Genomic DNA, 57,671 nt, shown 5'->3' on the forward strand with positions numbered 1-57,671 from the left:
CCGACGAAGAGGCCGACGGTGGCCACGGCCACGGTCACGGCCACTCCCACTGAGGCTGAGCCTCGGTAGGCAGCTGTACGTTCCTGAGCCCGGCCCCCGTCGTGAAGACGGGGGCCGGGCTTCGGCGTGCCCGGAGGATGGCTGCCCGGAGGGCATGCCATCAGGGGCGCGGGGAACTGCGCGACCAGCCGCCCACGCACCCGCACGGACGAACCGGTCACTCCGTTCCTTCGGCCCTCTCGGGGGCCTACGCCGAACGCCCAAGCCCGTCCGCCCGCACCGGCTCGACGAACGGCAGCCCCGCCCCGTACCGCGCCAGCTCGTCCAGCGCGTGCTCCGCCATCCGGTGCAGCTCGTTGCCGAACGACCCCGCCATGTGCGGCGTGAGCAGCACATTCGGCAGGGTGTAGAACGGCGACCCGGGCGGCGGCAGTTCGGGTTCCGTCACATCGAGTACGGCCTCCAGCCGGCCGGCACGCAACTCCGCCAGCAGCGCCGCCTCGTCCACCAGCGACCCCCGCGAGGTGTTGATCAGCGTCGCCCCGTCCGGCATCGCCGCCAGCTCGGCCGCCCCGATCAGGTGCCGGGTCTCCGGCAGCTGCGGCGCGTGCACCGACACCACCGAGCTCCTGGCGCACAGCTCGCCCAGGCCCGTCGGCGTCACCCCGAGGCGCGCGGCCTCGTCCCCGCTCACGTACGGGTCGTACAGCAGGACGTGTACGTCGAAGGGGCGCAGCAGTTCGATGACGCGCCGCCCGATCCGGGACGCCCCGACGATGCCGACGGTGCGCCGGTAGTTGCCGGAGGCGGCCAGCTCGGTGCGCCAGTCGTGCGGGGTGCCGCCCAGCTCCCGGTACCTGCGGGCGGCCCGCCCGACCTGCTTCCCCGCGAAGAGGATCGCCGCCAGGGTGTACTCGGCGACCGGCAGCGCATTGGTTCCGGCGGCCGCGCTGACCTGGATGCCGCGCTCCCAACAGGCCTGCGTGACATGGTGTTTGACCGACCCGGCGGCATGCACGACGGCCCGCAGCCGGGGCGCCCGCTCCAGCACCTGCGCGGTGAGCGGCGTCGCGCCCCAGCAGGTCAGCAGGACTTCGGCCTGGGCGAGGGCGCTCGCGTACGCGGGGGAGTGCAGGTCGTCGGCGACCAGGTACGGGTCGGTGCGGGCGATGTGGGCCAGCCGGGCCCGCTGCTCCTCGGTGAAGAGCCGGTCGGCGAGCCCGGGGGCCATGGCGAGCAGGGTGCGGGGGCGGCGCGCGGCCGAAGCCCCGCCGGAAGAGGCTTCGGAGGCGGCCTTGAAGGCGGCCTCGGAGGCGGCCTCGGGCCGATTGTCAGTGGCGTGGTGCATGGTGGAACTCAGGCTCCTCATCGGGTCGTTCGGCGCCAAGGGAAACCGCCCGTCACTTGACGCTGCCGGCCGTGAGTCCGGCCCTCCAGTGCCGCTGGAGGGAGACGAAGGCGACGATCAGGGGGATGACGGCGAGGAGGGAGCCGGTGACCACCATGGGGAGGTACGTCGGCTCGGCGTGGGCGTTGGAGTTCCACGCGTACAGACCGAGGCTCAGCGGGAAGAGCTTCTGGTCCGACAGCATCACCAGGGGGAGGAAGAAGTTGTTCCAGATCGCGGTGAACTGGAAGAGGAAGACGGTCACGAACCCCGGCATCACCATGGGCAGACCGATCGAGACGAAGATGCGCAGCTCGCCCGCCCCGTCGATACGGGCCGCCTCCAGGGCCTCGTTGGGGATGTAGCCCGCGCTGAAGACCCGGGAGAGGTACACGCCGAAGGGGTGCACCAGGACCGGCAGCAGCACCGCCCAGTAGGTGTTGACCAGGCCGATCCTGCTGGCCAGGAGGTACATGGGCAGCGCGAGCGCGGTCGTCGGGACGAGCACGCCGAGCAGCACCGTGGAGAACAGCTTCTCCTTGCCCCGGAAGGCGTACTTGTCGAAGGCGTACCCCGCCGCGACGCTCACCAGCGAGCTGAGGACGGCCCCCACGCCCGCGTACAGAAGGGAGTTGGCGTACCAGCGGAAGTAGATGCCGTCGCCGTGGGCGGCCAGGTCGGAGAGGTTGCGGCCGAGGTCGAAGCCCTCGAAGGAGAACGCGTTGCCCGCGAGGAGCCCGCCCGCGTCCTTGGTGGCGGCGGTGACCAGCCAGACGAGGGGGAAGAGCATGTAGAGGGTGGCGAGGACGAGCGCTCCGTTGACCGCGGTGCGCGACAGCCAGCGGCTCGCGGAACCCGGTGGCGCGGTGGGGGAGACGGCCGTGACGGCAGGCTCGCGGGACACGGCGGTGCTCATGCGGTGACCCCCTTCGCGGCCCGTGCCACGGCCTTCTTCTGCTTGCGCCCGCCCGACAGCTTCGTCACGACGAACGACAGCAGTGCCGCCGTCAGGGCCAGCAGTACGGAGGCGGCTGCGGCCAGGCCGTAGTCGTTGCGCTCGAAGGCGGCGGTGTAGGCGTACATGTTCGGCGTCCAGGTGGAGGTCACGGCGGAGCCGGTGCCCTTGTTGAGGATGAGCGGTTCGGTGAAGAGCTGGAGCGAGCCGATGACGGTGAACAGGGCGACCATCACCACGGACGCCCTGATCAGCGGCACCTTTATGCTGAACGCGGTGCGCCAGGCCCCCGCCCCGTCGACGGTGGCGGCCTCCAGTACGGACCGGTCGACGGCCTGGAGGGCCGCGTAGAAGATCACCATGTTGTAGCCGAGCCACTCCCACAGCGCGATGTTGACCACCGAGGGCAGTGCGCCCGACGGAGCGAAGAAGTCGAAGCCGATCCCGCCGGCCTCCATCGCCTCCACCACCGGGCTGAGCTGCGGCGTGTACAGGTACACCCAGATCAGCGCGGCGATGATGCCGGGTACGGCGTGCGGCAGGAACAGTGCGAGCTGGAAGAACCGGCGGGCGCGGGCCAGTGCCGAGTCCAGCAGCAGTGCCAGCGCGAGGGCTCCGCCGATCATCAGCGGGATGTAGAGCGCGCAGTATCCGAGGAGTACGACGAAGCCCTCGCGGAAGGCCGGGTCGCCCAGCGCCGCCGTGTAGTTGCCGAGCCCGCTGAACACGGTCTCGGTGCCGCCGAAGCCGAGCCCCGACTGCTTCTCGCTGAAGAGGCTGAGCCACACCGCGTAACCGATCGGCACGACCATGACCAGGACGAACAGCACGAAGAAGGGGGTGAGGAGGAGGGCGGCGGCACCCGTCGTGCGGGACCGGACCCGGCCCCGTGCGGACGGCGGCGGCGGAGACGGTGGCGGGGTGTCGGGAGCGGCGGTGCCGGAGTCGGCACCGGGTCCGGCCTTCGTGGTGCTCATGACGGGACTCAGCCCTCGACCTTCAGGCCGCGCTTCTTCAGCTCGGCGACCGTCGCGTCGTGCCCGGCCTTCACCGCGTCGGCGATGGTCGTGCCGCCGTGGGTGACCTTGCCGAACTGGTCCTTGATGACGCTGTTGGTGGTGCCGGTGCTCGGCCCCCACGTCCAGCGCGGGTCGATCGAGCCGCCCGCCTCCTCGAAGACCTGGTAGATGTCCTGGCCGCCGTAGAACGCCGCGTCGAAGGCCTTCTTCGCCGCCGGGCGCAGGTCGGTCGCCGCCGGGAACGCGCTCGACGTGCCGGACGCGATACGGGCCTTGACGCCCGCCTCGGTCGTCGTCATCCACATCGCGAACTCGACGGCGGCGGCGGCCTTCTTGCTGTTCTTCGGCACTGCGAACGTCGACCCGCCGAGCATTCCGCTGGCCGTCTTGCCGTCCCAGGACGGGATCGGGGCCACTCCCCACTTGCCGCTCTGCTCCGGCAGCGTGCCCTTCAGGACGCCCGCGCCCCAGGCCGCGCCGACGTACCCGATGGTGCCGCCGCTCTTGAGGGAGTTGGTCCACTCCGGGCTGAAGGAGGCGTTGTTGCGGACCAGGTCGTCGTCGAGGAGCTTCTGCCAGTACGCGGAGACCTTGGTGGTCGCGGGGTCGGTGGTGTTCACCTTCCAGGTGTCGCCCTCGGCCTTGAACCACTGGGCGCCCGCCTGCCAGGCCATCGCCTGGAACGTCGTCGGGTCGTCCGGGAAGAAGGTTCCGATCCGGGCCTTCGCGTCGGCCTTCTTCACCTTCTCGGCCGCCGTCCGGAACTCGTCCCAGGTCTTCGGCACCTCGACGCCGTACTTCGCGAAGAGGTCCTTGCGGTAGTAGAAGGCCTGCGGGGCGGCGTCGAAGGGGACCGCCCAGTGCTTGCCGCCGAGCGTCGTCAGCTCGACCGCCTGCGGCAGGAACTTCTTCTTCACGTCGTCGCCGAACAGCGAGCCGATGTCCTGGACCGAGCCCTGGCTGACGAACTCCGGCAGCATCGGGTACTCGATGGACACCAGGTCGGGGGCGTTGCCCGCCTTCACCGCGTTGGAGATCTTCGCGTAGCCGCCCGCGTTGCCGGACGGTATCTCCTCGAACTTCACCCTGATGTTCTGGTGCGAGGCGTTGAAGGCGTCGACGACCTCCTTGGTGCCCTTCGCCCAGCCCCAGAAGGTCACGTCGACGGGCTTGCCGTCGGCGCCCGGCGCACCGGTGCTCCCGTCACCGCCGCTGCAGGCCGTGAGGACGGCGAGGGCGGTGAGGGCGCCGACCGCGACGAAGGGGGTTCTCTTCCAAGTGCTCCAACTGCGGCTCACGGCAAGGCTCCTGTAAGGAAGGCGGCGACATTGGCGTTGGCCGCGATCCTTGAACCCGCCCTGAACGAAGTCAAGAGCGTTTGCTCGAATGATCGAAACTAGCTCACGATCAACTCAAGCGGACGCCGTCCCGAGCACCCTCCCCGCCGCACCCGCCGCACCCGCCGCACCCGCCGCACCCGCCGCACCCGCCGCACCCGCCGAAGCCCCGCCCGCCCCGCACGACGCCCGCACCCGCAGCCTCGGCAGCAGCGCCAGATGGCGGCGCGCCGAGTCCCCGCCGCCCGGCCGCTCACCCGGCCGCTCGCCCAGCCGCTCCACCAGCAACTCCGCCGCGTGCCGTCCCACTTCCCGCTTGGGCGGGGCCACCGCCGTCAGCGGGGTGTCCGCCAGCGCCGCCACCTCGTCGTCGTACGCCACCACCGCCAGGTCCTCGGGCACCCGCACCCCCAGCTCCGCGAGGCGCTGCACGATCTGGATCGCGTCCACGTCGTTGTGCACCAGCGCCGCCGTCGCCCCCTGCGCCACCGCTGCACACACATTCCGTACCGCCGCCTCGAACCCCTCCGGGTCCAGCTCCGCCGGTACGGAGTCGATCGCGTCCCGGGGCGCCGCCAGCCCCAGCGACCCCAGCGCCGCCGCGTACCCGGCCCGCACCGACAGGGCCGTCGGGCTGTCCGCCCGCGCCACCAGCACCGGCGCCCCGTGCCCCAGCCCCACCAGGTGCCGTACGGCCAGCAGCGTCCCGTACGCATGGTCCGAGCAGACCCGGTCGAGCCCGTCCAGCGGCGAGCCGGGCGCGGGCTGCCGCTCCAGCAGCACGGCCGGAACGGGCAGCCGGGCCACCCACTCCCCGTACTGCGCCGGGTCCTGCGGCCGCCGCCACCCGGGCGCCACCAGCAGCCCCTGCGCACCCGCCGCGAGCAGGCCCTCCACCCGGGCCCTGTCCTCCTCGGGCCGGTAGTCGGAGATCCGCAGGATCAGCCGGGCCCCGGCCTGCGCCGCCGCCTCGTGGGCGCCCCGGATCACCTCCGCGAAGTAGTACGTCGCCGAGGGCGCGAGCAGCCCGAGCACCAGCCCGGCGGGCCGCTGACCGGGCACGGACGCGTCGGCCGGCCACGACACCGACCCGTGCACCCGCTCCAGCAGCCCCTTCGCGGCGAGCGCCTCGGCGTCCCGGCGGGCGGTCACCGGGGAGACCCCCAGCAGCCCGGCCAGGTCGGAGACCCGTGCGGTGCCGTGCCGGCGGACCAGCTCCAGCAGTCGGTCATGACGTTCTGCGGCACGTTCGCGCATGGTGGCATCCCCCTGGACCCTGGACCCTGGACGGTGTGGTGACTCGGTCCGAACCCTAGACCAGGAAACACCCCCAATGATCGAACGACGGAATTTTCGATCATTCGACCGCGACGCATTGACCTTCGATCAAGAGGAGTTGATGATTCCCGGCAACGCCGCCGCCGCACCGCCGCCCCAGGGGAGCCCCATGCCCACGCCGCCCGAGAACCGCGTCCTCAGCCCGTACACCGGCTGGACCCGCGCCCACTGGGAGCACACGGCCGACGAACTCCTCCTCGCGGTACGCCCGTACAGCACCCCGCGCCACGCCCTGATCCACCTCCCGGGCCCCCGCCCCAGCGTCTCGGGCCCCCGCTCCGACGGCCTGGAGGGCTACGCCCGTACGTTCCTCCTCGCGGCCCTGCGCGTCGCGGGTGCGGGCGGCGACGACCCGCACGGCCACCTCGCCCGCTATGCCGAAGGTCTCACGGCGGGCACCCAACACCCCACCTCCAACCCGGAGTTGGACGAGCAGCACGAGTCCTGGCCCCGCCCCGCCGCCGTCCGTCAGGCCGTCGTCGAGTCCGCATCGGTCGCCCTCTCCCTGCGCCTGACCCGCCCCTGGCTCTGGGACACCCTCGACGACGCCACCCGGCAGCGCGCCGTCGACTGGCTGCTCCCCGCCCTCGGCCCGTCCCCGGTGAACAACAACTGGTGGCTCTTCGGCCTCACCGTCGCCGGGTTCCTGAAGGACGCGGGCATCGAGACCGACCGCGCGCAGGCCACCATCGACACCGCCCTCGCCCGCATCGAGGACTGGCACCTCGGCGACGGCTGGTACAGCGACGGCCCCCACCGCGCCTTCGACCACTACAACGCCTGGGCCCTGCACTTCTACCCCGTCCTGCACGCCCACCTCTGTGGCGACAAAGCCCTCCTCGACCGGTACGGGCCGAGGCTCGCGGCCCAACTCGACTCGTACACCGCCACGTTCGACGCCAACGGCGCCCCCCTGCCGTACGGCCGCTCCCTCACCTACCGCTTCGCCGCGGCCGCCGCCCCCTGGCTCGGCGCGCTCACCGGCCACACCCCGCTCACCCCCGGCGCCACCCGCCGCCTCGCCTCCGGCACCCTGCGCCACTTCCTCGACCGGGGCGCGACCGACGCCCGGGGCCTGCTCACCCTCGGCTGGTACGACCCGTACCTGCCCATGATCCAGTCGTACTCGGGACCCGCCTCCCCCTACTGGGCCTCCAAGGGCTTCCTCGGCCTGCTCCTGCCCGCCGGCCACCCTGCCTGGACCGCCCCCGAGGAACCCCTCCCCGCCGAGCGGGCCGACACGGTCACCCTCGCCGCCCCGCCGAACCTCCTGATCCACTCCACCGCCGCCGACGGCCTGGTCCGCCTGCACAACCACGGCAGCAACCACGTCGGCGACGACGAGGACCCCGGCTACGCCCGCTTCGCCTACTCCACCCGCACGGGCCCCTCCCACGAGACCCCCGACAACCACTTCTCCCTCGACCTCGACAACGCCCCCACCGCACGCGGCCCCGCCACACCCGCCGCCCACGGCCCCGACTGGGCGTCCTCCACGCACACTCCCGCCCCCGGTGTCCGCGTCCTGTCCGCCACCGCCGTCCACGGCCGCGCCGAGGTCCGCGCCCACCTGGTCACCGGCGCCCCGCCCGGCACCCCGGTCCGCCAGACCGGCTGGGCCGTCACCCCGGACGGGCCCACCGCCCAGCTCCACCCCGTGCACGGCTACGACCCCGAGGTCGCCCAACTGGCCGTCGGCCCCACCTCGTTCGGCCCGTCCGCCCGTGCCGCCGCACTCCACGGCCGTACCGGCGAAGGCCCCGCGACGCTCTTCGTCGCCCTCGCCTCCCTCACCGCCGAGCCCGCCCCCGCCCCGGTCGCCGACCTGGCCGCCGTGCGCCACACCCGTACGACAGATGCCGTCGCCCTCCAGATCACCTGGCTCGACGACGGCACCGTCACCACACTCGAACTGCCCTACTGAGGCCCGTACTTCCGACCCGTCTTCGACGTGATCCCCCCGAGCAGCCCGCGCGGCGCCACCTTCACCACACCCATCAGCGCCTTGTAGCGCGGGTCCGGGATCGACAGGGCCTTGCCGCGCGCCATGTCCTTCAGGGCCTCCGCGACCAGCTTGTCCGCGTCCAGCCACATCCAGGAGGGGATGTTGTCGGTCCCCATCCCGGCCCGCTCGTGGAACTCCGTCCGCACGAACCCGGGGCACAGCGCCATCAGCCGCACCCCGCTCCCCGCCAGGTCCTTCGCCGCGCCCTGGGTGAACTGCACCACCCACGCCTTGCTCGCCCCGTAGGTGCCGCGCGGCACGAAGGCGGCGACCGAGGCGACGTTCACGACCCCGCCGCGCCCCCGCTCCTTCATGCCGGTGACCGCCGCCGACGTCAGCCGCAGCACCGCCTCGCAGTGCACCTTCAGCATGGTCAGCTCGTCCGCCATCGGGACTTCCAGGAACTCGCCCTTGTTGCCGAACCCGGCGTTGTTGACCAGCAGGTCCACCGGGTGCGTACGGTCCGCGAGCCTCGCCTCGACGGCCGCGATGCCCTCGTCCGTGGCGAGGTCGGCGGTCAGCACCTCGACCTCGACGGCGTGCTTGTCGTGCAGTTCCGTCGCCTGCTTCTGGAGGCGCTCGGTGTTGCGTGCCACCACCACCAGGTTGTGTCCGTCGGAGGCCAGTCGCCGCGCGAAGGCGGAGCCGATGCCTGCGGTCGCGCCCGTGATCAGTGCAGTCGTCATGCGCCCCACGGTAGTGCCCCGCGTGCGCCCCTCCCGCCGCACCTCAGTGCCCGGCATGCGCCCCTCCCGTGACGGTGCCCGCCCGCTGCCCCTTCTCCACCACCACGAACTGACCCATCATCCCGAAGTCCTCGTGGTACAGGAGATGGCAGTGGTACATGTACGGCGTGTCCGGATCGGCGGGCCCCTCGAACCGCATCGCCAGCTTCACCGTGGACCCGCCCGGCACGAACACCGTGTCCTTCGCGTCCCGCAGCATGCCCGTCGGCGGCCGCCCGTCGATCTCCAGCACCCGGAACTGCACGTCGTGAACATGGAAGTTGTGCGGCATCCCGTCCTCGTTGCGCACGGTCCAGGTCTCCACCGACCCCCGCGTCACCGTCTCGTCCACGCGCCCCATGTCCATCTTCCGGCCGTTGATCCCGGTCATCCTCAGCCCGAAGTACCGCCCCTGCACGGCTTCCGCACCCTGGGGCACCTCCAACACGCCCAGCACGGACGGGAGTTGCGGCGACTTCCGCAGAACCTTCCGCGCCCTCAGTTCCAGTACGTCGAACGAGTCGTCCCCGCCCCCGAACCGCTGGTGCCAGGCGTCCTTGTAGTCCTGCGGAAAGCTGCGCAGCACGGTCCGCTCGCCCGCCCGCATCCGCACCACGACCTCCGCGCGCTCCCCGGGCGACAGCTGCACCCGCCGCATCGCGTCCGGCTTCTCCAGCAGGCCCCCGTCGGTGGCCACCAGCGCGAACTCCCGGTCGTCCGCGAACCCGAAGTCGTAGATCCGCGCCGTCGACGCGTTCAGCAGCCGCAGCCGTACGAGTTCGTCCCCGACCACCCGGTACGGGTCCAGGGTGCCGTTGACCATCGTCCGTTCGCCGAGGAACCCGGTGCTCCCCAGCAGGCTCCGCCCGTGGTCGAAGTCCGCCCCGTCGAAGGAGACGTCCTGCACCGCCACCGGCAGGTCGTCCACCCCGTACCGCTTCGGCAGCTTCAGCGCGTCGCTCTTCGCGGCGTCCACCAGGAACATCCCCGCCAGCCCCCGCTGTACATGCGTCTCGGTCTTCCCGTGCGGATGCGGGTGGTACCAGAGCGTCGCGGCCGGCTGGTCGATCTTCCAGTACGGCGTCCAGGTCGCGCCCGGGGCTACCTCCTGGTGCGGGCCGCCGTCCATCGTCGCGGGGAGGTGCATGCCGTGCCAGTGCACGCTGGAGGCCTCCGGCAGAGTGTTCTCGACCTGCACGCGGACCTTCTCGCCGCGCCGGGCCCGCAGTGTCGGCCCCAGGTAGGAGCCGTTGAACCCCCAGGGCGGCGTCCTGAGCCCCGGCTGGAACTCCGTCGTCCCCGCCTGCATCCGCAGCGAGAACACCCGCGTCCCGTCCTTCTCCACCGTCGACGGCGCGAGCGGCGGCACCTTCAGTGCGTTGCGGAAGGACACCTGGCCGACCGTGCTCACCTCGGCCCCCGTCCACTGCCAGGCGAACACGCCGCCGACGGCGGCCAGGAACACGGCTGCGACCGAGCCGAGAACAACGAGGACGCGCTTGAATCGGGACATGACCCGACCCTCGCCCCGGCCCCCGCCCCCGGACATCGGGGGCGGCCCCGCACCGCCCCCCGACCCCAACCCCCGCTTCTCCTACGGGACTTCACCCACCACTCAGGCGTCCGGGCCCTGCTTCTCCAGGTACGTCAGCGCCCGCTCCCGCGCACTCGGCGGCAGCGCGTCCCCGGCCTCCAGCAGGCGCGGCAGCAGCTCCCGCTCCAGCGTGTGCGCCCTGAAGTGCATCGTGACCGTCACGTCGTGCTCGGGCCGGTGCACGATCTCCACCCGGTCCCCGGCCCGTACGGTCCCGGGCTCCACCACCCTGAGGTACGCACCCGGCACGGCCGCCGCCGTGAAGCGCTTCACCCAGCCCTTCTCGTCCAGCGCGCCCGCGAACGTACGGCACGGAATGCGCGAGGAGGTCACCTCCAGGACCAGCGAGTCGCCGACCTTCCAGCGCTCGCCGATGCGTGCGCCGTTCACGTCCAGGCCCACGGTGGTGAAGTTCTCCCCGAACTCCCCGCCGCGCAGCGGCCGTCCGAGTTCCGCCTCCCACCGGTCCAGGTCCTCGCGGGCGTACGCGTAGACCGCCTGGTAGGTGCCGCCGTGGTGGCGCAGGTCGCAGACCTCGTCCCCGGCGACCCCGCTGCCGCCGACCCCCTTGGGGCCCGGGTCGCGGACCTCCACGGGGCCCGGCGCCGGGCGCTTGCCGATGGCGGTCACGCCGTCCGGCTGGTCGGTGTGCTCGCTGGCGGTCGCCCGCCCCAGATTCACGCTCAGTAGCTCCATACCGGTCACGCTAACCGAGCCTGTCTCAAAGCCACCCGCAATAATTCGCATTCATCCCCAAGTCTGACTTATGCTCGACGTATGATCGAAGCCCGCCACCTCCGCGTCCTGCGCGCAGTCGCCTCCACCGGGTCCTTCTCCGCCGCCGCCCGCGAACTCGGCTGCACCCAGCCCGCCGTCAGCCAGCAGATGAAGGCCCTGGAGCAGTCGGCGGGCACCCCGCTGCTCATCCGCACCGGCCGCGAGATGCGCCTGACCCAGGCGGGCACCGCCCTGGTGCGGCACGCGGTGGGCATCCTCGCCGGGCTCACCGCCGCCGAGGAGGAGGTCGCCGCCATCGCGGGCCTGCGCGCCGGGCGCGTACGCCTGGTGTCCTTCCCCTCCGGCAGCTCCACCCTCGTCCCCACCGCACTCGCCGCCCTGCGCGCCGCCCACCCCGGCACCCGCGTCTCGCTGGTCGATGCGGAACCCCCGCGCTCGGTGGAGATGCTCCGCGAGGGCGACTGCGACGTGGCGCTCGCCTTCCGTTACGGGCCCGGCGGCGCCACCGAGGATTGGACCGACCTGGTCGTACGCCCGCTGCTCACCGACCGCCTGATCGGCCTGGTCCCCGAGGGGCACCGGCTTGCGGACGCCGGGACCGTGGGCATCGGCGAACTCGCCGACGAACCCTGGATCGCGGGCTGCCCGCGCTGCCGCCGCCAGCTCGTCGAGGTCTGCGAGAGCGCCGGTTTCGCCCCCCGCATCGACTTCGCCACCGACGACTCCCCGGCCGTGATCGGCCTGGTCGGCGCGGGCCTCGGCGTCGCCGTGCTGCCCGAACTGGCCGTGGAGACCGTGCGCCCCACGGGCGTGCGGACCGTCGCGGTGGAGCCCGCCGTGCAGCGCGAGATCGTCGCGCTCACCCTGCCCGACCTCGCCCAGGTCCCGGCGGTCGCCGCCACCCTCGACCAACTCGCGCTGGCCGCGTCCCGCTGAGCGGGACCATTCGTACGGGAGGACCGGCTCGTACGGGAGCACCGGCTCGTACAGGAAGACCGGCCGTGTCCCGCGTGAACGACGCCGGGGCCGGGCCCGAAGGCCCGGCCCCGATGCGCACATCCGAGCGGCAGCCGACCGGCCGCCCGCCGCATGGCCGGGCCCATGCGGGTGGACACTGCGCAGAAACGTTCCTGCTTAGGTTTGAACGGCCGATTACTTCACCAGGGTGACGCGGCGCGCGTGCTCCGCGCCGCCGCCCTTCGCGGGGGTCCGTGCGGGTGTCCTCGCCGGGGTCTGCTTCTTCGCGGCCGCCGCAGCGCCGCCGGGCACCAGGCGGTGTCTCGCGCGGCCCATCAGCTCCTCGCGCTCGTCCTCGGTGAGGCCGCCCCACACGCCGTACGGCTCGCGGACCTGGAGTGCGTGCGCCGCGCACTGCGCCCGGACCGGGCACCTCATGCAGACCTCCTTCGCCGAGTTCTCACGTGCGCTTCGCGCGGCCCCGCGCTCGCCCTCCGGGTGGAAGAAGAGGGAGCTGTCGACCCCTCGGCAGGCGGCCAGGAGCTGCCAGTCCCACAGGTCGGCGTTGGGTCCGGGAAGGCGGGAGAAATCTGCCATGGGTTGTCCCCTTGCGTCTGTGCTGAGGCGGATCGATGACCGAGATCATCACATCTTCTGACATCTACGGTGTGAGTAGATGTAAATATGACTCATTGCGAATCTAGCCACAGACACCAGCAAAAGGAAAGAAAACCGACTAAATGGGGCACCGGCCCTCCGAGGGGCCGATTCTCAAGCCGTAACTCTTTCGAGTGACCGTCGTTGAGTGGGCTGAGGCGGTTGAAGGAAAGAGCGATCGGGCAGGTGTCCGAGAGCGTCAACCGCACAGGTGACGACTTGTATTCAGCCTGGAGGCCCAAGGTGACGCGCATCAGCTGCCGGAGCGGCAGGAGCGGAGGGCGACTGTCATGACATCCGTCCTCGTCTGCGACGACTCCCCGCTTGCCCGAGAGGCGCTCCGCCGCGCGGTCGCGACCGTGCCCGGCGTCGAGCGCGTGACGACGGCGGCCAACGGCGAGGAAGTCCTCCGCCGCTGGGGCGCCGACCGTTCGGACCTGATTCTGATGGACGTACGCATGCCCGGTCTGGGTGGCGTGGAGACCGTCCGTCGACTGCTGTCCGCCGACCCCGGCGCCCGCATCATCATGCTGACCGTCGCGGAGGACCTCGACGGGGTCGCCCTCGCGGTCGCCGCCGGTGCCCGCGGGTACCTGCACAAGGACGCGTCCCGCGCCGAGCTGCGCGCGACGGTCACGCAGGCACTGGCCGACCCGACCTGGCGGCTCGCCCCGCGCAGGCTGCGGTCCGCCGAGATGGGCGCCGCCCCGACGCTCACCGCCCGCGAGATCCAGGTTCTGGAGGGCATGAGTCACGGCCGGTCCAACGCCGAGATCGGCCGCGAGCTCTTCCTCTCCGAGGACACGGTCAAGACGCACGCCCGGCGCCTCTTCAAGAAGCTCGGCGCATCCGACCGCGCGCACGCGGTGGCGCTCGGCTTCCGCTGGGGTCTGGTCCGCTAGGTCCCGTGGGACCTGGCCCGCCAGGACCCGCCCCGACCTGGGCCTTCGGGCCCGGTCGGACACGTGAGATGGTCCCCCGCCCGCCCTTGCGCGGGCGGGGCGCAGGACGCCCGATCCCGGTTCGGCGGCCGATGCCGCATCCTTGAGGGATGGGGTTCCTCGGGAACGGGTCGGTCGAGCGGAAGGGGAGGGCGCGGGAGATGAGTCCTGGCGTACCTGCTCATAACGCTTCAGTGCACAACTACGGGCGCGGCGGCGCGGATGCCGGAACGTCAAGGCACCATGGTCCGATGCGCGACGACGAGGCGGTGGCGGCCCAGAGTGCCATCGGCGCGCTCGTGCACCACGCCGTCGAGGGCGACGAGCAGGCCACCCACGACCTCCTCGCGCACGTCCACCCCCTCGCCCTGCGCTACTGCAGGTCCCGGCTGTCCCGGCTGCCCGGTGACGCCCGCCACTTCGTGGAGGACCTGGCGCAGGAGGTGTGCGTCGCGGTGCTGATGGCGCTGCCCCGCTACCGCGACACCGGGCGCCCCTTCGAGGCCTTCGTCTTCGCCATCGCCGCGCACAAGGTCGCCGACCTCCAGCGCGCCGCGATGCGCCACCCCGGGTCGACCGCCGTGCCCTCCGACGAGATGCCGGAGCGGCCCGACGACTCGCTGGGCCCCGAGGAGCGGGCGCTGCTCAGCAGCGACGCCGCCTGGGCCAAGAAACTCCTGGCCAACCTGCCCGAGCACCAGCGTGAGCTGCTCGTGCTGCGGGTCGCCGTCGGCTTGACCGCCGAGGAGACGGGCCAGAAGCTCGGAATGTCCCCGGGTGCCGTGCGCGTTGCACAGCACAGGGCGCTGAGCCGACTCCGCGCCCTCGCCGAGCAGTAGGCGTCCCCGCCACGAAGGCTCGGCCCGCCCCTGCCGCGTAGCGCATCGACGTACCCGTGCGCAGGAGAAACGTACAAACTCGGCCGCTTGTCATGATCGTGGAATCCGACACGTCAGGTTCCCGTTAGCATGGACATCCGCGCCGGGCAAGACCATTTGGGAAGGTGTCATGACTGCGAACGTCGATGGAGTGCCGGAGAAATTCGCGACGCTCGGGCTGACCTACGACGATGTGCTGCTGCTGCCGGGTGCATCCGAAGTGCTGCCCAACGCGGTCGACACCTCGTCGCTGATCTCGCGGAACGTGCGCGTGAACATCCCGCTGCTGTCCGCCGCGATGGACAAGGTCACCGAGTCCCGGATGGCCATCGCCATGGCCCGCCAGGGCGGCGTGGGCGTCCTGCACCGCAACCTCTCGATCGAGGACCAGGTCAACCAGGTCGACCTGGTGAAGCGCTCCGAGTCCGGCATGGTCACCGACCCGATCACCGTGCACCCGGACGCCACGCTCGCCGAGGCCGACGCGCTCTGCGCCAAGTTCCGCATCAGCGGCGTCCCGGTCACCGACCAGACGGGCAAGCTGCTCGGCATCGTCACCAACCGTGACATGGCCTTCGAGTCGGACCGTTCGCGCCAGGTGCGCGAGGTCATGACGCCGATGCCGCTGGTCACGGGCAAGGTCGGCACCTCCGGCGTGGACGCCATGGAACTGCTGCGCCGCCACAAGATCGAGAAGCTTCCGCTGGTCGACGACGCGGGCATCCTCAAGGGCCTCATCACGGTCAAGGACTTCAAGAAGGCCGAGCAGTACCCCAACGCCGCCAAGGACGCCGAGGGCCGGCTGCTCGTCGGCGCGGCGGTCGGCGCCAGCCCGGAGGCCCTGGACCGCGCCCAGGCGCTGGCCGGCGCCGGGGTGGACTTCCTGATCGTCGACACCTCGCACGGACACAACAGCAACGCCCTCTCCTGGATGGCGAAGATCAAGTCGGCCGTGAACGTGGACGTCATCGGCGGCAACGTCGCGACCCGCGACGGCGCCCAGGCCCTCATCGACGCGGGCGTGGACGGCGTCAAGGTCGGCGTGGGCCCCGGCTCGATCTGTACGACCCGCGTGGTCGCCGGTATCGGCGTCCCGCAGGTCACCGCGATCTACGAGGCGGCGCTCGCCGCCCGTGCCGCGGGCATCCCGGTCATCGGCGACGGTGGCCTCCAGTACTCCGGCGACATCGGCAAGGCCCTCGCCGCGGGCGCCGACAGCGTGATGCTGGGCTCCCTCCTCGCGGGCTGCGAGGAGTCCCCGGGCGAGCTGATGTTCATCAACGGCAAGCAGTTCAAGTCGTACCGCGGCATGGGCTCGCTGGGCGCGATGCAGTCCCGTGGCCAGGGACGTTCGTACTCGAAGGACCGTTACTTCCAGGCCGAGGTGTCCTCCGACGACAAGCTCGTCCCCGAGGGCATCGAGGGCCAGGTGCCCTACCGGGGCCCCCTCGCCAACGTGCTGCACCAGCTCGTCGGCGGACTGCGTCAGACCATGGGCTACGTGGGCGCGGCCTCCGTGGACCAGATGGAGAGCAAGGGACGCTTCGTCCGCATCACGTCGGCGGGCCTCAAGGAGAGCCACCCGCACGACATCCAGATGACGGTCGAGGCGCCGAATTACAGCCGTAAGTAGGCACTGAGCGCGCGTGGGGCGGTCCCGGGAATCACCGGGACCGCCCCTTCGCTGCGTGTCGGGGATACTGGAACGGCAGACCAAGAGGGAAAGGCCACACAACGTGACTGAGATCGAGATCGGGCGCGGCAAGCGCGGCCGCAGGGCGTACGCGTTCGACGACATCGCCATCGTGCCGAGCCGGCGTACGCGGGACCCGAAGGAGGTCTCGATCGCCTGGCAGATCGACGCCTACCGCTTCGAGCTGCCGTTCCTGGCCGCTCCGATGGACTCGGTCGTCTCCCCCGAGACCGCCATCCGCATCGGCGAGATGGGCGGCCTCGGCGTCCTGAACCTCGAAGGCCTGTGGACGCGGTACGAGGACCCGGAGCCGCTGCTCGCGGAGATCCGCGAGCTGAACGACGAGAGCGCCGCGACCCGCCGCCTCCAGGAGATCTACGCCGAGCCCATCAAGGCGGAGCTGATCGGCAAGCGCATCAAGGAGGTGCGCGACGCGGGTGTGGTCACCGCCGCCGCGCTCTCGCCGCAGCGCACGGCCGAGTTCTCCAAGGCCGTCGTGGACGCCGGTGTCGACATCTTCGTCATCCGCGGCACGACCGTCTCGGCCGAGCACGTCTCCGGTGCCGCCGAGCCGCTCAACCTGAAGCAGTTCATCTACGAGCTGGACGTCCCGGTGATCGTCGGCGGCTGCGCCACGTACACCGCCGCGCTGCACCTGATGCGTACCGGCGCCGCCGGTGTGCTGGTGGGCTTCGGCGGCGGCGCCGCGCACACCACCCGCAACGTCCTGGGCATCCAGGTCCCGATGGCGACCGCCGTCGCGGACGTCGCCGCGGCCCGCCGCGACTACATGGACGAGTCCGGCGGCCGGTACGTGCACGTCATCGCCGACGGCGGTGTCGGCTGGTCCGGCGACATCCCCAAGGCCGTCGCCTGCGGCGCCGACGCCGTGATGATGGGCTCCCCGCTGGCCCGCGCCACGGACGCGCCCGGCCAGGGCCACCACTGGGGCATGGAGGCCGTCCACGAGGACGTGCCGCGCGGCAAGCGCATGAACCTGGGCGTCGTCGGCACCACCGAGGAGATCCTGACCGGTCCCTCCCGCGTGCCGGACGGCTCGATGAACATGTTCGGCGCGCTCCGCCGCTCGATGGCCACCACCGGCTACAGCGAGCTCAAGGAGTTCCAGCGCGTCGAGGTGACGGTCGCGGACTCGCAGCACCGCCGCTGATCGTTTTTTCGTACGTACGTACGCGAGTGGCCCGGCGCCCCCTGGTGGGGGTGCCGGGCCACTTCGTGTGTGCGGGGTGCTAGATCAGGCTCAGGAGGGCGAGGAGTGTGCCCGCCACGGCGGCGATCGTGCCGAGTACGCGGAAGGCGGTGACGGTCTGCAAGGGGCCGGGTGAGGCCATCTCGCAGCGTGCGGCGGCGCGCAGCTCCAGGCTGGCGATGGCCTGGCGCTCGCGGGCCGGGGCGGTGAGCGCGATCCAGACTCCGCAGGCGAGGGCGGCCAGGCCCAGGATCAGGACGAAGAGGCTGCCGCTGGTCACGAGGCCTTCTTGGTGCCCGCGAACGCACCGACGCCGCCGAGGGCGAAGAAGAGGAACTGGATGGGCTTCTCGTCCAGGACCAGCTTGAACAGCTCGTTGAGCTGGGCGAAGTTCTTCGTCAGGACGCTCACCAGATCGAGCCCCTGGCCGTCGGAGACGGCGATGGCGATGCCCAGTATCTGACCCACGTACACCGCGAACAGGGAGAAGACCACGCTCGCCGCGACGACCGCCGGGTTGCGCCCGCCGAGCTTGGCCGCCACCAGGCCGGTCAGGAAGCCGATGCCGAAGGTGAGCCAGCCGATCTGGAAGTCGGCCTTGCCCAGGATCACGCCGTAGACGATGCCTCCCACCAGCGCCGCCGCGAGCCCGGCGACCAGGCCCAGGCCCACGTTCCCCCGACGGGCCGGTGCGGGCTGCGGGAAGCCGCCGCCGAACTGGCCGCCCTGCGGCTGGCCCGGGAACTGGCCCTGCGGGAACTGGTTCGGCTGCTGCTGCGGCTGGCCGTACGGGCCGGGCGCCTGGCCGGAGGGCTGACCGCCCGGGCCCTGGGCGTACGGGTTGCCGCCGGGCTGCTGCTGGGGTGGCTGAGCGGGATAGGACATGGACGGGTTCCCCCCTGGGAAGCGCACGTATGTAAAGCGTGCATAAGTTCGGTTGTGCGGGCTGACGGTAGCAGGCGGTACCGACAGTGGGTGTGCGGATTGCGGGGTCATTCCTTGCGCAGCTTGCGGCGCGTGCGTACCGCCAGTGTCACGAGGCCGAACTCGACGAGGCCGAAGAGGCGCAGGCACCGCCCCAGATCACGGGCCCACGACTCGTCGGTGCTCGCGTCCGCGACGATGCTCGCGGCGACCACGACGCCGATCAGCCCCCACACCGAGGCCAGCGTCACGAGCGTCCAGAACACCCAGGTCCACAGGGAGTGCTTGCGGGGTGTGCGGGGTGCACGCCTGGCCTTCTGCTTGGGGCCCGGCTTGGGGATGTCCTCCGGGTCGCGGGCCGGCATCGGCACCACCGCGTACGGCGATACCCCCGCGTCGATGACGGCGAGGTCGGCGGGGGTGACGCGGAAGAGGGTCGGCTCGATGGAGACGGTGAAGCCGTCGTGGCCGGTGAGGCGCCGGGCGCCGTCGGGGCGTACCAGCATGGCGGCGCACTCGGCGTACTTGACCGTCACCGCGTTGCCCGGGGCGCTCAGCGTGACGGCCTGCGGGTGGATGATCAGCGTCACCTCTTCGTTCTCGTACGAGGTGAAGCGGCGGCCGGAGACGATCTCGGCGGACTGCTGCGGGGCCTCGGTGAAACCCGCCCAGTCGGCGCCCCTGCTGGGGACTTGGAGGAGGGCGTTCGCGGACACCTCCCGCGCCACCGCGTGCAGGTCGGCGAGGGTGGTGGCGTGGAGTTCGGCGGTCAGTTCCGCGACGGAGGCGCGGCGGTGGCCGGTGAGGAGGCTGAGCGCGTGTGCGGGCAGCATCGCCGCCGCCAGGTCCGGGGTCTCGAACTGCCGCAGCTTCGCGGCCCGTACGGCGTCCAGGTCGGCCTGGGAGATGTGGCCCGCGCGCAGCTTGGCGAGGACGTCGACGAAGCCGCCGACGACGGCGTCCTGCTTCTGCGGCAGGGTGTCCGCGAGGGCGGTGATCGTGGCGAACTCGGCGTCGCGCGGGGAGTAGTCGGCGGTCGCCGTGTACGAGTAGCCGCCCTCCTGGCGCAGGTCGCGGAAGAGCTCGCGGCCCAGCACGTCGGCGAACAGGCCTGCGGCGGTGGAGCGTCGTACGACCGCGTCCATGACGACGACACCGGAGTCGCCCCGGAAGTACGCGGGGGTCTTCGGCAGCGCGGAGTGGACCTGTGGCATCGGGTGCGGCGGGCCGGAGGGGAGGGTGAGGTCGAGGCCCGGGGGGAGGGTGTCGCTGGTGATCCACAGGACGGCGTTCTCACGGGTGAAGCGGGTCTGCGCCCAGTGCCGTACGTGGTCGGGGCCCAGGTGCCACAGGCCGTGTTCGGGGTAGCTGAGCAGGCCGTGGCCGCGGGCGCCGTAACGCCACAGCGCCATCTGGTGGTTCGCGCCGTGCCCCCGGTGGGCGGCCTCGGTGCGCAGGATCTCGCGCTCGGTCTCCAGGCGTTCGAGGGGGAGGTCGCGCAGGGCGGAGCAGACGCCGTTGAGGTAGGAGGCGACGTCCGCGAGGTCGCCGTCGACGTGGAAGTGGGTGTACGTGGCGGCTGTCGCCCCGTTGTAGTGCAGGTCGGAGAGGCCGTGCCGGTGCAGGGCGAGGTGCTCCACGAGGTGGGTGAGGCCGGCGGTGGCGAGGGTCTCGTCGGCGCGGCCCACCCGGAAGAAGAGCCCGGCGGACACCGGGCCCGGACGCGGGGCGAGCAGGATCCGTATCCCCTGGAACTCCAGGAGGCGGATGCCGTCCGGGTGTTCGGTGGCGGGCGCGAGGGTGCGCGGGTCCGGTGCGTAGGGGTGCGGGGTGGTGGGTGCGAGGGTGCGCGGGTCCGGTGCGTAGGGGTGCGGGGTGGTGGGTGCGAGGGTGCGCGGGTCCGGTGCGTAGGGGTGCGGGGCGGTGGGTGCGAGGGTGCGAGGGTCCGGTGCGTAGGGGTGCGGGGCGGTGGGTGCGACGGTGCGTGGGTCCGGTGCGTAAGGGTGCGGGGTTCCCGTCGCGACGGTGTCGGGGGTGGGGGGCGCGGTGGGAGGCGTCGGGTAGTGCGCGGGACCCTCGTACAGGGGGACGTCGTACGTCATGAGTCAGCCTCTCCCGAGCGCGGACGCGCGGTGCTTGGTGAACGCGGCGGCGGCGTCGTGGCCGGGGAGGAACAGCCACGGGTGCTCGTCGGCGCAGTTGCCGAGCGCGCGGAAGTGCGGGGCGGCCTCGGCGTGGCGGCCCGCGACGGAGTGCGCGAACGCGAAGTAGTTGTGCGTGGTGACGCCGTGGAAACCGGGCCGGAAGGCCGGGTGCAGCACGGACTTGTCGGCCGCGTTCAGCAGCGAGTCGCGGACGTCGGGGCGGCGCAGATAGGCGGTCGCCTCGTTGCCGTCCAGGGCGCACCAGTGCTCGAAGTGGGCCTCGGCGACGACGGCGGGACTGTGGCTGCCGGGCGGCGCGGCCTGCGCGCAGGACTCGGCGAAGGCGTGTGCGGCCTCCCAGGAGCCGCCCCACTTGGGGCACAGCTGCTGCAACAGCTGCCGCTGCGCCGGGAAGTGGTGCGGGTGGTGGGCGGCGAGCCGGTCGTACCGGCGGCGGGCTTCGCTCTGGCCGAGTTCCAGGCCGCGGGCGGTGATGCCGCGCAGGAACCAGCCGAGCGCGTAGGTGGGGTGCTCGGCGCACAGTTCGATGAGGAGCTGTTCGGCCTGTCGCAAGTGGGCGTGGAACTGGTCGAACTGAGACGCCGTCACGTCCTGGGCACGGGCTCCGCTGCGGATGTCCCAGCCCACCATGATCAGCCGGTCCGCCAGCAGGGCGCGGGGCAGCGGCTCGCCGGGGTACTGGTCGGCCACCTGGCGCAGGAACGTTTCGCTGCCGGGGGTGTCGGCCACGACCCCGCAGGCGGCCGCCTCTTCGTCGGTGTGGTCGAGTGCGGCGAAGTACCGGACCAGGCCGTGCCAGTCCCGGGCGCCGGTGAGGTGGCGGACGCGGGCGAGCGGGGGTGAGTAGACCAGGTAGTCGAACTGGGGCCGTGAGGACGGCGGAGCAGGAGACACCGCCGGATCATAGGTTGTGAAGGGAGTGTAAAGGCAAGCCCTTTCTTGCGGACTTGCACAGGATTTTGCAGCCGGGCAGGAGGCGGAAGCTGCTGGTCAGAGCCGGTGCGCCGCGCCCGCCGGGCTCGCGCCCCGGGTGTCCAGGAGGAGTTGGGCCTTCACGGCCAGGCCCTGGAGGTCGTACGTCCGGTGGTTCTGGAGCAGGATCGTCAGGTCCGCCGCCGCGGCCGCCTCGTAGAGGGAGTCGGCGCGCGGGACCGGGACGTCGCGCACGCGCCAGTGCGGGACGTGCGGGTCGTGGTAGGTGAGGTGGGCGCCCATGTCGCGCAGCCGGGAGGCGATTTCGGGGGCGGGGGAGTTCTCCTGGTCGGCGAGGTCGGGCTTGTAGGAGACGCCGAGCAGCAGGACGCGGGCGCCGCGGGCGGACTTGCCGTGCTCGTTGAGGAGGGTGGCGCAGCGCTGGATGACGTACGCGGGCATCCGCCCGTTGATCTCCTGGGCGAGTCCGACCATGCGCAGCGGGTGGCCGGGGGTGCGGCTGTTGTACGAGAGGTAGTTGGGGTCGAGGGGGAGGCTGTGGCCGCCGACGCCGGGCCCGGGGCGGAAGGCCTGGAAGCCGTAGGGCTTGGTCTCGGCGCAGCGGATGACGTCCCAGAGGTCGACGCCGAGGTCGTGGCAGAGGACGGCCATCTCGTTGGCGAAGGCGATGTTGACGTGCCGGTAGTTGGTCTCCAGTACGGAGACGGTCTCGGCCTCGCGGGGGCCCCTGGCCCGGACGACCTTGTCGGTGAGGCGGCCGTAGAAGGCGGCGGCGGACTCGGTGCAGGCGGGGGTGAGGCCGCCGATCACCTTGGGGGTGTGGGCGTAGTCGTGGGTGCGGTTGCCGGGGTCCAGGCGGCTGGGGGAGTGGGCGAGGTGGAAGTCGCGGCCGGCCCGCAGCCCGGAGCCCTGTTCCAGGAGGGGGCGCAGGAATTCTTCGGTGGCGCCGGGGTAGGCGGCCGATTCCAGCAGCACGGTGGTGTGCGGGCGCAGCCGGGCGGCGAGCGTGCGGGCGGCGGCCTCGACGGCGGACAGGTCGAGGGTGCGGTCCGGGCCGATCCGGGTGGGGGCGCAGATCACGGCGGTACGGACCCGGCCCAGCTCGGCGGGGTCGGTGGTGGGGCGAAATCCCCGGGCGAGCATCCGGCGGATCTCGGCGGCGGAGAGCGAGCCCTCGACCGGCGGGCGGCCCGCCGCGAGCTCGGCGACGGCGCGCGGATCGGTGTCGTAACCGATGGTGGCGATGCCGGCGGCGACGGCGGCCTGGGCGAGGGGGAGACCGAGGTGACCGAGTCCGATGACGGCGAGATCTGCGGGCATGGCGTGAGCCGTCCTTCCCTTGAGTCCGCAGGGGGCACCGGGTCCGCCCTTAACCGAGGGTGGGCCGGTGCGCAACCGCTGTGGACAGTTCGAGCCGAAGAAATGTCAGACTAGGCGTAAATATGACCGTGATGGGGGATTTGCGACGCGGGCCGTCCCCCGTTGTCCACAGGCAGTGGCTGAAGCAGCGCGCTGCGGAGAGAATCGGTGCAGTGGTCCGGGTCTCCATCCGTCCAGAGCACCGCACCAGCCGCACCAATCGCACCAACCGCACCACGGGAGGCAGCAGTGAGGACAGCGACACTGGGACCGGCCGAGCGCGAGGCGGCGCTCGCCGCGATGGCCGAGCGGGAACTGGACGTGCTGGTGGTGGGCGCGGGCGTGGTCGGTGCGGGCACGGCGCTGGACGCCGTGACCCGGGGCCTGTCCACCGGTCTGGTCGAGGCCCGCGACTGGGCCTCGGGCACCTCCAGCCGCTCCAGCAAGCTGATCCACGGCGGCCTGCGCTATCTGGAGATGCTCGACTTCGCACTCGTACGGGAAGCACTGAAGGAGCGGGGGCTGCTGCTTGAGCGGCTCGCCCCGCACCTGGTGAAGCCGGTGCCGTTCCTCTACCCCCTCCAGCACAAGGGGTGGGAGCGGTGGTACGCGGGCTCGGGCGTGGCGCTCTACGACGCGATGTCGGTGTCGTCGGGGCACGGGCGCGGCCTGCCGATGCACCGTCACCTGACGCGGCGGCACGCACTGCGGGTGGCACCGGCGTTGAAGAAGGACGCCCTGACCGGGGCCCTCCAGTACTACGACGCGCAGATGGACGACGCCCGTTATGTCGCGACCCTGGTGCGGACGGCCGCCGCCTACGGCGCGCACGTCGCCAACCGGGCCCGGGTGATCGGCTTCCTGCGCGAGGGCGAGCGGGTCGTGGGCGTGCGGGTGCAGGACGTGGAGGCGCAGGGCGAGTACGAGATCCGCGCCAAGCAGGTGGTGAACGCGACCGGGGTGTGGACCGACGACACCCAGGCGCTCATCGGGGAACGCGGGCAGTTCCACGTCCGGGCTTCCAAGGGAATTCATTTGGTCGTCCCGAAAGACCGAATTCATTCTTCGACCGGATTGATTTTGCGCACCGAGAAATCGGTCCTTTTCGTCATTCCATGGGGAAGGCACTGGATTGTCGGAACGACGGACACCGATTGGGATCTCGACAAAGCACATCCGGCGGCCTCCAGCGCGGATATCGACTATCTGCTGGAGCATGTGAATTCCGTGCTGGCCGTTCCGCTGACCCGCGACGACGTGCAGGGGGTGTACGCGGGTCTGCGGCCGCTGCTGGCCGGGGAGTCGGACGCCACCAGCAAGCTCTCCCGGGAGCACACGGTCGCGCACCCGGTGCCGGGCCTGGTGGTGGTCGCGGGCGGCAAGTACACGACGTACCGGGTGATGGCCAAGGACGCCGTCGACGAGGCCGTGCACGCGCTGGACGTACGGGTCGCGGAGTGCGTCACCGAGGACGTGCCGCTGGCCGGGGCCGAGGGCTACAGGGCGATGTGGAACGCGCGGGCCAGGATCGCCACCCGGACCGGGCTGCACGTGGTGCGGGTGGAGCACCTGCTGAACCGGTACGGATCACTGGCGGAGGAGGTGCTGGAGCTGATCGCCGGGGACCCGAGCCTGGGCGAGCCGCTGACCGGCGCCGACGACTACCTCAGGGCGGAGGTCGTCTACGCCGCCTCGCACGAGGGGGCCCGGCACCTGGACGACGTGCTGACCCGGCGCACCCGGATCTCCATCGAGACCTTCGACCGGGGCACGCTCAGCGCGCTGGAGTGCGCGGAGCTGATGGCGCCGGTGCTGGGGTGGGACAAGGGGCAGGTGGAGCGGGAGGTGGAGCACTACCAGAAGCGGGTGGAGGCCGAGCGCGAGTCGCAGCGCCAGCCCGACGACCTGACGGCGGACGCGGCCCGGCTGGGCGCGCCGGACATCGTGCCGCTGTAGGGGCGGTGTGAGGGACCGGGCCCCGGTCCGGGCGGATTCCGTACGGGTATCTGACGGGATATCCGTACGGGAGGTCCGCACGGGAGAGCGGGTGCGGGGTGCGGCGGTTGTCCGTTGCGCCCCGGGGGTGTTGGCGGTCCGCGCGTGGGGGACAATGGGGGCTCTGCCAGGGCGGGTTGCCGCATCGCCGGGGACGCTGCCGAGAAGTCTGCGACATGTGCGTACAAGTGCGTACGAGTGAGTACGAGTGCGTGCATGTGTGTACGGCCGGGGCGCGGGGCGAAGATCAGGGATCGCAGAGGGGACGCATGTCGGACGAGCCGGAGCAGTCGCGGAAGAGCACGCAGGATGCCGTGTCCGACAAGAAGCGGGATGCCGTGTCCGGCGGGAAGCGGGACACCGGGACGAGTGCGCCCTCCGGGGACCGGGCGAAGGCCGACGCCCCGAAGGGTGACGCCCCGAAGGGTGATGCCGCGTCACCGTCCGCCCGGCAGGCGGCCGGCGACACGGCCGTGACCGACGCCAAGGTGCCGGGCGCGCGGTCCGCACGGGGTGCGGGGGCGTCCGGTGCGGCCGGAGCGCGCGGGGCCGGGGGCGGGAAGACCCCCGAGGCGGGAGACACCGCCGAGCCGGGAGCGGCCGCTGAGCGTGACGCCGGTGCCGGGGCCGGTGCCGGGGCTGGAGCCGGTGCCGACGCCCAGGCGCGTGACGGCCAGGCGTCGGACCCCAGGTCCGCCGGTGGTCCGGCGCGCGGTGCCACGTCCGGCGGCGTGCGGGCGCGCGGCGTCAAGCCGGTCGAGGCTCAGGGACCCGACGCCCGGGGGGCGTCCAGTGCCGAGGCGGACGACGCCCGGGCACGTGGTGCCAAGCCGGTCGCCGCTCAGGGGCCCGGTGCCGAGTCCGTCGGTGTCCAGGCGCGCGACGCCAAGCCGGTCGAGGCTCAGGCCTCGGACGCCCAGGGGGCGTCCGGCGCCGGGGCGGACGACGCCCAGGCGCGCGACGCCAAGCCCGCCGACGCCCAGGGACCCGGTGCCAGGCCCGCCGGCGCCCAGGCGGGTGCTGCCAAGCCGGTCGCCGCTCAGGGACCCGGTGCCGAGCCCGCCGACGCTCAGGGACCCGGTGCCAGGCCCGTCGGCGCCCAGGCGGGTGCTGCCAAGCCGGTCGCCGCTCAGGGACCCGATGCCGAGCCCGCCGACGCTCAGGGACCCGGTGCCAGGCCCGTCGGCGCCCAGGCGGGTGCTGCCAAGGCCGGCGACGCCCAAGGACCCGGTACCAAGCCCGCCGACGCCCAGGCGGGTGCTGCCAAGCCCGTTGATGTCCGCAAGGGCGGGGCCGGGTCGGAGGAGGCTGCGGCCGAGGCGGCCAAGGATGCGGCGTCCGACACCTCCAAGGAGGTCGAGGGGCGGCTGCTGGCCGGGCGGTACCGGCTCGGGGACGTGCTCGGCCGCGGCGGCATGGGCACCGTGTGGCGTGCGGTGGACGAGACCCTGGGCAGGACCGTCGCCGTCAAGGAGCTGCGCTTCCCCACCGCCATCGACGAGGACGAGAAGCGCCGCCTGATCACCCGCACCCTGCGCGAGGCCAAGGCGATCGCCCGCATCCGCAACCACGGCGCGGTCACCGTCTTCGACGTCGTCGACGAGGACGACCGGCCCTGGATCGTGATGGAGCTGATCGAGGGCAAGTCCCTCGCCGAAGCCATCCGCGAGGACGGCCTGCTGACGCCCCGTCGCGCCGCCGAGGTCGGCCTCGCCATCCTCGACGTGCTGCGCGCCGCCCACCGCCAGGGCATCCTGCACCGCGACGTCAAACCCTCCAACGTACTGATCGCCGAGGACGGCCGGGTCGTCCTGACCGACTTCGGCATCGCCCAGGTCGAGGGCGACCCCTCGATCACCTCCACCGGCATGCTCGTCGGCGCCCCCTCGTACATCTCCCCGGAGCGGGCGCGCGGCCACAAGCCCGGCCCCGCCGCCGACATGTGGTCGCTCGGCGGGCTCATCTACGCCTCGGTGGAAGGCGTTCCGCCGTACGACAAGGGCTCGGCGATCGCCACCCTGACCGCCGTGATGACCGAGCCGGTGGACCCGCCCAAGCACGCGGGCCCGCTGGAGGACGTCATCTACGGGCTGCTGGCCAAGGACCCGGAGCAGCGGCTCGACGACGCGGGCGCGCGCGCCCTGCTGAACGACGTGCTGGTCCGGCTCGACGAGGCGGACGCCGCCGGGGACGAACTGGCCCGCTCCGACGCCACGAAGCTGGTTCCGCTTCCGCCCCTGCCCGCGGAGAAGGCCGCCCCCCGCACGCCCAAGGCCCCCAAGGCCAAGAAGCCCACCGCGGCCGCCGCCGCGGCGGCAGCTCCGGTCGCCCCCGCGGTGGCCGGTCCCGCAGCTGCGGGCGCGGCCACCGCCGCGCTCCAGTCCGGCGGCACGGGTTCCGGTTCCGGCGGGATGTCGCCGGGGACGACCGGCGGGATGACGCCCGAGGCGCGCAAGAAGGTCCTCCTCGTGGTCGCGCTGGTCGCGGTCCTGGCCGTCATCGGCACGGTGATCGCCATCGCCCTCAGCGGCAACGACCCCGACGGCGGCACCAGCGGCAAGGGCGCCACACAGACCAGCGGCACGACCGCCGGCGGCGACGCCAAGAACCCGGACAAGGACCCCGCGAAGGGCAAGGACCCGGCCAAGGACAAGGACAGCACCGCGCCCGAGAAGGGCACCGGGGGCACGGGCGCGGCCAAGCCCTCCGGCACCCCGGACACCGGCAAGCCCGCCGACGGCGCGGCCCCCGCGGGCTTCACGACGGTCTCCGACGACCGGTTCCACTTCACGATGGCGATGCCCGAGGGCTTCCACCGCACGGCCATAGCGGGCCAGAACTCGGGCGGCATATACAGCAAGGACGGCGGATTCCCGCGCGTCCAGGTCGACTTCAACGCCAAGCCCGGCCCCAACGCGGCCGCCGCCTGGCTCGGCGCGGTCGCCTCCGTCGGCGCCTCCAGCAAGGACTTCAAGCAGATCGGCATCGACCCGGTCAACTACAACGGCTACCCCACTACCGCCGACTGGCACTTCGAGCGCACCCAGCAGGGCCGGCGGATCCACGTCCTCAACCGGGGCTTCAAGGTCGACGACAAGCGCGGCTACTCGATCATGGTGAGCTGCCCGGCCGACGCCTGGGACGGCCCCGAGTGCAAGCAGCTCCGCGACACCGCCTTCGCCACGTTCAAGCCGACCGGCTGACGCCGCCCGGGAGAACCGCTTCAGCGGGATGGGGTGACACCACCGCGCAACGGGGTATTGCCACGTATCGTGAGACCTCGTGGACCGTACGCAGCCGCAATTGGCCGGTAAACGACCGGAATTGATGGTTTCGGAAGGTCCCTGAGGTCTCGGTGGACAGCCCCGCCGGTCAGGAGCGGCGGGCGAGCACGCACATGGGGGAGGCGTCGTGGACGAGTACGCGGGACGGGTGCTTGCCGATCGCTACCGTCTGCCGTTGCCGCCCTCCGACGAGTACGACCTCGTGGAGACCCGCGCCTTCGACACCTACAGCGGCCAGGAGGTCCTGGTCCGGCAGGTGCCGCTGCCGGAGGTGGTGGACGCCGAGTTCCTCGACGCCGACGGCGCCCCGGTCCACCGGCGCAGCGTCACCGGTCGCGGCTCGCCGCCCCGCTCCACCGACCCCACCGTGCTGCGCGCCGTCGAGGCCGTGCAGGCCGTCGCGCAGATCCCCGACCACCCCCGGATAGACCAGGTCTACGACGTCTTCCAGGAGGACGGCTCGCTGTGGATCGTCAGCGAGCTGGTCTCCGCCCGGCCGCTCGCCGCCCTCCTCGCCGAGGCCCCGCTCAGCCCCTACCGGGCCGCCGAGGTCGCCTCCGACGTGCTGACCGCGCTGCGCGTGCTGCACGCCCACGGCTGGACCCACCGCAACATCACCGTCCGCACCGTGCTGGTCTGCGACGACGGCCGCATCGTGCTCACCGGCCTCGCGGCGGGCGCCGCCGAGGAGGCCCTGTGCGGGTACGCGCCGATCCCCGGCCGGGCCCCCGCCGACCCCGGTGCGCAGGACGGCGGCTGGTCGGACGGCGCGATTCCGGTGCCGCGCGGGCATGTCGCCCCCGGCGAGGACGACACTGCCCCGCAGCCCGCGCTCCCGGCGCTCCCCACCGCCTTCCGCAGCGACGAGCAGGCCCCCGAGCAGGACCCCCGGGCCGCCAGGGCCGGAGCCATAGCGGCCTACCGGGCGGGCGCGCGGGCGGCCGTCCAGGCCACCGAGGAGCAGCGCCGCCAGGCCGACCCGGCCCGCAGCCCCTACCTCCAGGACCAGGGCCGGGGCCCGGGCCCGGGCCCGGTGGAGGACCAGAACGGCGCACGGCCGCCCGCCTCGGACTACGGCGCGGGCACCGGCCCGATCTCCCCTTACGGCGACCCGCCGGACCGCCCCCGCATGCCCGCCGTGTCCCCGCTGGGCCAACGCCCGGGCGCGGTCTCCCCGTACACCGACACGATCGGCCGCCCGACGGGCCCGGCACCGGGCGCACCGTCCCGCGCCCCCGGGCCTTCCCGCGCCCCCGAGCCGTCCCGTACGTCCGAGCCGTCCCGTACGCCCGAGTCCTCCCGTACGACCGAGGTCTCCCGTACGTCTGACGCTTCCCGTACGACGACGAGCGGCACCGGCGTCGAGCGCGCCGGGGAGGCCGCACCCGGCGCGGGCTGGCACGGCGCGGTGCCCCGGGGCGGCGGCGGGGCGGGCGGCGAGGCCCTGCGCGCCGACGACATGCGCCACGGCCGCCCCGTACCGGCACAGGGCGGACCCCACCCGGCCCGCACGCAACTCCCCGTGCCCGGCCAGAAGTCCGAGCGGACACCGAAGAGCGGCGGCGGCCGGTGGGACGACGTCATCGCCGGGCTGCCCTACCGGGGCCCCAGCACCCCGCTGGCCGCCGAGCGCGCCCGGCAGACCCGTATCAACGTGGTCGGCGCGGTCACCGAGCGGTGGGCGCCCGAGCAGGCGGGCCCGGTGCACGTCAACTGGCAGCTGGCCCCGCCGATCGGGCCCGCCACCGACCTGTGGGCGCTCGGCGCGCTGCTGTTCCGCGTCGTGCAGGGGCATGCGCCGTACCCGGAGGACAACGCGGCCGAGCTGGTGCAGATGGTGTGCGCCGAGCCGCCCGCGTTCGCGGAGGACTGCGGCCCGCTGCGGCCCGTCGTGGAGTCGCTCCTGCGCCAGGACCCCACCGAGCGGCCCGACTTCGAGGAACTGCGCGGCTGGCTGCGCTCGCTGGTGCGCTCCGCGCCGGAGCCGGAGGCGGGCACCAAGGTCGTTCCGGTGCCGTCGCCGCCCGATGCCACGCGGCTGCCGATCGTCCGCCGCCGGGGCGAACTCGTCCGCAAACGGAAGGGCAAGGGGAAGAACGCCGCCAACGCGGGACGCCACCGGCACAAGCAGCCCAAGGGGGCGGCGAAGGCCGCGCCCGCCCGGCCGCCCAAGGCGCCGCGCGGCCCTCGCGAGCCGCGGATCGGCGCCAAGCAGCCGCGCTCGCTGGGGCGGTGGCTGCTCATCCTGGTGCTCGCGCTGCTGGCGGCGGCCGTGGTGTACGCGGTGAAGTTCCTGCCGAAGGACGAGGGGGCGGCGAACGGCCAGAACACCGGCAGCGGCCAGCCCGCCCAGTCCCAGGAGCCCGAGCAGCCCCAGCAGACCCCGCAACCCCAACAGCCCGCGCCCGCGCCGACGTCCGCGAACAAGCCGCCGAAGGAGTCCGGCAGGGCCTCCGAGCCCGCGCCGCCCCCGGAGCGGACCGCGGACTCCGGGCTGCCCAACGGGTTCAGCCTGGTCAAGGACCCGAAGGGCTTCGAGATCGCGGTCGGCAAGGACTGGCGGCGCGAGGCGGGCAGCAACGGGCAGGTGCGCTACTACAACGGCGACATCGAGGTCGTCGTCGTGCCGGGCCGGGACACCGTCCAGAAGATGGGCCCCGACCCGATGGAGTACCAGCTCAAGTCGGAGCCCGAGACGCAGCCGCTGCGCGACTCCACCTGGGCCGCCAGCGAGGGGCTGCGCAGCATCGGTGTCGGTCAACAGGCCGGTGCCGAGGGGCAGTTCAAGTGGCGTGACCGCACCACCCGGTGGGTCTTCGTCCGCAACCGCGTGATGATCTTCAACGAGAAGTACCACGTCATCCAGGTCATCGGGCCGGAGTCGCAGCGCGACGAGGTCGACCGGGTCTACGAGGCGGCGGCCCCGCACTACCGCCCGACTTCCTAGCGTTCGTCACGGAACACGGCATCACGGTGCGGTCTCGTGATCGGCCCTGTGTTCCCCGCCCGCACCCCCGATCCGTAACCTGGGTTGCCGAGACACGGGGCGGTGGGCGGGATCGTGGAGCACGCAGAGAACACGGGCGGCGGCAGGAACGCGACGGACAGGGCCGGAAGCGGAACGCAGCGGGACGGCGCGGGAAGCGGAACGCAGCGGGACGGCGCCGGAAGCGGAACGCAGACGGGCGAACTGCTCGCCGGGCGCTACCGGCTGGGCGAGGTCCTGGGCAGCGGCGGCATGGGCCGGGTCTGGCGGGCCCGCGACGAGGTGCTGCACCGCACCGTCGCCGTCAAGGAGTTGCGGGCCGGGCTGTACGCGGCCGAGGCCGACCGGATCGTGCTGCACGCCCGCACCCAGAAGGAGGCGCGGGCCGCCGCCCGCATCAACCACCCCGGCGTCGTCACCGTGCACGACGTGCTGGACCACGACGATCGCCCGTGGATCGTCATGGAGTACGTCGACGGGCCCTCCCTCGCGGATGCGCTCAAGGAGACCGGCAGCGTCTCCCCGGAGGAGGGCGCCCGGATCGGCCTCCAGGTCCTGGCCGCGCTGCGGGCCGCGCACACCGTCGGGGTGCTGCACCGGGACGTGAAGCCGGGCAACGTGATGCTGGCCAGGGACGGCCGGGTGCTGCTCACCGACTTCGGGATCGCCGCCATCGAGGGCGACTCGACGATCACCAGGACCGGCGAACTGGTCGGCTCGCTGGACTACTTGGCCCCCGAGCGGATCCGGGGCGAGGACCCGGGTCCGGCCTCCGACCTGTGGGCGCTGGGCGCGACGCTGTACACGGCGGTCGAGGAGCGCTCGCCGTTCCGCAGGACCTCGCCGATCAGCACCATGCAGGCGGTGGTGGCGGAGGACCCGTCACCGTCGTACAACGCGGGGGCGCTGGCCCCGGTGATCACCGCGCTGCTGCGCAAGGAGGCCCACGAACGCCCCTCGGCGGCCGAGACGGAGCAGATGCTGCGCGAGGCGCGGGAGGGGCGGCGGCCCCGGGCGGCGCAGGAGTACGTGCCGACGCGGCAGGTGTCCCCGGACGAACTGCGCTCCGCGACGCCGATGCCGCCGACGACACCGCAGCCGGTGCGGGGCGTGGAGAACGTACCGGCGCCCCATCAGTACCCGCACGCCTACCAGCACCCGTCGACCGGGCACACCCCGCCGCAGGGGTACGTCGCGCCGTCGGCTCCTTACCCGGGGTCGCCGTCGCCGTCGCCGTCGTCGCCTTCGCAGCGGAAGCGGACCGGGAAGGTGCTGGCCGTGGTGCTGGCGGCGGCGGTCATCGGCGGCGGGGCCGTCTTCGGCATCCTCCAGTGGAAGAACGACGACTCCGCCACCGGCGGCGACCGGGCCGCCACCGTCTCGGGGCAGCAGGGCGGCGGCAACGAGCCCACCAAGGAGAAGGACACGGGCACGCCCAAGCCCAAGGAGGGCTCCCTCCCGGACGGTTGGAGCGTGCGGAACGAGACCAGGTTCAGCCTGCCCGTGCCGGAGGGCTGGAAGCGGGTGCAGACCGGTCAGGGCCAGTACGACTACACGCCGGACAACGGCCGCCACATGATCCGCATCAACGTCGACCCCACGCCCGACTACAGCAACCCCTACGACCACCTGGTCCAGCTGGAGAAGAACATCAGCAACCTGCCCAACTTCCGGCGGGAGCGCCTGGAGCAGGACACCTACCGCGACCAGGACAGCGGCATCCTGGAGTTCACCTTCAGCGAGAAGGGCAGGACGCCAGGGGCCCGCTTTGCGATGGACATGCTCTACATCGACAAGTCCGGTCCCGAGTACGCGTTGTACGTCACCGGGCCCGCCAGCGAGCGCGAGGTGACCAAGGAGCGCTTCGAGGTCCTGAAGCGGGGCTGGCGGGTCAAGCCGTAGCCGTCCTGCGGGGCCCGTGGCGCTGGGGTGTTGACACGGTCACGGCTCTGCATCGCTCAATCACCCCAGTGGCACCGTTCGGTGCGCACCCGTCAGGATGGGTGCATGACGAACGACGGGGGACAGGCGTACGAGCCCACCAGTTACGGGCTCCAACCGCCGAACGCACCACAGCAGCAGCCCGCGCAGTCGCACGGGACCGGTCAGCCCACGCAGGCGTACGAGGCCGGGCAGCCCGCACCGGCCCAGGTGCCGCAGCAGCCGAACGGCTCCCCGCACGCCCATGTGCCCACCCCTGCCACCCAGTTGACCGATCCGGAGTCGGGCCGCACCATCGGCGGCCGCTACCGCCTGGTCTCGCGGCTGGGGCACGGCGGCATGGGTACGGTCTGGCGGGCGCACGACGAGATCGTGGACCGGGACGTCGCGGTGAAGGAGCCCCGCGTCCCCGACCACCTCCCCGAGCGGGACCGGCAGAACGTCTATCTGCGCATGCAGCGCGAGGCGCGGGCCGCCGCCCGGATCGACCACCCCTCCGTGGTCACCATGCACGACGTGGTGGTCGAGGGCGGCAAGCCGTGGATCGTGATGGAGCTGATCCAGGGCCACTCGCTGGCCGACCGCCTCCAGGAGGGCACCCTCGACGTGCGGGAGGCCGCCCGCATCGGCCTCGCCGTGCTCGGCGCGCTGACCGCCGCCCACCAGGCCGGGGTGCTGCACCGCGACGTCAAGCCCGACAACGTCATGCTCGGGCAGGGCGAGCGGGTCGTCCTGAGCGACTTCGGCATCGCCCAGGTGGAGGGCGAGCAGGGGCTCACCGAGACCGGCGGGTTCGTCGGCTCGCCCGAATTCATCGCCCCGGAGCGGGTGTTGGGGCAGCGCCCCGGGCCCGCCTCCGACCTGTGGTCGCTGGGCGTGGTGCTGTACGCGGCGGTCGAGGGCATGTCCCCGTACCGGCGCTCCAACACCCCCGCCACCCTCCAGGCCGTCCTCTCCGCCGAACCGCAGACGCCCGCCCGGGGCTCCGGGGCCTTCGGGGCGCTGGTCATGCGGCTGCTGCACAAGGACCCGGCGGCCCGGCCGTCCCCGGCCGAGGTGCGCCAGGCGCTGGAGAAGGCGACGGGCCAGGCGCCGCCGCCCCCGTCCGCGCCGACCCGGGTGATGCAGCCGGGCGGTACGTCGGACTGGGTGCCGCCGGTGCTCCAGCGCAGCAAGAAGGCCAGATTCGGGCTGCTCGGCGGGGTCGTCGTCGTGGCGCTCGCCCTCGTGCTCGTGCTGCTGAACCCCTTCGCGGGCGACGAGCCGCCGGAGGGCTGGGAGGTGCGCCGGGCGCTCCAGAGCGTCACCGCGGACATCTACCTGCCCAAGGACTACGAGTCGACGGACGACAACAACGACACGATGGAGTCCTACCGCGAGCCGGGCAACGTCTACTGGGTGACCGTGGAGCGGGCCAAGATCAGTGGGCTGTCCAAGACCGACGTCCAGCCGACCCGCGCGGCCTGGACGGCGCACTACCAGCAGGGCGGGGCCAACCGGAACGAGATCGACAACGCCAAGGTGACCTCGAAGGACACCACTCAGCAGGGCAAGCCCGCCTTCGACGTGACGGTCGACTTCACGCAGCCCTCCGACTCCTCCGACAAGGACCCGATCCGCTACCGCTGGCACGAGCGTTTCGTCGTCAGCAAGGAGAAGGACGCCTACTGGCGGATACGGGTCTCCATGCCGGCCGAGGGCAAGTTCGCCGCCGAGGGCGAGCAACTCTTCGCGGACTTCACCAAGAACCTGAAGATCCTGGATCTCTAGGGTCCGGGACGGGGAAGCCCCCTGATCAGGGGCTATGTGCCAGCGACTGCTGGCGCGGTCGTGAGGGGCCGGTGAAAAGCCGTTACCGACGGGTACCAAAAGTGCCCGGCGCGCAATACGCTCGCACGCATGACGGACTCGCAGGCCCTCGCGGCACCCCTCGGCACCAACCCCACGGCCCCCGCGCCGGCCGGCGCGCGCACCGCGGCCGACGTGGTCACTCCCGAGGTGGTGGCCCAGCTGACCCGTGGCGTGGTCGGCTCCGGACGGACCGCGAGCCACGCCCCGTTCACCGGCGAGAAGCTGGCCGACCTTCCCGAGTCCACCCCCGAGGACGTCGCCCTCGCCTTCGAGCGGGCCCGCGCCGCGCAGCCCGCCTGGGGCGGTCTGACCGTCAAGCAGCGCGCCGCCGTGCTGCTGCGCTTCCACGACCTGGTCCTCCAGCGGCAGGCCGAGATCCTCGACCTGATCCAGCTGGAGACCGGCAAGGCCCGCCTGCACGCGCACGAGGAGATCCAGGCCGTCGCGATGGCCGCCCGGCACTACGGCCGCCAGGCCCCCGGGTACCTGAAGCCCAAGCGGCACACGGGCGCGGTCCCGGTGCTCACCAAGGTCACCGAGCAGCGCCAGCCGCGCGGCGTCGTCGGCCAGATCGCGCCGTGGAACTACCCCTTCGAGCTGTCCGTCGGCGACTGCCTGCCCGCCCTGGTCGCGGGCAACGCCCTGGTGATGAAGCCCGACACCGAGACCGCGCTGTCCGCCCTGTGGGGCCGTGACCTGCTGGTCGAGGCGGGCCTGCCGCCGGAGGTCTTCCAGGTCGTCCTCGGCGAGGGCCCGGTCGTCGGCCCCGCCGTCGTCCAGCACGCCGACTACGTGTCCTTCACCGGCTCCACCCGCACCGGCCGCGAGGTCGCCCAGGGCGCGGGCGCCCGCCTGGTCGGCGTCTCCCTCGAACTCGGCGGCAAGAACGCCATGCTGGTGCTCGAAGACGCCGACGTGGAGAAGGCCGCCGCCGGTGCCGTCCGTGCCTGCTTCGCCTCCGCCGGACAGCTCTGCATCTCCATCGAGCGTTTGTACGTCCACGAGTCGATCGCCGACGACTTCGTGCAGCGCTTCGTGGCCCGTACCAAGGCGATGCGCCTGGGCAACTCCCTCGCGTACGGCGCGGACCTGGGCTCCCTGGTCGGCCCGCGCCAGCTGGAGACCGTCACCCGGCACGTCGAGGAGGCCGTCAACAAGGGCGCCACCGTCCTCGCCGGCGGCACCGCCCGCCCGGACGTCGGCCCGTACTTCTACGAGCCGACCGTCCTGGAGGGCGTCGAGACCCCGATGGCGGTCTGCGGCGAGGAGACCTTCGGCCCGGTCGTCTCGATCTACCGGTTCCGCGACGAGGACGAGGTGATCGCGGAGGCCAACGGGACGTCGTACGGCCTGAATTCGAGCGTCTGGACCAAGAGCGCCAAGCGCGGCCACGCCGTCGCCTCCCGGCTGCGCACCGGCACGGTGAACATCAACGAGGGCTACGGTCCCGCGTACGCCAGCGTCCGGGCCCCCATGGGCGGCATGAAGGAGTCCGGGCTGAGCCGTCGGCACGGCTCCGAGGGCATCCTGAAGTACACCGAGGCGCAGACCGTCGCCCAGCAGCGGCTGATCCCGCTCGCGCCCGCCTTCGGGATGGACGACGAGAAGTACGCGGCCTTCATGACCACCAGCCTCAAGGCGATGAAGGCACTGCGCCTGCGCTGACCGGCCTGGACCCCGGGTGGGGCGGGCGGCGTCCCGTCCCACCCCTTCTGTTCTGCCTCTCTATTCACTTTTCAAGGAACGAAAAGAACGAGGAGTGCACGTGTCGGAGGAGAGCTCTGCCCAAAACCAGGACGCTGAAGGGGAGTTCGACTACGACGTGATCGTCGTCGGCTCCGGCTTCGGCGGCGCCGTCTCCGCGCTCCGGCTCACGGAGAAGGGGTACCGCGTCGGCGTCCTGGAGGCCGGGCGCCGCTTCACCCGCGACTCCCTGCCCAAGAACTCCTGGGACCTGAAGAACTACCTGTGGGCTCCCGCGCTGGGCCTCTTCGGCATCCAGCGCGTGCACCTGTTGGGAAATGTCATGGTCCTGGCAGGTGCGGGCGTCGGCGGCGGTTCGCTGAACTACGCCAACACCCTCTACGTACCTCCCGCTCCCTTCTTCGAGGACCAGCAGTGGGCGGGCATCACCGACTGGCAGGACGAACTCGCTCCGTACTACGACCAGGCCAAGCGGATGCTGGGCGTGCGCATCAACCCGACCATGACCCCCTCCGACGTCCACCTGAAGGCGACCGCCGAGGCGATGGGGGTGGGCGACACCTTCCATCTCGCCCCGGTGGGCGTCTTCTACGGCGACGGACGGGACGCCGATGCCACCTCAACGTCCCAGCCGGGCGCGGAAGTTCCCGACCCCTACTTCGGTGGCAAAGGCCCTGCTCGCAAGGGGTGCACCGAGTGCGGCGAGTGCATGACCGGCTGCCGTCACGGCGCCAAGAACACCCTCAACGAGAACTACCTCCACCTCGCCGAGCAGGCCGGTGCCGTCATCCACCCGATGACCTCGGTCCTGGGCCTCTCCGACCACCCCGACGGCGGCTACCGCGTCGCCACCGCCCCGACCGACGCCCGCCGCAAGGGCACCCGGCGGATCTTCCGGGCCCGCCGGATCGTCGTCGCGGCCGGGACGTACGGCACCCAGACCCTCCTGCACGCCATGAAGGACGGCGGCCACCTGCCCCGCATCTCGGCGCGGCTGGGCGAGCTGACCCGTACCAACTCCGAGGCCCTGGTGGGCTCCCAGACCACCGACCGCCGCTACCGCACGGCACACGGCGCGCAGCTCGGCACCTCGGAGGGCTCCGGGAGGGTCGACTTCACCCGGGGCGTCGCCATCACGTCCTCGATCCACCCCGACGCCAACACCCACATCGAGCCCGTCCGCTACGGCAAGGGCTCCAACGCCATGGGCGCGATGTCCATCCTCCAGGTCCCGTACGCGGAGAAGTTCCCGCGCGCCCTGGGCTGGGCGGTCAACATGCTGCGGCACCCCACCCTCGCCGCGCGCTCCCTCTCCAACCACCGCTGGTCGGAGAAGACCATCATCGGGCTCGTCATGCAGTCCCTGGACAACTCCCTGACGACGTACCGCAAGCCGGGCGGCATCGGAAAGGGCCTGCTCACCGCCCGCCAGGGCCACGGTGCGCCCAACCCCAAGCAGATCCCCGAGGCGACCCGCGCCGCCACCCTGCTGGCCCGGGAGATCAACGGCTTCGCGGGCAGCAACGTCGGCGAGCTGATGGGCACGCCGCTCACCGCGCACTTCCTGGGCGGCTGCCCGATCGGCGCGAGCGCGGACGAGGGCGTCATCGACCCGTACCACCGTCTGTACGGACATCCGGGCATCTCGGTCGTGGACGGTTCGGCGGTCTCCGCGAACCTCGGGGTGAATCCCTCCCTCACCATCACCGCACAAGCGGAACGCGCCATGTCGCTGTGGCCCAACAAGGGCGACGAGGACCCCCGACCGGCCCAGGGCGCGGCGTACGTACGGCTCGCGGCCGTCGAGCCCAAGAACCCGGCCGTCCCCGCCGAGGCCTTCGGCGCGCTGCGGCTGCCGCTGCTGAAGGTTCCGGCGGTGCCGCCCAGGAAGCCGGAGAAGCCGAAGGACGCGTAGCGGTTCCGGGTACGCGAAAGGGGGCTGCATCCCCCTCCGAATGCAGCCCCCTCAGCGGTTGTCGCGCCTGCTGTTACGCCTGCGCCTTCTTACGGCGTACGACGAACATCGCGCCCGCGCCCAGCGCCACGGCCGCGCCGCCCGCCAGGGCGAACATCGGCAGCTGCGAGGAGGCACCGGTCTCGGCGAGGTTGCCCTCCAGCTGCGGCAGCTTGCCGGGGGCCGGCTTGGCCGGCTTCTTCGAGGGCAGCGGGGTCTTGCCGCCCTCCTGGGGCTTGGTGCCCTCGGTGTCCGTGCCGGGCTTCACGATCTCGAAGCGGTAGGAGTTCGCGGCGACGCCGAAGCACTCCTGCTTGTCGTCGATGTACACGCTGCCGCCGAAGGTGAAGCCGGATCCGGCCGGGGCGCCCTGCTTGATGCTGAGGCGCAGCTTGACCTGGACCTCGGCGTCGGCCTCGAAGACGTCCGTCTCCCCGACGTAACCGGCGCTCAGGCTGTCGATGGTGACGGCCTCCCAGCGCTTGGTGTCCTCGTTGTACGCCTGGAGCTGGACCTGCTTGGTGTCGAAGGGCTCCTCGGCGTCGGTGTCCTTGGCGACGGCGGCGACAAAGGCGACGCCCGACAGGTCGTGGCCCGACTTGTTGACGAAGCTCAGGTCGAAGGTGTGCCAGCCGCTGCCCGCGACGATCTTGCCGGGCACGCCGCTCAGCCGGACGTCCACCTGGACGTCCTTGCACAGGAACTCCTCGTCGAGGTCGTCCCCGATCTCCTCTTCCTCGTCCTTGGGCGGAGTCGAGGGGGAGGGGGCGGTGGTTGCGCCCGGCTTGCCGTCCTTGCCCGCGTCCGGCTGGGGCTTGTCCTTGGCGTCCGGGACCTTCGTGTCGGGCTTGGTCTCGTCCTTCTTGTCGGCGACACCGTCGCCGGGCTTCTCGTCCTTCTTCTCTTCGGTCTTCTTGTCGTCGGTCTTCTTGCCGTCCGACGTACCGGCGGTGCCGCCCGGCTTCGTGCCGTCCTTGGACGGGTCGGGGGAGGCCGTGGCCGCCGGGGCGGTGCCCGGGGCGACGGTGTCCGCGAACGCGGCCGTCGCCGACAGCAGCGAGGCGGGGGCTATGACGGCCGTGGCGGCCGCGAGGGCCAGGGAACGGCGCAGTTTCATGGGACCTCAGAAAGTCTGGCGTGCCCACTTCGGGGGACGTGGCACGAGATGTGAGGGGCCACGGGTGCGACAGGCGCACCAATGTCCACAGATACGCAGAGGAGACCCATGATCGGCAGGAAGGGTTGTACGCGTGGGCGCAGAATCTTCACGTGATCTGCGCCACCAGTGCACCTGGGGGCGGGGGGGGATCCCTGGCAAATCCCTGGTGAATCCCTGCCGACCGGCTCCGGGCGTCCCCGGAGCCGACCGCCTGGAGCGACCTTGTGGCTGTCCCCTGCCGTCCGGTCGCACACGCTGGAGCGAGGTCCCACGACGTACCGGCGAAGCCCGTACGTCACACGCCCCAGCCGGGGCCACGCGTGGCACCGGGACCAACGAAGCCGCCGACGCCCCGGTCACGCGCCGTACGAGTGACCGCAGGAACGCACGCGCCCCCTCTGCCGTCCCGCACCGTCCCGCGACACGTCAGACGCGGCCCCGGCACAGCTCCAGCAGCGTCATCGCGAGCGCCGTGCCCGGCTTGCCGAGGGCGTCCCTGTAGTGGCCCAGGATCTCCATCTCGCGCGACAGGTTCACCCGCCGCCCGCCCGAGGTCATCCGGGCCTCCTGGATCACCGCCGAGACGGCCATCCGTTCCTGGACGAGCCCGATGATCCGGTCGTCCAGCGCGTCGATGCGCTCGCGCGCACCGGTGATGAGGGCGGCGGCGTCCTCGGTGCGGGCTCCGGTCACGTCGGTGGCGGTGGCGGCTGTGGCGATGGGGGCGTTGGTGGTGAGGGCGTTGCTCATGTCCGTACTCCTGGGGTGAAGGAAGCACCCGCGACGGCCACCAGGTCCGGAAACGACAGAACGCCCCGGGCCTGTCGGCCCGGGGCGCCTGGGAAGTCGCTTGTCAGTTGCTACAAGCAGCACGACCGTGGCAGCCGGACGGGCCGGGTGCCATAGGTAAAGACGAAGGTCGTGTACGAGCGCATGGGGAGCATTATGGACCCGTTTCCCCGCCCCGGCCAACGCGGGGCCGGATGATGAGACGGCCGTCTTGGAGCGTGGCGGCTGTACGGCCGTCCAACAGGGGGCATCGGCCGACCCCGGTAGAATCGACACTCCCGACCCCCCTTCACCGCCGGAAGGCCGCCCGTGCCCGCAGCGCCCCCCGCCGCCCCCGACGTCGTCCTCGTCGTCGACTTCGGCGCGCAGTACGCCCAGCTCATCGCCCGCCGTGTCCGCGAGGCCCGGATCTACAGCGAGATCGTCCCGAGCACCATGCCGGTGGCCGAGATGCTCGCGAAGAACCCGAAGGCGATCATCCTCTCCGGCGGTCCGTCCTCGGTGTACGCCGAGGGCGCCCCGGCCATCGACCGCGCGCTCTTCGAGGCCGGGGTCCCGGTCTTCGGCATGTGCTACGGCTTCCAGATCATGGCCACCACGCTCGGCGGCACCGTCGACGACAACGGCGCCCGCGAGTACGGCCGCACCCCGCTGAAGGTGACCCGCTCCGGCTCCACGCTCTTCGAGGGCACCCCGGACGAGCAGTCGGTGTGGATGTCGCACGGCGACGCCTGCTCGGCGGCCCCCGAGGGCTTCACCGTCACCGCGTCCACCGACGTCGTGCCGGTCGCCGCCTTCGAGAACGACGAGAAGAAGCTCTACGGCGTCCAGTACCACCCCGAGGTGCTGCACTCCACGCACGGCCAGCAGGTCCTGGAGCACTTCCTCTACCGGGGCGCGGGCATCGAGCCCACCTGGACGACCGGCAACGTCATCGAGGAGCAGGTCGCCCTCATCCGCGAGCAGGTCGGCGACAAGCGCGCCATCTGCGGCCTGTCCGGCGGCGTGGACTCCGCCGTCGCCGCGGCCCTCGTGCAGAAGGCCATCGGCGACCAGCTGACCTGCGTGTACGTCGACCACGGCCTGATGCGCAAGGGCGAGACCGAGCAGGTCGAGAAGGACTTCGTCGCCGCGACCGGCGCCCGTCTGGTCGTCGTCGACGCCGAGAAGCGCTTCCTGGACGCGCTGGCCGGCGTCTCCGACCCGGAGACCAAGCGGAAGATCATCGGCCGCGAGTTCATCCGCGTCTTCGAGCAGGCCCAGCTGGAGATCCTCCAGGAGGAGGGCCCCGAGGTCGCGTTCCTGGTCCAGGGCACCCTGTACCCGGACGTCGTCGAGTCCGGCGGCGGCACCGGCACCGCGAACATCAAGTCGCACCACAACGTGGGCGGGCTCCCCGACGACATCGAGTTCGAGCTCGTCGAGCCGCTGCGCCAGCTGTTCAAGGACGAGGTCCGGATGGTCGGCCAGGAGCTGGGCCTCCCGGAGGAGATCGTCCAGCGCCAGCCGTTCCCCGGCCCCGGCCTCGGCATCCGCATCGTCGGCGAGGTCACCAAGGAGCGCCTGGACCTGCTCCGCGACGCCGACGCCATCGCCCGCGAGGAGCTGACGGCGGCCGGTCTGGACCGCGAGATCTGGCAGTGCCCGGTCGTGCTGCTCGCCGACGTGCGCTCGGTGGGCGTGCAGGGCGACGGCCGCACCTACGGCCACCCGATCGTGCTGCGCCCGGTGTCCTCCGAGGACGCCATGACGGCGGACTGGACGCGCATGCCGTACGAGGTGCTGGCGAAGATCTCGACGCGCATCACCAACGAGGTGAAGGACGTCAACCGCGTCGTGCTCGACGTCACGAGCAAGCCGCCGGGGACCATCGAGTGGGAGTAAATCCCGCACAGTAGGTACGGCGATGCCGCTGTCACCGTCTCCGGGGCCCTGGGCCTGCGGGGCGTGAGGTGACAGCGGCATCGCTGCGTCCGCGTCCGGCGGCACTCTGGTTTCCGTCCGTACCACGCGGTAGCTTCCGCCCCATGACCGCCGAGATACCCGCGCCCCCGCCGGTGCCCCTGGACCAGCTCGACTTCTCGATGCCGCCGGTGCACAACGACCCGGCAGACGAACGCCGCTACCGCAAGGAGCGGCTGGCGGGCGCGCTGCGGATCTTCGCCTCGTACGGGTACGAGGAAGGCGTCTCCGGGCACATCACCGCCCGCGACCCCGAGTACGCCGACTGCTACTGGGTGAACCCCTTCGGCCTCGCCTTCGCCGACGTCACGGTGAGCGACCTGCTGCTGGTCAACGGGGACGGGCAGGTCGTCCAGGGCCGGCGGCACGTCAACCAGGCCGCGTTCACCGTGCACGCCCAGGTGCACAAGGCGCGCCCCGACGTCGTCGCCGTCGCGCACACCCACTCGGTGCACGGGCGCGCCTTCTCCGCGCTCGGTGAGCTGCTCGACCCGATCACCCAGGAGTCCTGCGCCTTCTACGAGTCCCACGCGCTGTACGACGCGTACACGGGCGTCGCCGTGGACCCCACGGAGGGCCGCTGGATCGCCGGGGCGCTCGGCAGCCACAAGGCGGTGATCCTGCGCAACCACGGGCTGCTCACGGTGGGCGACTCGGTGGACGCGGCGGCCTGGTGGTTCCACACCCTGGAGCGCTCCTGCCAGGTGCAGTTGGCGGCGACGGCGGCGGGCAAGCCGGTGCTGATCGGGCACAAGGAGGCGGTCGAGACCCGGGACCAGATCGGCGGGGACCTCGTCGCGTGGATCAACCACCAGTCGATGTGGCGGCGGATCAGCAGGGCGGAACCGGAGCTGCTGAGCTGAGAGTTTCACTTGTGAAGGACTGGTGTACGTTCGGCGGATGATGAGGGCGAGAACGGCACTTCGGGTGGCCGTGGGAGTGGTGGCCTGCGGGGCGGTGGCGGTGTTCGCCGGGCTGCTCATGCTCCTGGACTGGTGGGACGACCCGGACTTCGCGCGCGCAGCCGCCCGCGCACCGGTCTGCGGCCCCGACACGGGTTCCCTGTACATGAACGGCGGCTGCCTGACCACCGATCCGTACCTGGTCACCGACAAGCGGCCGAGCGAGGGGCCGCACGGCGCCGGCACCTGGCTCCGCCTGAGGCCGGTCAGCGATTTCGACGACTGCACGGAGTGCGACAACACCACACGGGCCCGCTTCGCGGCGAGCGGCCCGGTGGTGGACAAGGTGCGCGTCGGCGACACTCTGGACGCCACCAGCCTGGGCTTCATCGGCATCCTGGAGATCGAGCGCAACGGTGTCGCGCAGAAGAGCCTGGACTACCCGATGAGCGTCGCCGACACCCGCCTCGCCCGCGCCCTCATGGTCCTCACCGCCGGCGGCGTCCTCCTCGCCTCCGGCGGCTACGCCCTGCGCAACACAAGCCCCCTGCGCGTCAACGTCGTGCCGGGGTCGTCACCCCGTCCCACCTGAACCCCTGGGCGCACCCGCCGCCGCGTACGGCACAATTCCCTTTCAACACATGCACGTTCACACGTTGATAGTGAGTTAGTTGTTTCGGGGAAAGGGCGGCGTCTGTCGTGGCGGTGCACGAGGCGAGGCAGAGCACGCACGGCAGTGGGCACGGCGGGGGATGTGTCTGCGGGGGATGCCCCAGCGGCGCCCGGGAGGGGCACCGGCGGGCCGTGGCCGCCTTCCTGGCCAAGCGCGACGAACTCGCCACCGGGGAGGGCCTGCCCACCGCCGTCGCGCACTCCACGAGCGCGTCCCGGCAGTGGGTGTCCGACGAACTGACCCAGTCCGCCCGCGAGGTCGCCGACCGCTCCCGCGAAGCCGGTGACGTATGGCTGCGCCACCTGTGGCGCGGGACGCTGCTGGCCCTGTGGGGCGGGGTCGTGGTCCTCGCCCTGGTGCAGGCGTTCACCGCGATCGGTACGGGCTGGACCCTCGCCCGTACCGCGGGACTCGTCGCAGGGGTGGTCGCGGCGACCGTACTCACTGCCGCAGCACGGGTGCACCGCTCGCGCGGCGGGCTGCTCGCGCCGCTGGTCGGCGAGGACAACCGGCTCTCCACCTCGCGCACCGTCGCCGCGGGCTGGGTGCTGCTGGCCGTCTTCGCGGTGCTCGTGCTGGCGGTGGAGCTGGCCGGGGCCTCCCGGCCCGCCGACCGGGACGCGCTGATCGCCGGGCTCGACCTCGCGCGCGGCGCGGGCGTGCTGACCGTCCTCGCGCTGACCTGCGCGGTCGCCGTGCTGCTGCGGCGCGTGGTGGGCGTACGGGTGCTGAAGCAGACCCTCCAGAAGGTGCGGGCCGACCGGCCGCGCGCCGCCGACCTGCTCACCGACGACTCGGGGCGCGGGAACTTCGGTGACGTCCAGTACGTACTCGTGTCGGGCGTGGCCGTCGTCTTCGCCGCCGTACGCCTCGCCAGGCGGCCGGAGCAGCTGCCGGACCTGCCGTGGGGGCTCGCCCTCCTCGTGGTGGCGTCCGCCGCGACGTACGTCGCCGGGAAGTTCGCCGAGGGCGGGCGCCCGGTGGTGCTGTCGGTCGTGCGCGCCCGGGAGGCGGGGGACCTCGACGGCCCGATCCGTACCGGCGACGACATCGAGATCCGGGGCGCCGGATTCGTACCGCCCGGGGCGCACACCCCCGACCGGCTGGCCCGCATGGTCGTGCGCATCGGCACCGTCCACGTGCACGTCCCGCTGGTGCCCGTGCCCGGCGGCTTCGCCAACCCGACCGACAGCGTGCTCACCGTGCCCGTCCCCGTCGAGGTGGAGCCCGGCGAGGTCGAGGTGCAGGTGGTCACCGCGGCCGGGGTGGAGACCAACAGCCACCGCATCGACGTCACCGACTGAGCCGCACCAAGACCGCCCCACCCGCTGAGCCCCGCCCGCCCTTCGAACGTATGGTCAAAGGACGGACGGCGAGTGCGAGGGAAGGCAGGGCCGGGGCCATGGCGTACGGATACGGAACGAACGGCACACGCGCGTACGGGACCAACGAACCGCGGGGCCTGCGGCACAGCGCGAGCCGCTTCGCGCTGCTGCCGCTGCGGCTCTTCCTCGGCTTCACCTTCGTCTACGCGGGCCTCGACAAGCTCACCGACAGCACCTTCCTGTCCGGCAGCGGCAACGGGTCCGTCGGCGCGATGATGACCGCCGTGCGCGACAGCTCCGCCGTGCCCTGGCTGGTCGACCTCGCCCTGAAGGCGCCCACCGGTTTCGGGTACGCCATCGCGATCGGCGAACTCCTCGTCGGCATCGGCACCCTGCTCGGCCTGTTCGCCCGGGTGGCCGCCGTCGGCGGGGCGCTGATCTCGCTCAGCCTGTGGCTGACCGTCAGTTGGGCGGCCACCCCGTACTACTACGGCAACGACCTGCCCTACCTGATGGGCTGGCTGCCGCTGGTGCTCGCCGGAGCCTCCGTGTTCTCGCTCGACGCGATGCGCGCCCTGCGCCGGCGCCGGATGCCGTAACCGACCGCTCCGACCACCGACGCCACCACCAGTCCGCAGGCCACCAGCGGGACGAGCGCCCACCACGGGGTGTCCCACTCGCCCTCCACGTCGGCGACGTACACCGCGACGGCACCCAGGAACGTGAGGCCCAGGACCGCGCGCCCGGGCTGGAAGTCATGACGCAGCACGTTCCACCGCCACCTGTCCGACGCCGACTTCGAGCCTCAGGTCCACCGTGCCCGCGGGTTTCGCCCCCGGGGGCGGCATCAGCGTGCGCACCTCCTGCTGGTCGGTGCGGATGTCGATGTCGTCCGCCCCCTCGCCGGGCAGCTGTACGTCGCCCATGCCGAGCTCCATGTCGACCCGCACCGTCACGTCCTTCGGCACGACCACGCGCAGCGCGCCCGCACCGACCTCGACCCGGGTGGAGAGCGTGCGGCCCGGTTCCACCACGATCTCGCTGAGGTCGAGGCGTCCTTCGCCCGCGCCCAGCTCGTACGACGGCTGCACCTGCTGCGAGGTCGAGGGCCGCCAGTTCGTGGTGGCCCAGTCGGTGGAGATGTTCTTGGGGATGGTCGTCGCGGCCGTCAGCAGGCCCGCCGTCAGCAGCCCCAGGAAGATCGTCCCGACACCGACCCGGCCGAAGAACGAGGCGAGCAGCAGCCCCACGCCGAACACCGCCAGCGCGCACGCCAGACCGGTCGCCAGGCTGGTGCCCAGCGGGTCGCTCTGCCAGGTCGCCGCCGTGCCCGCCGCACCGGCCAGCAGGGCCGCCAGGAAGGTCAGGCCGCCGAAGGAGCGCGGCCGGTTGTCCACGGGCCGCCAGGGACGCCGTACGGGCGCGTCGGTGACCGGCTCGTCCGGCGGACCCCACAGGTAGCCGTGCGGCACCGGGCCGGTGGTGCCGTCCTTGACGATCGGGTCCCGCCACCAGGAGGGCGTGCCGGGAACCGGCGGCGCCTTGGTCTCCGGCGGCGCCGCCACGTCTTGCACCGGGGTCGCCCCCGGCTCCTCCAGGGCGGCGGACCTGCGCTGCCGCGACCACACCGTGCTCGCCCCGACGATCAGCAGCAGCATCACGGAGAACCCGAAGACACCGCCGTTGTGCCGCAGCGCCAGGAACATCCCGCAGCCCACCAGGGCCAGCAGCACCGCGATCAGCGCCGGGCCGTCGACCCGCCCGGTCAGCAGCCGCCTGCCCTCGTTCTCGTCGTCGCCCTCCAGGGGCACCAGCAGCCAGGCGAAGCCGTACGCGATCAGCCCGATGCCGCCGGTCACCGAGGTCACCGCGAGCACCACCCGGAAGATCACCGGATCGACGTCGAAGAACTCGCCGAGCCCGCCGCACACCCCGCCGACCGTGCGGTGGCGTCGGCTGCGGTGCAGGGTCCGGCGGGGCACGGCGTCGGACGGCACGTCGGGGCGCCCGGGCGGGGGCGCCCCGCTCCCGGGGGCCGGTGCTGCGTCGTGGACTTCTGTCATACGCCCCATGGTGACGGCCCGGTCCGGGGCACGGCACCTGGGGCGACCCTGGCTGATCCCTGATTTCCGGCCCGTCGCACTCTCGGGGAATCGGGGGTTTTCCCCCATGTGCCGGGCCCCGTACGCGTGTGACCATCAAGGCATGTCGTCCATCGCCCCGGGCCGCCGCCCGGCCCGCACCCCCGCCGCCGAGCAGGACCCGGCGGGGCCGCCGCCGCGCAAGCTCTACCGCAGCGCGGACGGCCGGATGCTCGGCGGTGTGGCCCGCGGGCTCGCGGGCCACCTCGGGCTGCCGGTGGTCTGGGTGCGGATCGCGTTCTTCGCCCTGTTCCTGATGCAGGGGCTCGGCGCGCTCCTGTACGCCGTCTTCTGGTTCTTCGTGCCGCTGGGCGTCGGCGGGGTGAACGCCGAGCCGCGCAGCGTGTTCGAGACCCTCCCGGACGGGCGGCGCCGGCTGCGGACGCCCGACAAGGGGCAGATCGTCGCCCTGATCGCCCTGTGCGTGGGCGCCGCGATCTTCATAGGGAACGTCGACACCTCGGGCAACGAGCGCTACGTGTGGCCGCTGCTGCTCACCGGCGCCGGTGTCGTCCTGGTGTGGCGGCAGGCCGACAACGCGCGGCGCGCGCACTGGACCGAGGGCGACAGCCGCCGTCGCCGCACCCTCCAGGTGATGCGCGGCGTCGCGGGCGTCGCCCTGGTGGCCGTCGGCCTCACCGTCTTCATCGTCGTCCGGGGCTCGGCCGCCCAGCTCGGCAACGTGCTCACCGCCGCCCTCGCCGTGATCGCCGGGATCGGGCTGCTGGCGGGACCGTATCTCGTACGCATGACGCAGGACCTCTCCGAGGAGCGGCTGATGCGCATCCGTGCCCAGGAGCGCGCCGAGGTCGCCGCCCACGTCCACGACTCCGTGCTGCACACCCTCACCCTGATCCAGCGCAACGCCGACGACGGCTCCGAGGTGCGCCGCCTGGCCCGCGCCCAGGAGCGCGAACTGCGCAACTGGCTCTACAAGCCCGAGGGCACCGGCAAGGACGCGGCGGAGGAACCGAGCACCCTCGCGGAGGCCGTGAAGCGTTCCGCCGCGGAGGTCGAGGACAAACACGGTGTGCCTCTTGAGGTGGTCGTCGTCGGCGACTGCCCGCTGGACGACAAGCTGACCGCACAGATGCAGGCCGCGCGCGAGGCGATGGTGAACGCCGCCAAGTACGGTGGCGAGGGCGGGGCGGTGCAGGTCTTCGCGGAGGTCGAGGGCCGCACGGTCTTCGTGTCCGTACGGGACCGGGGGCCCGGCTTTGACCTCGACTCCATCCCGGACGACAGGATGGGCGTACGAGAATCGATCATCGGCCGGATGGAACGCCACGGCGGAACGGCGACCCTGCGTTCCGCGCCCGACGGGGGCACGGCGGTGGAGCTTGAGATGGAGAGGGCGGCGGACGCATGACCGAGCAGCAGAGCACCACGGAGAATGCCGCGGAACGGCACGTCAGGGTGGTGCTGGTGGACGACCACCGGATGTTCCGCACCGGCGTGCAGGCCGAGATCGGCCAGACCGCGACGACGGGCGTGGAGGTCGTCGGCGAGGCCGCCGACGTCGACCAGGCCGTCACCGTCATCACCGCCACCCGCCCCGAGGTCGTCCTGCTGGACGTGCACCTGCCGGGCGGCGGCGGAGTGGAGGTGCTGCGCCGCTGCGCCCCACTGATGGCGGACGCGGAGCGGCCCGTACGGTTCCTGGCGCTGTCGGTGTCGGACGCGGCCGAGGACGTCATCGGGGTGATCCGGGGCGGGGCGCGCGGCTACGTCACCAAGACCATCACCGGCGCCGACCTGATCAACTCGGTGTTCCGGGTGCAGGACGGCGACGCGGTGTTCTCGCCGCGCCTGGCCGGGTTCGTGCTCGACGCGTTCGCCTCCACGGACGCGCCGCCGGTCGACGAGGACATGGACCGGCTCACCCAGCGCGAGCGCGAGGTGCTGCGGCTGATCGCGCGCGGCTACGCGTACAAGGAGATCGCCAAGCAGCTGTTCATCTCGGTGAAGACGGTCGAGTCGCACGTCTCGGCGGTGCTGCGCAAGCTCCAGCTCTCCAACCGGCACGAGCTGACCCGGTGGGCGACGGCGCGACGCCTGGTGTGACACCGGCGCTGGTGCGGGGGCCGGCACCGGCGCTGGTGCGAGGGCACGTCCTGGCACCGGCCCTGGTGCGAGGGAGCCGCCCTGGCACCGGTGCCGGTGTGAGGCGCACGACAGGGGGGTGAGGTCGGGAACCTCCGTTCGGGAAGACCCCTCTCCTCCTCATGTGATGAGTCTGACCGGGACCCCCTTCTTCGTGACCGCGATATGCCTGCTCGTGGTCGCCGTCGTCCTGCCGCTGGCGCTGTGGAGCCGGGTGCGGGGACCCGCCGCGGTACGCGCCGCCGTACGCCTGCTGATGCTGGTGTTCGCGCAGGTCACCGCCATCACGGTGGTGTTCGTCGCGGTCAACAACGCCAATGGGCTGTACGACACCTGGGAGGACCTGCTGGGGGCGTCCGACCACGCGGGCACGGCCGCCGACCTCGGCCCCGACGGCACCGGCGGCCAGAAGCTCTCCGAGCAGCCCCGGCAGGTCGCGGCCTTCCGGCCCGTGGACGACGCCAGGATGGGCGAGGGCGTCCAGGTCACCGACCTCAAGGGCCGCTTCTCGGGCGCCGAGGGCGAGGTCTACGTGTGGCTGCCGCCGCAGTACGACGACCCGGCGTACAAGGACAAGAAGTTCCCCGTGGTGCAGCTGCTGCCCGGCTACCCGGGATCGGCGAAGGCCTGGTTCGGGGCGCTCCAGGTGAACAAGCAGCTGAAGCCGCTGATGCAGCAGGGCAAGGTGAAACCCTTCATCCTGGTGTCGCCGCGCACCACCCTGCTGGGCGACCAGACCGACACCGGCTGCGCGAACACCCCGGGCAAGGTCAACGCGGACACCTGGCTGAGCGTCGATGTCCGCAAGATGGTCACCGACACCTTCCGGGCCTCCGGCAAGGCCGCGGACTGGGCGGTCGGCGGGTACTCGGCGGGCGCGCACTGCGCCACCAGGCTGGCGATCGCCCACCCCGACCGGTACCGCGCGGGCGTCAGCCTCTCCGGCTTCAACGACCCGAACGGCGAACCGGCCGCCCTCACCGCCGCCACCCCCCAACTCCGGCGCGCCAACAACCCGTACCTCATGCTGAAGCAGGCCAACAAGGCCGGGAAGCCGCCGCACACCGCGCTGTTCGTGTCGGGCGCGGCGGGCGACGGCTACGAGGCGGCGAACGCGCTCAAGGGCGAGGCGAAGAAGCCGACGACGGTACGGGTGGTGAAGACCGTGGGACCGCACGGCACCAGCGTGTGGAAGCAGCAGGTGCCGGAGGTCTTCCGGTGGCTGTCGGAGCAGGTCGGGAAGTAGCCGCGGGAGGGCCCGGGGTCAGTAGCGGCCCGCGGTGCCGTGCCCCCGGCCGCCGCCGCGCAGTCGGCCGAGCAGCGACCTGGCCTGTGCGCGCCTGCGCGGATTGGCGGCCTCGCGGCGGCCGCGGGCGATGGTGCGGCGGCCCTGCGGGCTGCGGGCGTAGCTCTTGAGCTTGCTGATGATGCCGGGCATGGGGTTCCTCCGGTCGTCCACTGCGCCGTGGAGGTCACGGCCCTGCACGGCGTGTACCCCTGCCCGACCCGCTGATGCGGCGGGATCACGCCACCCGCCAGGACCCGGCCTCCTCCGCACCACCCGCCTCGCCGCGGGCCCCTCACACCGGCCGTGTCGCCCCCACCATCGGCATCTGGTCGATCGGCGCGATCCGCACGGGGGCGCCGGGGCGCGGGGCGTGGATCATCTTGCCGTCGCCGATGTACAGCCCGACGTGCGAGATCCCCGAGTAGAAGAACAGCAGGTCCCCCGGCGCGAGTTGGGAACGCGAGACCCGCTGCCCCGCGTTGATCTGGGTGTACGTGGTCCGGGGCAGCGACACCCCGGCCGAGCGCCAGGCAGCCTGGGTCAGTCCCGAGCAGTCGAAGGAGGAGGGGCCCGTGGCGCCCCAGACGTAGGGCTTGCCGAGCGCGGAGTAGGCGAAGGACACGGCCTGCGCGGCCCGGGCGTTGGGTGCGCCGACCGAGCCGCGCGGCAGCTCCCGGCCCGCCGAGGCCCGGTCGGCGCGTTCGCCTTCGCCCCCGTGCCCGTCCTGGGCGGCGTACCGGGCCCGGTCCTCGCCGGTCAGCCGGGAGAGCAGCTCCTCGGCCTCGGAGATGTTCCCCTGGATCTTCTCCTTCTGCTTCTTCAGCTCGGCCTCCTCCTGGGCGAGCTGGCCGAAGCGCTGCCCGGCGGCGCCCCGCAGCCGGGCGATCTGCGCGAGCTGCCGCTGCGCGCCCCGGACCTTGGCGGCCTGGAGCTCCCCGGCCCGCCCGGCGACGGCGGCCCGCTCCAGGTACTGGTCGGGGTCCGAGGTGAGGGCGACCTGCAGGGCGGGCTCGATGCCGCCGGAGCGGTACTGGGCCGCGGCCATCGAGCCGAGCGACCTGCGCTCGACGTTGAGCTGCTCGGTGCGGCGGGCCGCCTCGTCGCGGAGCTGGTCCAGGGACCTCTTGGTCCGTACGGACTTCTCCTTCACGCCGTTGTACGTCTCGGTGGCGGTCTCGGCGTCGTGGTAGAGCTTGTCGACCTTCGACTTGATCTGGGCCGGGGTGAGCGTCGGCTCCGCGTGCGCGGTGCCCTCCAGGGCGGTGCTGCCCGCGGCTCCCGCCAGTGCGAGGGTGACCGCGGTGGTGCGGGCGGTACTGCCGCCGAGTGAGCGCTGCTTGGGCTTCCGGTGCGCTGCCACGAGGGCGTTCACGTCCTTCCACGGGTACGGCCGGTGGGGGTGGGGGAGTCGGCCATCTGGGGAGGGACGCTAAACCTGCCCGTCACGGGGCAGCCTTCGAACGACCGCTAATGCCCGCAAGTGCTCAGACATTGGTCGAGATCGATCACGGCGAACGAGGCGGAACCACTGCTTCCGTTCCCTCTGTGACCGATGGGGCACAGTGGCCCGCCCTGCCGCATGAGGCGTGCTAACGGCTGGCTAGGCTCCGGCCATGGACGTACTCCTCAACATCTTCGTCGGCCTGCACATCATCGGCATCGCCTCCCTCCTCGGCGGGTTCCTGACCCAGATGAAGGCGATGGGCGCGGGCACCGCCCGCTTCAGCCCCGCGATGCTGCACGGCGCGCTGACGATGCTGATCACCGGGGTCGCCCTGGTCGGCATCCACCAGGCCCAGGACCACAACGTCAACAACCTCAAGATCGGCATCAAGCTGGCGATCCTCGTGGTGATCCTGGGCCTCGTCTACGTCAAGCGCGACGAGGAGAAGGTGGAGAAGGCACTGTTCGGCGCGGTCGGCGGGCTGACGGTCGTCAACATCTTCATCGCCGTCCTGTGGAACTGACGCCGCCGGGCACTCAGACGGGCCGCACGCTCCCGTGGATCGGCATGTAGAAGATCGACTCCTCGCGCACCTGCGCGTTCGGCTTCGGCGCGTGGATCATCATCCCGTCGCCCTTGTAGATGCCGACGTGGCTGATGTCGTCGTAGAAGAACACCAGGTCACCCGGCTTGAGGTCCTTCGTCGCGACCCGCTCGCCGACCTTCACCTGGTCCCAGGTGGTACGCGGCAGGTCCACCCCGGCGGCCTTCCAGGCGGCCTGGGTGAGCCCCGAGCAGTCGTACGAGGAGGGGCCGGTCGCGCCCCAGACGTACGGCTTGCCGAGCTGGGCCCGCGCGAAGGCCAGCACCTTCCCGGCCTTCGTGGAGTACGAGCTCCCGGAGCCGGAGCCGGAGCCCGAGCCACTGTCGGAACCCGAGCCCGAGCCACTGTCGGCACCCGAGCCCTGTCCGGAGCCTTCGGCGGGCTGCGGCTGCTCCTTCTGCCGCTCCCGCTCCTTGGCCGCCTCCGCCGCCTGCCGCCGCGCCAGCTCGTCCGCCCTGCGCCGGGCCTCCGCCTTCCGCTCGCGCTCCAGCTGCTCCAGCCGCGCCTTCTCCTGCGTGCTCAGCCGCGACAGCAGCCCGCGCGCCTGGCCCAGCTTGTCCTGCACGTCCTCCTTGGACTGCCGCAGCGCCGCCTGCGCCGTGGTCAGCCGTTCCAGGCCGCGGGTCGCCTCGCCCCGCTTCCTCGCGGCGGCCTCCTGCTGGGTGCTGTAGTCGTCGACCAGCTTCTGCTGCCGCTCGTTGGCCCGGGCCATCACCCGCCGGGACGCGAAGTACGACGCGGGGTCGTCCGAGAGGAACAGCGCGGAGGCCGAGCCCACCGACCCGCTCCGGTACTGGGACGCGGCGAGCGAGCCGAGCGTGCGCCGGGCCTGGTTCAGCCGGTCGGTGCGCCGGGCGACGTCGTCCAGCACCCCGTCGAGCCGCTGCTTCTGCTTGCGGGTGGCCTCCTTGGCCGCGTTGTACTCCTGGGTCGCCGCCCCGGCCTGCCGGTACAGGGCCTCCACCTTCTGCTGCACCTCCTCGACGGAGGGCTTCGGCGCGGCCGGGGAGGCCTGCGCGGGCTGGGCGACGATGCCGACGGTCACCAAGGCGGCGGTGGTGACGCCGACGCCGGGCGCCGAGGAACGCATCGACGCGGCGATACCGGGCCGTGGTTTGCGGTGCGTGGGCGCAGGCTTGCGGTGCGAGGACACAGCGGGCAATTCCTTCCGTGGACCGCCTACCGGGTTAGCTGTCGGGTTCGGGCTCACGGAAAGGAAGGCGTGCCCTACGGCCCTCGGGTGTGGGGGTACGGGCCGATTCACCCCGGTGGTGTGTGTGGGTCCCCGGTTCCGAACCGCCGTGCGGGCGGGCCGGATTCGGCGTGCGACGACCGTTCCGGCGCGGTTCGCCGAGGGGGGTACGGGCCGCTCGCGCAGCACCGTAACGAATGGCTGTGACGGGTGGGAAGCCTGATGTTCGATATGCCCGATACATTTTCGTGACCTTCGTGGCCTTCGTGAGGGTGTGAGCGGAAGGCCACGGATGGTGGTCGCGGAGGGTTCTGGCGGAATCCGGACCGGGCTGTCAGTGGGGCCGCCTAGACTCGGTAGGCGATGAGCAGCCTCTTTGACGACAGCTTCCTGGCCGACCTCCAGAACAAGGACGACTCGGCCCCGCCGCCCCCGGAGGACACCGACGAAGGTCCCCCTCCGGAGGAGGTTCCGCACGACCTGTTCGAGGGGAAGTTCGACGGCCCGCCGCCGCCCCGGGACGCCTACTACCGGGACGGCGCCCCCCGCCCGGTCCTGGACCCGGCGGCCCTCCTCGACGGGCTGAACGACAACCAGCGCGCCGCCGTCGTGCACGCCGGGTCGCCGCTGCTCATCGTGGCCGGAGCCGGTTCCGGCAAGACCCGGGTGCTCACCCACCGCATCGCGCACCTGCTCTCCGCGCGCGGTGTGCACCCCGGCCAGATCCTCGCGATCACCTTCACCAACAAGGCCGCCGCCGAGATGAAGGAGCGCGTGGAGGCCCTGGTCGGCCCGCGCGCGGGCGCCATGTGGGTGTCCACGTTCCACAGCGCGTGCGTGCGCATCCTGCGCCGCGAGTCCAAGAAACTGGGCTTCACCAGCTCCTTCTCGATCTACGACGCCGCCGACTCCAAGCGCCTGATGGCCCTGGTCTGCCGCGACCTGGACCTCGACCCGAAGAAGTTCCCGCCGAAGTCCTTCAGCGCCAAGGTCTCCAATCTCAAGAACGAGCTGATAGACGAAGAGACCTTCGCGGGCCAGGCCGCCGACGGCTTCGAGAAGACCCTCGCCCAGGCGTACGCGATGTACCAGTCCCGCCTGCGCGAGGCGAACGCGCTGGACTTCGACGACATCATCATGACGACGGTGCACCTGCTCCAGGCGTTCCCGGACGTCGCCGAGCACTACCGGATGCGTTTCCGCCACGTCATGGTCGACGAGTACCAGGACACCAACCACGCCCAGTACACCCTGGTCCGCGAGCTGGTCGGCCCCTCGGGCCCCGGCCTCGCACCCGGCGAGCTGTGCGTCGTCGGTGACGCCGACCAGTCGATCTACGCCTTCCGCGGCGCGACGATCCGCAACATCCTCCAGTTCGAGGAGGACTACCCGGACGCCACGACGATCCTGCTGGAGCAGAACTACCGCTCCACTCAGACGATCCTCACCGCCGCCAACGCGGTCATCGAGCGCAACGAGAACCGCCGCGCGAAGAACCTCTGGACCGACGCCGGCGCGGGCTCGCTCATCACCGGATACGTCGCGGACACCGAGCACGACGAGGCCCAGTTCATCGCCGAGGAGATCGACCGCCTCACCGACGCGGGCGACGCCAAGGCCGGAGACGTCGCCGTCTTCTACCGCACCAACGCCCAGTCCCGCGTCTTCGAAGAGATCTTCATCCGGGTCGGCCTGCCCTACAAGGTCGTCGGCGGCGTCCGCTTCTACGAGCGCAAGGAGGTCCGGGACATCCTGGCCTACCTGCGCGTCCTGTCCAACCCCGAGGACACCGTCCCGCTGCGCCGCATCCTCAACGTGCCCAAGCGCGGCATCGGCGAGCGTGCCGAGGCCATGATCGACGCGCTCTCCCTGCGCGAGCGGATCAGCTTCCCGCAGGCCCTGCGCCGCGTCGACGAGGCGTACGGCATGGCCGCCCGCTCGTCCAACGCCGTCAAGCGGTTCAACACGCTGATGGAGGAGCTCCGTACGATCGTGGAATCGGGAGCCGGACCGGCCGTCGTCCTCGAAGCGGTCATGGAGCGCACGGGCTACCTCGCCGAGCTCCAGGCGTCCACCGACCCGCAGGACGAGACCCGCATCGAGAACCTCCAGGAACTCGCCGCCGTCGCCCTGGAGTTCGAGCAGGAGAACGGCGACGAGGACACCCCGGGCACCCTCTCCGACTTCCTGGAGAAGGTCGCCCTGGTCGCCGACTCCGACCAGATCCCCGACGAGGACGAAGACGGTTCCGGCGTCATCACGCTGATGACGCTGCACACCGCCAAGGGCCTCGAATTCCCGGTCGTCTTCCTCACCGGCATGGAGGACGGCGTCTTCCCGCACATGCGCTCGCTGGGCAACACCAAGGAGCTGGAGGAGGAGCGCCGCCTCGCCTACGTCGGCATCACCCGCGCCCGCGAACGGCTCTACCTCACCCGCTCCACCCTGCGCAGCGCCTGGGGCCAGCCCTCGTACAACCCGGCCTCCCGCTTCCTGGAGGAGATCCCGGACACCCACCTGGAGTGGAAGCGCACCGGTGCGCAGATCCCGGCGGGCCCGGTCTCCGGTTCCCGGGGCGGGGTGGGCTCGGTGGCGGCCTCGCTGTCGTCGTCGCTCGCCAACTCCCGCTCCCGCAAGGGGCCTTCGGGCTTCGCCACCGGCCGGGCCTCGGACAAGCCGGTGATCACCCTCGCGGTCGGCGACCGGGTCACGCACGACCAGTTCGGCCTCGGCACGGTGATGACGGTGACCGGCTCCGGCTCGGACGCGCAGGCCACCATCGACTTCGGCGACGAGCGCCCGAAGAAGCTGCTGCTGCGGTACGCGCCGGTCGAGAAGCTGTAGTACGTCGCTGTACGCCGCAGGGGCCGCACCGGATCTCCGGTGCGGCCCCTGCGGCGTACAGGCGCGTGTTTGCTGACGTCGCTACGTCGGGTCGAGGTCGTGGCTGCGGAGCCAGGCCAGCGGGTCGACGGCCGAGCCGCCGCCGGGGCGCACCTCGAAGTGCAGGTGGGCGCCCGTGGAGTTGCCGGAGTCGCCCGCGTAGCCGATGACGTCGCCCGCCTTGACGGTGCCGGAGCGCATCTTGGTGCGGGAGAGGTGGCAGTACCAGGTCTCCACGCCCTTCGGCGAAACGACCTTCATCATGTTTCCGTAGGCGCTGTTGAACTGGTAGCTGACCGTGCCGTCGGTCGCCGCCATCACCGGGGTGCCGAGGTCGACGGGGAAGTCGATGCCGGTGTGCACGGCCGCCCAGTTGACGCCCGCCTGGCCGTAGTACGCGCTCAGACCGTGCTGCTTCACCGGCAGGACGTACTTGGGGCGGGCGGCCTCCTTGCGGGCGGCCTCCTCGGCCTTGCGCTTCTTCTCGGCGTCCTGGCGTTCCTTGAGGTCGATGCGCTCCTGCGTACGGCTGGCGCGGTCGCCGAAGTCGCGGGCGTCGGCGCTCAGTCCGGCGGCCATGGTGTCGAGTTTGTTGTTGACGGCGACGGGCTTCACGGTCGCCGGGTCGGCGACGGTCATGGCCGTCGGCTTCTTCGCCTCGTCGGCGCCCGCGACC

Annotated in this window: 45 protein-coding genes and 1 riboswitch (2 of these 46 only partly in view); of the genes, 24 read left to right on the forward strand and 21 right to left on the reverse strand. The window is 72.1% G+C overall.

What is annotated here, in order from left to right:
• A protein-coding gene (groL, locus tag ACIO3O_RS05290) for a chaperonin GroEL (RefSeq protein WP_401742168.1) crosses the window boundary here: on the forward strand, nt 1–53 show its 3' portion. The gene continues 1,576 nt to the left of window position 1, outside the view; the window shows 53 of its 1,629 coding nt (coding positions 1,577–1,629); its start codon lies off the left edge, out of view; its stop codon occupies nt 51–53.
• Nucleotides 54–247: 194 nt separating this feature from the next.
• Here the strand turns inward: groL and ACIO3O_RS05295 are convergent, their stop codons facing one another.
• The 5 genes from ACIO3O_RS05295 to ACIO3O_RS05315 form a co-directional block, all read right to left on the reverse strand.
• Nucleotides 248–1,231 (reverse strand): hydroxyacid dehydrogenase, encoded by a 984-nt coding sequence (locus ACIO3O_RS05295; protein ID WP_401743370.1) that lies wholly within the window; start codon nt 1,229–1,231, stop codon nt 248–250.
• A gap of 169 nt (nt 1,232–1,400) precedes the next feature.
• Nucleotides 1,401–2,303, reverse strand: coding sequence for a carbohydrate ABC transporter permease (locus tag ACIO3O_RS05300; protein ID WP_401742170.1), 903 nt, complete (start codon nt 2,301–2,303; stop codon nt 1,401–1,403).
• Nucleotides 2,300–3,319, reverse strand: coding sequence for a carbohydrate ABC transporter permease (locus ACIO3O_RS05305; RefSeq protein ID WP_401742173.1), 1,020 nt, complete (start codon nt 3,317–3,319; stop codon nt 2,300–2,302). Before ACIO3O_RS05305 ends, ACIO3O_RS05300 begins: the two co-directional genes overlap by 4 nt.
• Nucleotides 3,320–3,327: 8 nt before the next feature.
• On the reverse strand, nt 3,328–4,659 hold the full coding sequence (locus ACIO3O_RS05310) for an ABC transporter substrate-binding protein (protein ID WP_401742175.1): 1,332 nt from the start codon (nt 4,657–4,659) through the stop codon (nt 3,328–3,330).
• Between the two features lie 114 nt (nt 4,660–4,773).
• On the reverse strand, nt 4,774–5,955 hold the full coding sequence (locus ACIO3O_RS05315; protein WP_401742178.1) for a substrate-binding domain-containing protein: 1,182 nt from the start codon (nt 5,953–5,955) through the stop codon (nt 4,774–4,776).
• A gap of 190 nt (nt 5,956–6,145) precedes the next feature.
• On the opposite strand from ACIO3O_RS05315, the gene ACIO3O_RS05320 reads away from it, so the two are divergent.
• Nucleotides 6,146–7,960, forward strand: coding sequence for a DUF2264 domain-containing protein (locus tag ACIO3O_RS05320; protein ID WP_401742181.1), 1,815 nt, complete (start codon nt 6,146–6,148; stop codon nt 7,958–7,960).
• On the opposite strand, the gene ACIO3O_RS05325 is transcribed toward ACIO3O_RS05320, so the two are convergent.
• From ACIO3O_RS05325 to ACIO3O_RS05335, 3 genes are all read right to left on the reverse strand, one after another.
• Nucleotides 7,954–8,727, reverse strand: coding sequence for an SDR family NAD(P)-dependent oxidoreductase (locus tag ACIO3O_RS05325; RefSeq protein ID WP_401742184.1), 774 nt, complete (start codon nt 8,725–8,727; stop codon nt 7,954–7,956). The two genes, ACIO3O_RS05320 and ACIO3O_RS05325, sit on opposite strands and share 7 nt — an antisense overlap.
• 43 nt (nt 8,728–8,770) lie before the next feature.
• On the reverse strand, nt 8,771–10,279 hold the full coding sequence (locus tag ACIO3O_RS05330; RefSeq protein ID WP_401742186.1) for a multicopper oxidase family protein: 1,509 nt from the start codon (nt 10,277–10,279) through the stop codon (nt 8,771–8,773).
• A gap of 102 nt (nt 10,280–10,381) precedes the next feature.
• On the reverse strand, nt 10,382–11,056 hold the full coding sequence (locus ACIO3O_RS05335; protein WP_401742188.1) for an MOSC domain-containing protein: 675 nt from the start codon (nt 11,054–11,056) through the stop codon (nt 10,382–10,384).
• 81 nt (nt 11,057–11,137) lie between these two features.
• On the opposite strand from ACIO3O_RS05335, the gene ACIO3O_RS05340 reads away from it, so the two are divergent.
• Nucleotides 11,138–12,034, forward strand: coding sequence for a LysR family transcriptional regulator (locus tag ACIO3O_RS05340; protein ID WP_401742189.1), 897 nt, complete (start codon nt 11,138–11,140; stop codon nt 12,032–12,034).
• A gap of 216 nt (nt 12,035–12,250) precedes the next feature.
• Here ACIO3O_RS05340 and ACIO3O_RS05345 read toward each other — a convergent pair whose 3' ends face one another.
• Nucleotides 12,251–12,652, reverse strand: a complete 402-nt coding sequence (locus ACIO3O_RS05345) for a WhiB family transcriptional regulator (RefSeq protein ID WP_401742191.1) — start codon at nt 12,650–12,652, stop codon at nt 12,251–12,253.
• A 350-nt stretch (nt 12,653–13,002) separates the two neighbouring features.
• Between ACIO3O_RS05345 and ACIO3O_RS05350 the strand changes: the two genes are divergently transcribed.
• From ACIO3O_RS05350 to ACIO3O_RS05365, 4 genes are all read left to right on the forward strand, one after another.
• Nucleotides 13,003–13,614, forward strand: a complete 612-nt coding sequence (locus tag ACIO3O_RS05350; protein ID WP_003948568.1) for a response regulator transcription factor — start codon at nt 13,003–13,005, stop codon at nt 13,612–13,614.
• Nucleotides 13,615–13,904: 290 nt separating this feature from the next.
• Nucleotides 13,905–14,492, forward strand: coding sequence for a sigma-70 family RNA polymerase sigma factor (locus ACIO3O_RS05355; protein WP_401742194.1), 588 nt, complete (start codon nt 13,905–13,907; stop codon nt 14,490–14,492).
• 169 nt (nt 14,493–14,661) lie between these two features.
• Complete coding sequence (guaB, locus tag ACIO3O_RS05360) at nt 14,662–16,164, forward strand: IMP dehydrogenase (protein WP_401742197.1); 1,503 nt, start codon at nt 14,662–14,664, stop codon at nt 16,162–16,164.
• Nucleotides 16,165–16,267: 103 nt separating this feature from the next.
• Complete coding sequence (locus tag ACIO3O_RS05365; protein ID WP_189821051.1) at nt 16,268–17,395, forward strand: GuaB3 family IMP dehydrogenase-related protein; 1,128 nt, start codon at nt 16,268–16,270, stop codon at nt 17,393–17,395.
• A 79-nt stretch (nt 17,396–17,474) separates the two neighbouring features.
• On the opposite strand, the gene ACIO3O_RS05370 is transcribed toward ACIO3O_RS05365, so the two are convergent.
• The 5 genes from ACIO3O_RS05370 to ACIO3O_RS05390 form a co-directional block, all read right to left on the reverse strand.
• Nucleotides 17,475–17,714, reverse strand: a complete 240-nt coding sequence (locus ACIO3O_RS05370; protein WP_401742200.1) for a hypothetical protein — start codon at nt 17,712–17,714, stop codon at nt 17,475–17,477.
• The gene (locus tag ACIO3O_RS05375) at nt 17,711–18,319 is read right to left on the reverse strand and encodes a hypothetical protein (protein ID WP_401742203.1); all 609 of its coding nucleotides are present in this window, start codon (nt 18,317–18,319) and stop codon (nt 17,711–17,713) included. The genes ACIO3O_RS05370 and ACIO3O_RS05375 overlap by 4 nt, the downstream gene beginning before the upstream one ends.
• A 107-nt stretch (nt 18,320–18,426) precedes the next feature.
• The gene (locus ACIO3O_RS05380; protein ID WP_401742205.1) at nt 18,427–20,460 is read right to left on the reverse strand and encodes an insulinase family protein; all 2,034 of its coding nucleotides are present in this window, start codon (nt 20,458–20,460) and stop codon (nt 18,427–18,429) included.
• Between the two features lie 3 nt (nt 20,461–20,463).
• Entirely contained in the window at nt 20,464–21,417 is a 954-nt protein-coding gene (locus tag ACIO3O_RS05385; protein WP_401742208.1) for a hypothetical protein, read from the reverse strand.
• 96 nt (nt 21,418–21,513) lie between these two features.
• Nucleotides 21,514–22,776: a nucleotide sugar dehydrogenase gene (locus ACIO3O_RS05390; protein ID WP_401742210.1), complete on the reverse strand. Its 1,263-nt coding sequence runs from the start codon at nt 22,774–22,776 to the stop codon at nt 21,514–21,516.
• Nucleotides 22,777–23,064: 288 nt separating this feature from the next.
• Between ACIO3O_RS05390 and ACIO3O_RS05395 the strand changes: the two genes are divergently transcribed.
• From ACIO3O_RS05395 to ACIO3O_RS05425, 7 genes are all read left to right on the forward strand, one after another.
• Nucleotides 23,065–24,771, forward strand: coding sequence for a glycerol-3-phosphate dehydrogenase/oxidase (locus ACIO3O_RS05395; protein WP_401742213.1), 1,707 nt, complete (start codon nt 23,065–23,067; stop codon nt 24,769–24,771).
• A gap of 308 nt (nt 24,772–25,079) precedes the next feature.
• On the forward strand, nt 25,080–28,013 hold the full coding sequence (locus tag ACIO3O_RS05400; protein ID WP_401742214.1) for a protein kinase: 2,934 nt from the start codon (nt 25,080–25,082) through the stop codon (nt 28,011–28,013).
• Nucleotides 28,014–28,221: 208 nt separating this feature from the next.
• Entirely contained in the window at nt 28,222–31,041 is a 2,820-nt protein-coding gene (locus tag ACIO3O_RS05405; protein ID WP_401742217.1) for a protein kinase, read from the forward strand.
• Between the two features lie 243 nt (nt 31,042–31,284).
• Nucleotides 31,285–32,982 carry a serine/threonine-protein kinase gene (locus ACIO3O_RS05410; protein ID WP_401743373.1) on the forward strand — a complete coding sequence of 566 codons (1,698 nt, stop codon included), beginning with the start codon at nt 31,285–31,287 and terminating at the stop codon, nt 32,980–32,982.
• Nucleotides 32,983–33,087: 105 nt separating this feature from the next.
• Nucleotides 33,088–34,791 (forward strand): serine/threonine-protein kinase, encoded by a 1,704-nt coding sequence (locus ACIO3O_RS05415; protein ID WP_401742219.1) that lies wholly within the window; start codon nt 33,088–33,090, stop codon nt 34,789–34,791.
• Nucleotides 34,792–34,920: 129 nt separating this feature from the next.
• Nucleotides 34,921–36,537: a succinic semialdehyde dehydrogenase gene (locus ACIO3O_RS05420; protein ID WP_401742220.1), complete on the forward strand. Its 1,617-nt coding sequence runs from the start codon at nt 34,921–34,923 to the stop codon at nt 36,535–36,537.
• A gap of 100 nt (nt 36,538–36,637) precedes the next feature.
• Entirely contained in the window at nt 36,638–38,491 is a 1,854-nt protein-coding gene (locus ACIO3O_RS05425; protein WP_401742222.1) for a GMC oxidoreductase, read from the forward strand.
• 73 nt (nt 38,492–38,564) lie between these two features.
• On the opposite strand, the gene ACIO3O_RS05430 is transcribed toward ACIO3O_RS05425, so the two are convergent.
• Both ACIO3O_RS05430 and ACIO3O_RS05435 read right to left on the reverse strand, forming a co-directional pair.
• A complete protein-coding gene (locus ACIO3O_RS05430) occupies nt 38,565–39,647 on the reverse strand; it encodes an LAETG motif-containing sortase-dependent surface protein (protein ID WP_401742224.1) in 1,083 nt (360 codons plus the stop codon).
• A 468-nt stretch (nt 39,648–40,115) separates the two neighbouring features.
• Nucleotides 40,116–40,439 carry a chorismate mutase gene (locus tag ACIO3O_RS05435; RefSeq protein ID WP_401742227.1) on the reverse strand — a complete coding sequence of 108 codons (324 nt, stop codon included), beginning with the start codon at nt 40,437–40,439 and terminating at the stop codon, nt 40,116–40,118.
• A 348-nt stretch (nt 40,440–40,787) separates the two neighbouring features.
• On the opposite strand from ACIO3O_RS05435, the gene guaA reads away from it, so the two are divergent.
• The 5 genes from guaA (at nt 40,788) to ACIO3O_RS05460 (ending at nt 45,939) form a co-directional block, all read left to right on the forward strand.
• Entirely contained in the window at nt 40,788–42,362 is a 1,575-nt protein-coding gene (gene guaA / locus ACIO3O_RS05440) for a glutamine-hydrolyzing GMP synthase (RefSeq protein WP_401742229.1), read from the forward strand.
• 143 nt (nt 42,363–42,505) lie between these two features.
• Nucleotides 42,506–43,303 carry a class II aldolase/adducin family protein gene (locus tag ACIO3O_RS05445; RefSeq protein WP_401742232.1) on the forward strand — a complete coding sequence of 266 codons (798 nt, stop codon included), beginning with the start codon at nt 42,506–42,508 and terminating at the stop codon, nt 43,301–43,303.
• A gap of 37 nt (nt 43,304–43,340) precedes the next feature.
• Nucleotides 43,341–43,934, forward strand: coding sequence for a hypothetical protein (locus ACIO3O_RS05450; RefSeq protein ID WP_401742234.1), 594 nt, complete (start codon nt 43,341–43,343; stop codon nt 43,932–43,934).
• 107 nt (nt 43,935–44,041) lie between these two features.
• Nucleotides 44,042–45,319 carry a hypothetical protein gene (locus tag ACIO3O_RS05455; RefSeq protein ID WP_401742236.1) on the forward strand — a complete coding sequence of 426 codons (1,278 nt, stop codon included), beginning with the start codon at nt 44,042–44,044 and terminating at the stop codon, nt 45,317–45,319.
• Nucleotides 45,320–45,417: 98 nt separating this feature from the next.
• The gene (locus ACIO3O_RS05460; protein ID WP_401742238.1) at nt 45,418–45,939 is read left to right on the forward strand and encodes a DoxX family protein; all 522 of its coding nucleotides are present in this window, start codon (nt 45,418–45,420) and stop codon (nt 45,937–45,939) included.
• Nucleotides 45,940–46,095: 156 nt separating this feature from the next.
• Here ACIO3O_RS05460 and ACIO3O_RS05465 read toward each other — a convergent pair whose 3' ends face one another.
• Complete coding sequence (locus ACIO3O_RS05465) at nt 46,096–47,403, reverse strand: PspC domain-containing protein (protein WP_401742240.1); 1,308 nt, start codon at nt 47,401–47,403, stop codon at nt 46,096–46,098.
• 142 nt (nt 47,404–47,545) lie between these two features.
• Between ACIO3O_RS05465 and ACIO3O_RS05470 the strand changes: the two genes are divergently transcribed.
• The 3 genes from ACIO3O_RS05470 to ACIO3O_RS05480 all read left to right on the forward strand — a co-directional run bounded on the left by ACIO3O_RS05470 (nt 47,546) and on the right by ACIO3O_RS05480 (nt 50,830).
• The gene (locus ACIO3O_RS05470; RefSeq protein WP_401742243.1) at nt 47,546–48,850 is read left to right on the forward strand and encodes a PspC domain-containing protein; all 1,305 of its coding nucleotides are present in this window, start codon (nt 47,546–47,548) and stop codon (nt 48,848–48,850) included.
• Nucleotides 48,847–49,545 (forward strand): LuxR C-terminal-related transcriptional regulator, encoded by a 699-nt coding sequence (locus ACIO3O_RS05475; protein ID WP_401742244.1) that lies wholly within the window; start codon nt 48,847–48,849, stop codon nt 49,543–49,545. Before ACIO3O_RS05470 ends, ACIO3O_RS05475 begins: the two co-directional genes overlap by 4 nt.
• A gap of 166 nt (nt 49,546–49,711) precedes the next feature.
• Entirely contained in the window at nt 49,712–50,830 is a 1,119-nt protein-coding gene (locus ACIO3O_RS05480) for an alpha/beta hydrolase (RefSeq protein ID WP_401742246.1), read from the forward strand.
• An 18-nt stretch (nt 50,831–50,848) separates the two neighbouring features.
• Here the strand turns inward: ACIO3O_RS05480 and ACIO3O_RS05485 are convergent, their stop codons facing one another.
• Complete coding sequence (locus tag ACIO3O_RS05485; RefSeq protein ID WP_401742249.1) at nt 50,849–51,022, reverse strand: hypothetical protein; 174 nt, start codon at nt 51,020–51,022, stop codon at nt 50,849–50,851.
• A 142-nt stretch (nt 51,023–51,164) separates the two neighbouring features.
• Nucleotides 51,165–52,232, reverse strand: coding sequence for an NlpC/P60 family protein (locus ACIO3O_RS05490; protein WP_401742251.1), 1,068 nt, complete (start codon nt 52,230–52,232; stop codon nt 51,165–51,167).
• A gap of 253 nt (nt 52,233–52,485) precedes the next feature.
• Between ACIO3O_RS05490 and ACIO3O_RS05495 the strand changes: the two genes are divergently transcribed.
• On the forward strand, nt 52,486–52,839 hold the full coding sequence (locus tag ACIO3O_RS05495) for a hypothetical protein (protein WP_401742254.1): 354 nt from the start codon (nt 52,486–52,488) through the stop codon (nt 52,837–52,839).
• A gap of 13 nt (nt 52,840–52,852) precedes the next feature.
• On the opposite strand, the gene ACIO3O_RS05500 is transcribed toward ACIO3O_RS05495, so the two are convergent.
• Nucleotides 52,853–54,082, reverse strand: coding sequence for an NlpC/P60 family protein (locus tag ACIO3O_RS05500; protein ID WP_401742256.1), 1,230 nt, complete (start codon nt 54,080–54,082; stop codon nt 52,853–52,855).
• A riboswitch (cyclic di-AMP (ydaO/yuaA leader) is annotated at nt 54,081–54,254 on the reverse strand. It overlaps the preceding gene by 2 nt.
• A 221-nt stretch (nt 54,255–54,475) precedes the next feature.
• On the opposite strand from ACIO3O_RS05500, the gene pcrA reads away from it, so the two are divergent.
• Nucleotides 54,476–56,956, forward strand: coding sequence for a DNA helicase PcrA (gene pcrA / locus ACIO3O_RS05505; RefSeq protein ID WP_401742258.1), 2,481 nt, complete (start codon nt 54,476–54,478; stop codon nt 56,954–56,956).
• Nucleotides 56,957–57,037: 81 nt separating this feature from the next.
• Here pcrA and ACIO3O_RS05510 read toward each other — a convergent pair whose 3' ends face one another.
• Nucleotides 57,038–57,671, reverse strand: partial view of a M23 family metallopeptidase gene (locus ACIO3O_RS05510; RefSeq protein ID WP_401742260.1) — the 3' portion only. It continues 857 nt past the right edge of the window; the window shows 634 of its 1,491 coding nt (coding positions 858–1,491); its start codon lies off the right edge, out of view — the gene reads right to left on this strand; it ends in the stop codon at nt 57,038–57,040.

The sequence above is a fragment of the Streptomyces sp. NPDC087440 genome (assembly GCF_044744005.1).
Classification (GTDB): Bacteria; Actinomycetota; Actinomycetes; order Streptomycetales; family Streptomycetaceae; genus Streptomyces.

Coding starts and splice junctions, on each gene's coding strand:
- ACIO3O_RS05295 (WP_401743370.1), bottom strand. CDS start 1,231: ATGGCCCCCGGGCTCGCCGACCGGCTCTTCACCGAGGAGCAGCGGGCC.
- ACIO3O_RS05300 (WP_401742170.1), bottom strand. CDS start 2,303: ATGAGCACCGCCGTGTCCCGCGAGCCTGCCGTCACGGCCGTCTCCCCC.
- ACIO3O_RS05305 (WP_401742173.1), bottom strand. CDS start 3,319: ATGAGCACCACGAAGGCCGGACCCGGTGCCGACTCCGGCACCGCCGCT.
- ACIO3O_RS05315 (WP_401742178.1), bottom strand. CDS start 5,955: ATGCGCGAACGTGCCGCAGAACGTCATGACCGACTGCTGGAGCTGGTC.
- ACIO3O_RS05320 (WP_401742181.1), top strand. CDS start 6,146: ATGCCCACGCCGCCCGAGAACCGCGTCCTCAGCCCGTACACCGGCTGG.
- ACIO3O_RS05325 (WP_401742184.1), bottom strand. CDS start 8,727: ATGACGACTGCACTGATCACGGGCGCGACCGCAGGCATCGGCTCCGCC.
- ACIO3O_RS05330 (WP_401742186.1), bottom strand. CDS start 10,279: ATGTCCCGATTCAAGCGCGTCCTCGTTGTTCTCGGCTCGGTCGCAGCC.
- ACIO3O_RS05335 (WP_401742188.1), bottom strand. CDS start 11,056: ATGGAGCTACTGAGCGTGAATCTGGGGCGGGCGACCGCCAGCGAGCAC.
- ACIO3O_RS05340 (WP_401742189.1), top strand. CDS start 11,138: ATGATCGAAGCCCGCCACCTCCGCGTCCTGCGCGCAGTCGCCTCCACC.
- ACIO3O_RS05345 (WP_401742191.1), bottom strand. CDS start 12,652: ATGGCAGATTTCTCCCGCCTTCCCGGACCCAACGCCGACCTGTGGGAC.
- ACIO3O_RS05350 (WP_003948568.1), top strand. CDS start 13,003: ATGACATCCGTCCTCGTCTGCGACGACTCCCCGCTTGCCCGAGAGGCG.
- ACIO3O_RS05355 (WP_401742194.1), top strand. CDS start 13,905: ATGCGCGACGACGAGGCGGTGGCGGCCCAGAGTGCCATCGGCGCGCTC.
- guaB (WP_401742197.1), top strand. CDS start 14,662: ATGACTGCGAACGTCGATGGAGTGCCGGAGAAATTCGCGACGCTCGGG.
- ACIO3O_RS05375 (WP_401742203.1), bottom strand. CDS start 18,319: ATGTCCTATCCCGCTCAGCCACCCCAGCAGCAGCCCGGCGGCAACCCG.
- ACIO3O_RS05380 (WP_401742205.1), bottom strand. CDS start 20,460: ATGACGTACGACGTCCCCCTGTACGAGGGTCCCGCGCACTACCCGACG.
- ACIO3O_RS05390 (WP_401742210.1), bottom strand. CDS start 22,776: ATGCCCGCAGATCTCGCCGTCATCGGACTCGGTCACCTCGGTCTCCCC.
- ACIO3O_RS05400 (WP_401742214.1), top strand. CDS start 25,080: ATGTCGGACGAGCCGGAGCAGTCGCGGAAGAGCACGCAGGATGCCGTG.
- ACIO3O_RS05415 (WP_401742219.1), top strand. CDS start 33,088: ATGACGAACGACGGGGGACAGGCGTACGAGCCCACCAGTTACGGGCTC.
- ACIO3O_RS05420 (WP_401742220.1), top strand. CDS start 34,921: ATGACGGACTCGCAGGCCCTCGCGGCACCCCTCGGCACCAACCCCACG.
- ACIO3O_RS05430 (WP_401742224.1), bottom strand. CDS start 39,647: ATGAAACTGCGCCGTTCCCTGGCCCTCGCGGCCGCCACGGCCGTCATA.
- ACIO3O_RS05435 (WP_401742227.1), bottom strand. CDS start 40,439: ATGAGCAACGCCCTCACCACCAACGCCCCCATCGCCACAGCCGCCACC.
- ACIO3O_RS05445 (WP_401742232.1), top strand. CDS start 42,506: ATGACCGCCGAGATACCCGCGCCCCCGCCGGTGCCCCTGGACCAGCTC.
- ACIO3O_RS05450 (WP_401742234.1), top strand. CDS start 43,341: ATGATGAGGGCGAGAACGGCACTTCGGGTGGCCGTGGGAGTGGTGGCC.
- ACIO3O_RS05460 (WP_401742238.1), top strand. CDS start 45,418: ATGGCGTACGGATACGGAACGAACGGCACACGCGCGTACGGGACCAAC.
- ACIO3O_RS05465 (WP_401742240.1), bottom strand. CDS start 47,403: ATGACAGAAGTCCACGACGCAGCACCGGCCCCCGGGAGCGGGGCGCCC.
- ACIO3O_RS05470 (WP_401742243.1), top strand. CDS start 47,546: ATGTCGTCCATCGCCCCGGGCCGCCGCCCGGCCCGCACCCCCGCCGCC.
- ACIO3O_RS05475 (WP_401742244.1), top strand. CDS start 48,847: ATGACCGAGCAGCAGAGCACCACGGAGAATGCCGCGGAACGGCACGTC.
- ACIO3O_RS05480 (WP_401742246.1), top strand. CDS start 49,712: ATGAGTCTGACCGGGACCCCCTTCTTCGTGACCGCGATATGCCTGCTC.
- ACIO3O_RS05485 (WP_401742249.1), bottom strand. CDS start 51,022: ATGCCCGGCATCATCAGCAAGCTCAAGAGCTACGCCCGCAGCCCGCAG.
- ACIO3O_RS05495 (WP_401742254.1), top strand. CDS start 52,486: ATGGACGTACTCCTCAACATCTTCGTCGGCCTGCACATCATCGGCATC.
- pcrA (WP_401742258.1), top strand. CDS start 54,476: ATGAGCAGCCTCTTTGACGACAGCTTCCTGGCCGACCTCCAGAACAAG.